The organism is Pseudomonas syringae group sp. 247E2 (genome assembly GCF_032587795.1).
Classification (GTDB): Bacteria; Pseudomonadota; Gammaproteobacteria; order Pseudomonadales; family Pseudomonadaceae; genus Aquipseudomonas; species Aquipseudomonas amygdali.
On record NZ_JAWHPK010000001.1, the window covers coordinates 742,691 to 799,357 of the forward strand.

Consider the following 56,667-nt stretch of genomic DNA (forward strand, 5'->3'; position numbering starts at 1 on the left):
AATGGTAGTCAGCATGCCATGCGCCGATTTCACCGCTTTCTTGCCGGTGTTCATCAGCAGGAAGCAGCCGGTGCCGTAGGTGTTCTTGGCTTGGCCGGGTTCGACACACATTTGGCCGAACAGCGCCGCCTGTTGGTCGCCTGCGATACCGGCAATCGGGATGCCGCTCTTGCTGTGGCCGTAGACCTCGGAAGAGCCTTTGACTTCTGGCAGGATCTCACGCGGGATATCCAGCACATCGAGCATGCGCTGATCCCATTCCAGCGTATGGATGTTGAACAGCATGGTCCGCGAGGCGTTGGTGTAGTCGGTAACGTGCACCTTGCCGCCGGTGAATTTCCAGATCAGCCAGGTATCGATGGTGCCGAACATCAGTTCGCCTTTGCGGGCGCGCTCGCGGCTGCCTTCGACGTTGTCCAGAATCCACTTGACCTTCGAACCGGAGAAGTACGGGTCAATCACCAGGCCTGTAGTGTCCTTGATGTACTCCTCAAGACCGTCACGCTTGAGCTGCTGGCAAATCTCGGTGCTGCGTCGGCACTGCCAGACAATTGCGTTGTAGATAGGGCGGCCGGTATCGCGCTCCCAGATGACGGTGGTTTCGCGCTGGTTGGTGATACCGATGGCAGCGATCTGGTTATGGTGCAGATCAGCCTGCGCCAGCGCCTTGGTCATGCACGCAGTCTGAGTGGCGAAGATTTCCATCGGGTCGTGCTCGACCCAGCCTGCCTGCGGATAGTGCTGTACGAATTCGCTTTGGGCAGTGCTCACCACGTTGGCATCGCGGTCGAAAATAATGGCGCGCGAGCTGGTGGTGCCCTGGTCAAGAGCAATGATGTAGTTCTTGTTCTGTGTGTCAGTCATGTCGATTGCCTTGCATTGTTGGGTGGGATTCAGTTGGGTGAGATTCAAATTGAGTGAAATTCAAGATGAAGCCTGAACTTTGCCGCGAACCACTGGAGCATTTTTTTCGTTTTCAACAGGATCGGCACTCGGCAGATGACGCGCAATCAGCGCGCGATAGCCAGCAGCACCAAGGCAGGCGCCCAGGATGGGCGCAAAAATCGGAACCAGGAAATAAGGAATGTCACGACCACCGGTGAAGGCTATTTCACCCCAGCCAGCGAAGAACGTCATCAGCTTTGGACCGAAGTCGCGCGCCGGGTTCATGGCAAAACCGGTCAGCGGGCCCATCGAGCTGCCGATCACCGCCACCAGCAGGCCTATCAGCAAGGGTGCCAGCGGGCCGCGCGGCAAACCGTTGCTGTCATCGCCCAAAGCCATGATGACGCCCATCAAAATAGTGGTGATGACCACTTCGACCAGAAATGCCTGCCCCACGGAAATGGCAGGGTTTGGATAGGTCGAGAACACCGACGCCAGTTCAAGGCTCTGTTCGCTGCCGCGAATGATGTGGTGCGCATGTTCGAAGTCGAAAAAAAGACTGATGTACAACAGGTACACCAAGCCCGCTCCGCAGAACGCGCCTGCGATTTGCACCGAGATATAAAAAGGCAATTTGCGTTTTTCGAAACCGGCAAACAGACTCAGCGCGATGCTGACGGCCGGGTTGAGGTGGGCACCTGAAATGCCGGCGCTGAGGTAGATCCCCATGCTGACGGCCATGCCCCAGATGATGCAGATTTCCCACAAGCCGAAAGTGGCTCCCGCGACCTTGAGCGCTGCAACGCATCCTGTGCCGAAAAAAATCATCAGGGCTGTGCCAAGAAATTCAGCTACACATTGCCCGGTGAGTGTCGGTTGTTTTAGTGCGATGGTCATGGATACCTCATTTTTGTTTTTGTCTCGGCACCCTGAGACAGGCATGGGTGCTCGTTATTCGTGCGTATCAGAAAAACCCCATTTCTGATCGCTGGTGCGAGTTATACCGAAAAACCGCTTTCGATAATATTCGTAAACGAAAAAATATAGACAAGAAACAACGCTGTCAAAGGTCGGAACCGAACGGTCATGGAGTGGATACGAGCCCGCACAGCCGCTTTATACCGGGATTTTATGGCTGTTACCAAAAAGCCATCAGTGTTGCACGTGGCGTGAATCAAGGCATGTTCACTTTACTTGGCTTAAAGTGGCAGGCAGTCGGAAGCCTAAGGAGCGTTGCATGACCCCTGCACTGGATTTACTGAAAAAACTTCGCGCCGAACATCGTATCCACAGTTACGAACACGATCCCAAAGCAGCGTCATATGGGCTGGAAGCAGCGGAAAAGCTGGGGCTGGAGCCAGCGCGGGTTTTCAAGACATTGTTGGCCAGTACCGAAAAGGGCGAGTTACTGGTCGCCGTAGTGCCGGTCGTCGGAACGCTTGATCTGAAGGCTCTGGCACAGGCCGCCGGGGCGAAAAAAACCGAAATGGCTGACCCCGCGGCGGCGCAGCGCTCAACGGGCTACCTGTTGGGTGGCATCAGCCCACTGGGCCAGAAGAAGCGCCTGCGTACGTTCATTGACGACACAGCGCAGGGTTTTGAGAGTATTTACGTCAGCGCCGGGAGGAGGGGGCTGGAGGTTGAGCTTTCGGCAGCCGTGCTGGCCGAGCATACGCAGGCTCGGTTCGCACCGATTGGCAGGGAATAAGCTGGGGCTCAGTGATTGACCGTATGCGCCGCGACGCTGCCTGGCGCTGCAAACAGCACCAGATGGTCAGCTGCCACCCGAATACCGACTTCCTCGCCCTGGCTGTGATCGGCATGACTGGGGAAAATGGCTTCAAGTTGGCTGCCGGTAGACAGCTGCAGGCGATACAGCGTCGATGCGCCCTGAAATGTTCGACCGATTACCCGCGCTTTCAGGTCGCTTTGCGGCGCGTAGACGATATCGTCAGGTCGCAGCAAGACATCCACGGCGCTGCCGCTGACGCCCGGATATGCCCGGTTGCCACGCAGAACACCCAGTTCGGTGCGCACCGATTCGGGGTCTATCATCTGCCCGCGAATGAAATACCCCTGGCCAATGAAGCTGGCAACAAAGGGTGTGCGAGGTTCGTGATACAGGTTGTAAGGCGTATCCCACTGCTCCAGGCGACCCTCCTTGAATACGCCGACATGATCGCTGACCGCGAAAGCCTCTTCCTGATCATGGGTCACCAGAATGGCACTGGTGCCACGCGCTTTGAGAATATCGCGCACCTCATGGCTCAGACGTCTACGCAACTCGCCATCCAGATTGGAGAAGGGTTCATCGAGCAACAACAGTTTTGGCTCCGGTGCCAGCGCCCTGGCCAGGGCCACTCGTTGTTGCTGCCCGCCGGATAACTCGTGAGGGTAGCGTTTGCCCAAGGCGCCGAGGTTGACCAGTTCAAGCAACTCGGCGATCACCTGATCAAGGCGCGGGTGATTGCGAATGCCGAATGCGATGTTCTCGGCGACGCTCAGGTGCGGGAACAGCGCGTAATCCTGAAACACCATGCCGATGCGACGCTTTTCCGGTGCCAGAGTCCAGCCCGGGCGGGAAATGACTTCGCCTGCCAGGGTTATCTCCCCTGCATGTATCGGCTCGAAACCGGCAATCGCACGCAGTGTGGTGGTCTTGCCGCAGCCCGATGAACCCAGCAGGCAGCCGATATCACCCGCGTTAAGGTGCAGATTCAACTCCTGCACCACGCGCTGATTCTGATAGCCGCACGCCAGATTGCGCAGGTTCAGCAGCAACTGGCTCATGCGCGCTGATGGGACGGCGCGACGAGAAACTCCAGCAACGCTTTCTGTGCGTGCAGGCGATTCTCTGCCTGATCCCATGCGACCGAACGCGAATCATCCAGCAGATCTACACTGATTTCTTCGCCACGGTGGGCAGGCAGACAGTGCATGAACAGTACGTCCTTGTCGGCCAGGTCGAGCAAGGCGCGCGTTACCTGAAACGGTGCGAACAACGCCATGCGCCGAGCGGTTTCCTCTTCCTGACCCATGGAGGTCCACACGTCGGTGCTGACCAAGTGTGCACCGGCGACCGCTGCTTTCGGGTCGCGAACAATGGTCACTCGCTCACCGGCCAGCGCCAGGAACTCGGGGTTCGGCTCGTAACCGGCAGGGCAGGCCACGCGCAACTGGAAGTCGAACTGAATGGCCGCTTCTATATAGCTATTGCACATGTTGTTGCCATCGCCGATCCAGGCGACGGTCTTGCCTTTGATCGAGCCGCGATGCTCCAGAAAGGTTTGCATGTCGGCCAGCAACTGGCATGGGTGCAGGTCATCCGACAGACCATTGATAACCGGAACGCGGGAATTTGCGGCGAATTCGGTCAGATTACTGTGCGCATAGGTACGGATCATTACCGCATCGAGCATGCGTGACATCACTTTTGCGCTGTCGGCAATTGGCTCGCCACGGCCCAATTGGGTGTCGCGATGGGATAAAAAGATGGCCTGGCCACCCAACTGAATCATCCCTGCTTCAAAAGAAAGACGGGTACGTGTCGAGGATTTCTCGAAAATCATCCCCAATACCCGGTTCTTCAGCGGCTCAAAAAGCTCACCGCGATTTCGCAGGTCTTTGAGCTCTACGCCACGACGGATCAAGCCCAGGAGTTCATCTGGGGTGTAATCCATCATCGAGAGAAAGTGCCTGGCGTTCATGATTAACTACCTTTTTTGCAACAGACCGCAGGTTATCAAAGCCGGTTTTTATCGGGAAAACGGGCGAGACCTGCGGCGGAAGCCGCACGAGGCGACGAATAAGAAAGGCGCGATAGTATAAAAAAATGTCGCGTCTTACCAATAGCATGCTGTTTTCTGAAACACCGATGTCACTGGCGCTCCCTTTCAGGGGGCACTGTTATTCTTTGTTGACGAGTTAAAAACTGGCTAAGCTGATGAGGCCAATAGCCATCTCTGCTTTTTCCGAAGGCAGCATTTGTACACTGCTCAAATAGCGCTTGGCAATTAGTACCAATCCTGCAACAGTCCGGGTTTGCGCGGGTGCGCTGAATGCGACCCGCTTCACGGGCTGGAAACAAGGACCGTTTCTTTAATGCCGGGCGTAGGTTATAAATCGTTGCCGATACATTACTGATCGAGGGGTGGGGAATGGACTCAAAAGAGCGTCAACTAACGGAGTTACTCGGGCTGACCGCCCGCACGCTTACCCATCTGACCGCCTCAATGACCTCGATGTCCTTTGAGTTGCTGCGCAGCGAGGACGAAGTCACGCGTAATGCGGGGCGGCGCATGATTGATCGCATGGCGACCATCAGCTCAGGGCTCGACGAGCACTGGCGCCTGATCGGTGACCTGACCGGTGTTCACCTGGCTCAGGAGCAGGTCGAAACCGTCACTGAAATCCAGCTGCAGCGCAAGGTCGTCACGCCTATCGGCGGCTGATACGGTCTACTCATCGGCGCGCCTGATGCTCCCCGATTCACATGACAAACGTCAGTGGCGCGGGGCATTGGCAGCGGCCATAGTGCTTGTCAGGCAATCAACCGGATTGCCACGACAAGATCTGAGGCTGTGATGACCCGGACTGAACACTACCGCGCCTGCCACCTGTGCGAGGCCATTTGCGGTCTTGCCATCGAGACCGTTACCGAGCCGGATTCTGCCCCGCGCATCACCTCGATCAAGGGTGACCCGCTGGACACTTTCAGCCGTGGCCACATCTGCCCCAAGGCTGTTGCGCTGCAAGACATCCAGAACGACCCCGACCGCTTGCGTCAGCCGATGCTGCGCAGTGGTGATCAATGGCGACCGATTGCCTGGCAGGCCGCGTTCGATATGGTGGCAGAGCGGCTTTACGCGATTCAACAGCGCCATGGGCAGAACACGGTAGCGGTTTATCAGGGTAACCCCAGCGTGCACAACTATGGGCTGATGACCCACAGCAATTACTTCCTCGGGCTGCTCAAGACTCGTAATCGCTTCTCGGCGACCTCGGTTGACCAGTTGCCGCATCACCTCACCAGTTTTCTGATGTATGGCCACGGCATGTTGTTGCCGATTCCGGATATCGATCACACCGACTTCATGCTGATCCTGGGTGGCAACCCATTGGCGTCCAACGGCAGCATCATGACCGTGCCAGATGTTGAGAAGCGTCTGAAAGCCATCCAGCAGCGCGGCGGTAAACTCGTGGTCATCGACCCGCGCCGCAGTGAGACGGCGGCCATCGCCGACCAGCACCTGTTCGTGCGTCCGGGCGGTGATGCAGCGCTGCTGTTCGGGCTGCTCAATACTCTGTTTGAAGAAGGCCTGACTCGCGAGAGTCACTTGCCTATCGATGGCCTGGATCAGGTGCGACACGCCATTGCAGGTTTCACTGCGCAGGCCATGAGCCCACGCTGCGGCATTGCTGCCGAGCAGATCCGGCAACTGGCGCGGGATTTTGCTGCAGCCGACAAGGCGGTCTGTTATGGCCGAATGGGGGTGTCGACCCAGGCCTTCGGCACGCTGTGTCACTGGTTGGCGCAACTGATCAATCTGGTGACCGGCAACCTGGATCGCGTGGGCGGAACGCTGTGTACGGAGCCCGCAGTTGACCTCGTCAGTTCGACTTCGGGCGGCCATTTCAATCTATGGCAAAGCCGGGTGTCCGGCCTGCCTGAGTACGGCGGCGAGTTGCCGGTTTCAGCGCTCGCCGAGGAAATGCTCGTGGACGGGGAAGGGCAGGTTCGCGCGCTGGTGACTGTCGCGGGTAACCCGGTTCTGTCCACCCCCAATGGCCGTCAGTTGGAGCAGGCGCTCGAAGGTCTGGAGTTCATGCTCAGCATTGATCTGTACATCAACGAAACTACCCGCCACGCCGACTTGATCCTGCCGTCCACCTCAGCGTTGGAAAACGATCACTACGACACCACCTTCAATACCCTGGCAGTGCGCAACGTCACTCGCTTCAATCAGGCCATTTTCGACAAGCCCGAAGGTGCGCTGCATGACTGGGAGATATTTGTCGGTCTGGCCAGATCATTTGCAGCCCAGGCGCAGCGTGAACTCAAACCGACCCTGCCACCCGCGCAGATGATTGATCGCGGGTTGCGCGCAGGCTTCTATGGCGATGCATCGCCGCACAAACTGTCACTGGAAACGTTGGCCAGCTACCCGCATGGGCTTGATCTGGGCGCGTTGAAGCCTAACCTCACCGAACGCCTGAAAACCGCCAATGGGCGGATTCAGGCGGCCCCAGAGGTCATCATGGCCGACCTGACGCGCTTCGCTGCGGATCCCGCTCCCGATTCCGGAGCATTGTTGCTGATTGGTCGTCGGCACGTGCGCAGCAATAATTCGTGGATGCACAACTATCACAGGCTGGTAAAAGGCAAGCCCCGGCATCAATTGCTGATGCACCCTGACGATCTTGCCTGTCGTGGTTTGAGCGATGGCCAGCAGGTTCGGGTCAGCTCCCGGGTCGGGACGATCGAGGTGCAGGTGTTGGGCAGTCTGGACATGATGCCCGGAGTGGTCAGCCTGCCGCATGGCTGGGGGCATTCGCGTGCGGGGGTGAAAATGGATATTGCCCGGAGTCAGCCAGGGGTGAGCGCCAATGACCTGACCGACGAACGGCAACTCGACGTACTCTCCGGCAATGCGGCGTTGAACGGTGTGCCGGTACAGGTGGCTGCCTGTTAAGGCTCAAGACAGAGCGTCATGCTCGGGATTTCGTTACAATGCGCCACCGTGCCGACAACTGAGTCGGATATTTCAGCCGAGGTGCTCCATGGATATCATCGAAACGATCAAAGAGCAGATTGCCAACAACACCATTCTGCTTTACATGAAAGGCGCTCCGAATGCCCCTCAATGCGGCTTTTCGGCCAAGGCTTCCCAAGCATTGATGGCGTGTGGCGAAAAATTTGCCTACGTCGACATTCTGCAAAACCCTGAAATTCGCGCCAACCTGCCAAAGTACGCCAACTGGCCGACTTTCCCGCAACTGTGGGTGGCTGGCGAACTGGTCGGCGGTAGCGACATCATCACCGAAATGATGGCTGATGGTTCGCTGCAAACGCTGGTCAAGGAAGCATCGGCCGCCAAAGCCGAGTAAAGCCTTGCGCTGCAGCGTGGGCACGATCGTCGAGATTATCGTGTCCTGCGCTCAAGCATGGTTTTACGCACAAGAAAAAGCCCGCTCTCGATTGAGGCGGGCTTTTTCATTGCAACGCAACCGGTAAATCAGTCGCCCATCTGCGACTGCAGGTAGTTCTCGATACCGACTTTGACGATCAGCCCCAGCTGAGTCTCCAGCCAGTCGATTTGCTCTTCCTTGGGCTCAAGGATGTCTTCCAGCAGCTCACGGCTGCCGAAGTCACCTACCGTTTCGAAGTGAGCGATCGCGGCTTTCAGATCAGCCAGGCCTTTCTGCTCGATCTTCAGGTCGCACTCCAGCATTTCCTTGGTGTGCTCGCCAATCAGGATCTTGCCCAGATCCTGCAGGTTTGGCAGCCCTTCAAGGAACAGCGTGCGCTTGATCAGCTTGTCAGCGTACTTCATCGCATGGATGGATTCTTTGTACTCATGGCCGCCGAGCTTTTTCAGACCCCAGTCTTCATACATGCGCGCATGCAGGAAATACTGATTGATGGCGACCAGCTCGTTTCCGAGGATCTTGTTGAGATGCTGGATGACTGTAATGTCGCCTTTCATGTTCGAGGTCCTGCCGGTGGCTTGTGTATATAAGCGCCGAGTGTGAGCCGCGCTTAAACGCCTGTCAAACCTAAGTTGTTGAATAATAAGTGAATTTAAATAGGAATAAGAATGTTTGAGTTCCGCATCTTGACGCTAAGCGCTTGAATTACAGGCATAAAAAAACCGGGCAGGGTGCCCGGTTCTTTAAAAGAGGGGTATTCAGGCGGCTGAAAATTCTGCTGGATAGGCCAGCGATGCCTGAGTGGTTTGCAGTTCTGTCAGCGTGTCACGCACCACTTCCTTCGCAAGGCAGGCGCATTTTCCGCATTTACTCGCAACACCCAGCGTTTCACGGACTTCACGATAACTGCAGCAGCCTTCCAGAATTGCATCCCGGATTTGACCGTCTGTGACACCTTGGCAAAGACAAACATACATAAGCTATTGACCGTCGCTGGTTTATTGCTTGGTGCCGAGGAGCTTAATGTTAATGAGAATGCTTGTCAAAACTGTTTTGGGTTCGATTCAGGTAGAACGATGAGTGGTTGTTTTCAGAGTCAGCGTATCCAGATATCCCGTTCCAGACAGGCATGAAAAAACCGGCGCGAAGCCGGTCCGTTCAATGGCGTGCCGACCTTAGTCGTCGAAGTCTTCCCAGCCGCCCATTTCCTTCCAGCGGTTGACGATGCCGCAGAACAGCTCTGCAGTCTTCTCGGTGTCGTAGCGAGCCGAGTGGGCCTCGCGGCCGTCGAAGTCGATTCCGGCAGCCTGGCAGGCCTTGGCCAGCACGGTCTGACCGTAGGCCAGGCCTGCGAGGGTAGCGGTGTCGAAGCTTGAGAACGGGTGAAACGGGTTGCGCTTCATGTCCATTCGCGCGACAGCGGCATTGACGAAGCCGAGGTCGAAGCTGGCGTTATGGCCGACCAGCACGGCGCGTTTGCAGCCATTGGCCTTGAGAGCCTTGCGCACGCCGCGGAAGATGTCGTTCATTGCGGTTTCTTCGCTGACCGCCATGCGCAACGGGTGATCCAGCTTGATACCGGTAAACTCCAGCGCAGCGGGTTCGACGTTGGCACCTTCGAACGGCTCTACGCGGAAGAAATAGGTGTGTTCCGGGAACACGAAGCCTCTTTCATCCATGCCGATGGTCACGGCAGCAATTTCCAGCAGTGCGTCGGTGGCTGAGTTGAAACCGCCGGTTTCTACGTCGACGACCACGGGCAGGTAGCCGCGAAAGCGTGCTGCCATCGGGTGACGAGAACCGCCGCCACCGCCGTGGCCTTCGTGTTCGTCGTCAAAATGATCTTCACTCACGCGTGTTCCTCCAGACGCCAGCGCAGTTTTTCACCAGCGCGCAGCGGGATAACGGTCAACTCGCCAAACGGCAGGCTGGCAGGGGCGGTCCACTCGTCACGCACCAGCGTGATGGTGTCCTGATTGGCGGGCATGCCGTAGAACGCCGGACCGTGAAGGCTGGCGAAGCCTTCCAGTTTGTCCAGAGCGTTACGCTGCTCGAAAGCTTCTGCATACAATTCGATGGCCGCGTAGGCGGTGTAGCAACCGGCGCAACCGCAAGCGTTTTCCTTGGCGTGTTGGGCGTGCGGTGCCGAGTCGGTACCCAGGAAGAACTTGCCGCTGCCACTGGTGGCGGCGTCGAGCAGGGAGGCCTGATGCGTATTGCGCTTGAGAATGGGCAGGCAATAGAAGTGCGGACGAATGCCGCCAACCAGCATGTGATTACGGTTGTACAGCAGGTGATGCGCGGTGATGGTCGCCGCGACATTGGCTGATGCTTCATTGACGAACTGCACCGCTTCACCGGTGGTGATGTGTTCAAACACCACTTTTAGCGTCGGGAAGCGTTCGACTACACGACGCAGGTGCTCATCGATGAAGACCTTTTCGCGATCGAATACGTCGATCTCGCCGCGCGTCACTTCCCCGTGTACCAGCAGGAGCATGCCGACTTCAGCCATGGCTTCGAGGGCAGGGAAGATCTTGTCGATGCTGGTGACACCGGAATCGGAGTTGGTGGTTGCACCGGCCGGATACAGCTTGGCGGCGTGCACGAAGCCACTGGCTTTCGCGGTACGGATGTCTTCAGGCGTGGTCTGGTCGGTGAGGTACAGCACCATCAACGGCTCGAAGCGGCTGCCGGCCGGGCGTGCAGCCAGAATGCGCTGACGATAGGCATCGGCTTGCTGCGCGTTGCGCACTGGAGGCACGAGGTTGGGCATGATGATTGCGCGGCCAAAAGTTCGCGCTACGTCAGCAACGGTATGAGGCAAGACAGCTCCGTCACGGAGGTGAATGTGCCAGTCGTCGGGACGCAGGAGGGTCAGGCGGTCAGACATTGGGGATTCCAGGCGGGTCAAACTCGCTGGGAATGCTACCGGAAAAGACTCTCTCAGGCATCCGCTATCAAGTTTTGCACGAAGTTACCGATAGCCCCCTTGTCAGTCAGTCATTTTTTGTTTCGCGTTTATTTCCAGTGGAGCCTCCCGTGCGCCAGCGATATTTAGCCCTGCTCAGCATGTTTGCCAGCCTCCCGGCGATGGCTATCAGTTTCCAGACACGTCTGGAGAGCATCGAGTGGAAGGTCGAAGGCGATCAGTTCGAATGCCGCCTGACTCAGCCGATCACCGACTTCGGTGCCGGTGAGTTCGTGCGCCGTGCCGGTGAGCAGGCGACGTTTCGCCTCAAGGCTTCATACAACATGCTGGGCAACGGTTCAGCAACGCTGCTGGCCGCCGCAGCACCGTGGCAGCCGGGGCGCGGTGATATCAATCTGGGTTCGGTGCGCGTCAGCAATGGCGACATACCCTTCAATACTTCCCAGGCACAGGCCGGGCGCCTGATCAGTGGTCTGATGGACGGTCGCAGCCCGCTTATCCGTCACTACACCCGTGACGGTGGCCAGATGGAAGTGCGCCTGCTGCCGGTCAAGTTCAGCAAGGCGTTCAGCGATTACCAGGCGTGCACAGCCAAACTTCTGCCGATGAACTTCGATCAGGTCAAACAGGCTGAAGTGGGATTTCCCGGTGGCGGTATTGAACTGGATGCCCGTGCCAAGGCGCGTCTGGACAACATGGTGGCCTATCTGAAGGCCGACCCGACGGTTAACCGTATCGAGCTTGACGGCCATTCGGATAACAGTGGCAATCGACTCACCAACCGTGACCTTTCCCGCCGCCGTGCGCTGGCGGTTATGGACTACTTCAAGGCTCAGGGTATCCCCGAGCAGCAAATCACCCTGCGGTTTCACGGCGAACGCTACCCGCTGGTGCCCAACACCAATGAGGCCAATCGTGCGCGCAACCGCCGCGTGAACGTGCATCTGGAGCGTGTTGCGCCCGATGAGCGTCCGGTACCTGTAGCCTCTGCGGTCAGTGCAGCGCACACGTCCTGAGGGCTGCATAACGCTCCTGCCAAACGTCGCCTTGTCGTCACAAGCTGTCGCGCCCCTGTAAATTTGCTGGTTTGAACGGTAGAATCAGCGGTTTTCCGTACAACCCGGTGGAGTGATGGCATGGCGGACGTAAACAAGGTAGTTCTCGCGTATTCCGGTGGCCTGGATACTTCGGTAATCCTCAAGTGGCTGCAAGATACGTACAACTGCGAAGTGGTGACCTTTACCGCTGACCTGGGTCAGGGTGAAGAAGTCGAGCCGGCGCGCGCCAAGGCTCAGGCCATGGGCGTGAAAGAAATCTACATCGATGACCTGCGCGAAGAATTTGTGCGTGATTTCGTGTTCCCGATGTTCCGTGCCAACACCGTCTATGAAGGCGAGTACCTGCTGGGCACTTCCATCGCTCGCCCGCTGATCGCCAAGCGCCTGATCGAGATCGCCAACGAAACCGGCGCTGATGCCATTTCCCATGGTGCCACCGGCAAAGGCAACGATCAGGTGCGTTTCGAGCTGGGCGCCTATGCGCTCAAGCCAGGGGTCAAAGTGATTGCTCCGTGGCGTGAATGGGACCTGCTCTCTCGTGAAAAGCTGATGGACTACGCCGAGAAGCACAACATTCCGATCGAGCGTCACGGCAAGAAGAAATCTCCGTACTCGATGGATGCCAACCTGCTGCACATCTCCTATGAGGGCGGCGTGCTGGAAGACACCTGGACCGAGCATGAAGAAGACATGTGGCGCTGGACCAAGTCCCCTGAGGACGCGCCGAACGTTGCAACTTATCTGGAGCTGACCTACCGCAATGGCGACATCGTTGCGCTGGACGGCGTTGAGATGACACCTGCCACTGTGTTGGCGACCCTGAACCGCATCGGTGGCGAAAACGGCATCGGACGTCTGGATATCGTTGAAAACCGCTACGTGGGCATGAAGTCCCGTGGCTGCTACGAGACACCGGGCGGCACCATCATGCTGCGCGCTCACCGCGCCATTGAGTCGATCACCCTGGACCGTGAAGTCGCCCACCTCAAGGACGAACTGATGGCCAAGTACGCCAGCCTGATCTACACCGGTTACTGGTGGAGCCCGGAGCGTCTTATGCTGCAGCAGATGATCGACGCGTCTCAGGCCCATGTGAACGGTGTTGTACGTCTGAAGCTTTATAAGGGCAATGTGATCGTCACCGGTCGCAAGTCGGACGATTCGTTGTTCGATGCCAATATTGCTACCTTTGAAGATGACGCAGGCGCCTATGATCAGGCTGATGCGGCAGGCTTCATAAAGCTCAATGCCTTGCGTATGCGTATTGCTGCGAATAAAGGCCGCAAGCTGTTCTGATGCTGCTGGTTGTTCGATGAGTGCAGCCCTTGCGGGGCTGCACTTTAAACCCGGGTTCCCCGTCACGCCTGTAAAGCGTCAACGCCTGTAGCCATTTCTCGAATTCAGGCTCCCTGACAAGTTACTCATTGTTCATGAGTGTTTCGAAACCGTCCTGCCGGACACTCAATGTGTTTTCGGTGTTGCAGTGCGCGTTTGATATTGACAGCGTATTTCCTTCGGCAAGTCATGTAAGAAGTCTTTAGCCGGGTGCAGGCGATCATGTACCACCGCCAATGTACTCATTAAATCTGTTCTTACCGTTCATGGCGAAAAGCGCAGGTGTGCTTTTGGTTTTTTCCTACAGTAGCTGTCGAAGTTAAAAGCAGGGGGCCTGGTGCTTTCTGCGTGGCTGTCGAAACTTATGCACTCGGTACCTGTTTTAGAGTCTGGCCTCAGGGCGTGTCGCTCTCGCGTTGCTGCCTGAACTCGAATCGATAGGCTTTGCCGATATTCCATACCTGGCGAAGGCTCAGGTCCAGTACCTGGGCAATCTCGGCTGCGGTATAGCCCAGCGCCGAGTAATGCATGGCGTGGCCGGCCACCACGTCGTCGATATCCGTAGTGTCATGACGGGCGTCCCTGCGGGGGGTGAGCATGGGCTGACTGACAGCGATCGTCACACCGTTTTCGGTGGCCAGTTGGCGAACGTCTTTTTTATTCATGCGTAATGAATATTGCAGCGCTGTGAAGCCTGCGCCCTTGGCGGCCAGGTATTTGAGTTGTTCAAGCTTGCCAGCGTGTTCAGGCCCGTCTGGCAGGGTTGGCGCTGTATCAGTTGAGGAAGGGTTTGATGCGCCTGCCACCTCTCCATCGGGTATGACTGCAATAATACCGCCTTTGGCAACAAAGTTTTCCACAGCGGTGATTAACTCAGAGGCGGTGGGTATTGATGAGCGCGTGCGCGCATATCTAGTATTCATGGTGTGTCCCTTTTTGAACATGGTTATACACAGAGCCCATTCAAAAGAGTTGCCAGGCACTCAGTGTTTGTCACGCAGCAGCTCGCCTGATGAGCCGTGTACGTAACACCTGAATTCAGCCGGTTCGCGTAATACACCGAGTTCGTGTAAACGCGCCGCTCATGAACTGCAAAGCTGTATTACCTAATGATAGGGTTTCATAGGGCTGCACATAGTTAATGGCAGTAAATAATAAAGTTTCTGTTAAAAAAGTAACGACTGGTAATAAAATTTGCAAGTGAAAAATGGCGTGTCTCAAGAATTGATGTGTCGTTCTTTATAAAGTCTTACGTGTTGTAATGTTGCGTCCGTGAATTTTGTAGTACGTTTCCTATTCGATTCCCTGTGTCTGGACCTGAAATAAAAAATGGTATTTGCTACTTGCCGAAAGAGCTACTTATGGTCTTGAATGATGTAGGGTTATGCTATGGTGTGTGTAAGATTTTGCGACAGTTCAAGGGTCGGTGGATTACCATTATTTAGCGTTTGTCGACAGTAGCCCAATATGGCAGGCCGCGTTTATGTTGTGCGCTTCCGTTGTAGGACTTTTCTTTCAGACCTGTAGGGTGTGTCCTTAAATAAATATTTGTACGAAATTCCGTAATGGATGTGTAATTTTTAATCCCCGTTTACGTATGTAATGCGTGGTGTGTATTCACTGATTTTCCATCATGGGGTTTCGGGTAAGGCATCCGGATGCAAGGCCTCTATAGTTGGCTGGCTATCTGGATAAAGGCTGTAATGCCTGCCAGCGCCCTATATCGATGTGCGAGCGGCGAGACAAAGATCGATGAAAACTGATGGCAGTCCTGCATTTTCCTGGCGTACAGGTAGTGGCCTGCCTTCAAATGATTCAGCTCAAGGGTTTTCAACTGTTTTTGCTGGCGATAAGCCATGTGTCAGGCGTGTTCTGACGGTGATGCAAAAATAGTGTGGCGATACTTTTAACAGATGCAGCAAGGTCATTTTTGAACGTAAAAGTTTGGCCGGGTTTTGCTGCATGCATTTACTGACTGGCGCTGCGATGCTTATGCCGTAGCCGCCAGCAAAAAAAAATCACCAGATTCCGAAAAGGAAGGCTCTGTGAAAATTAATAAAAAATGTACGTTCCTGCCGAGTTTTGTAGGAAGTTTCTGCTGTAATTGTAGGAATGGTCTTTGGCTGTCAGTCCACAAGGGTGAGCGCCATGCAAAGCAGTAAACGACTAAGTTATTGTGCTGGCTCTGAAAATTCGAATAGCGAAAAATGGACTGCCCATGAATAAAGTGCTGATCGTGGATGATCATCCCGTCATTCGCCTTGCTGTACGCATGCTGATGGAGCGTCATGGCTATGAGGTCATCGCGGAGACTGACAACGGTGTGGATGCGCTGCAACTGGCTCGTGAGCACCTTCCTGATATCGTCATTCTTGATATTGGTATCCCCAAGCTCGACGGGCTGGAGGTCATTGCCCGCCTGTCAGCCATGACATTGCCGTTCAAGGTCCTGATTCTGACGTCTCAGGCACCCGGCCACTTTTCCATGCGCTGCATGCAGGCAGGGGCCGCCGGATATGTCTGCAAGCAACAGGACCTGACCGAGCTGCTCAGCGCTATCAAGGCGGTACTCTCGGGGTACAGCTACTTTCCCAATCAGGCGTTGCATACTGTTCGCTCCAGTATGGGCAACGCGAGCGAGTCGGACATGGTTGACCGACTTTCCGGCAGGGAGATGATGGTTCTGCAACAACTGGCCAGAGGCAAGACCAACAAGGAAATTGCAGACGGTATGTTTCTGAGCAATAAAACCGTCAGTACCTACAAAACGCGTTTGCTGCTCAAGCTCAACGCGCATTCACTGGTCGATCTGATCGAGCTCGCCCAGCGTAACGGGCTGGTCTGAGTAGCCGGCCTGTTTGAGAAGGGCGTGTGCCTGATGTCCACGTGTGTGGAGCGAGTGACGAGCAGCCATCTCACGTATTGAAGCCTCTTCTGCGAGAGGCTTCAAATGCCAGAGTAGAACGTTAGGTGCCAGGAAGCCGGTGCGAGGTTTTGCGCTTGTCTAGAAGTCGAAATCGTAATCGGCCAGTTGTTTCTGCAAGCGCCGCTCTTCAAGCAGGTTGTCGATGGTGCGTCGTTTGCTCAGATTGGTCTTTGCCGGCTCTACGGTCGCAGTTTCGGTTTCGTCCGTATCGACGGCAACAAGGTCATCGTCCACGTCCAGTTGCTCGTTGTCAGTGCTCATGAAGTCGACTCCAGGGCTTGGGCTCTCTGGCGCTTCTTATATCGACAATCCACAAGCGGGTAAAAAAGATTTTTTCAATCGACAGAGCAGCAATTACCTGGCTGGCTCAATCGTCGGACGTTTTCTCCTTGTAATCGCACAGGTCTTCTATACGGCAACTGCCGCATCTGGGCTTGCGTGCCTGGCAAACGTAGCGTCCGTGCAGGATCAGCCAGTGGTGCGCATCGAGCAGATAGTTCTTGGGCACAAATTTCATCAATTGCTTCTCGACCTCCACCACATTTTTCCCTGGCGCGATGCCCGTACGGTTGCTGACGCGAAAGATGTGAGTGTCTACAGCCATCGCGACCTGACGGAAAGCGGTGTTGAGCACGACATTGGCAGTCTTGCGTCCTACGCCCGGTAAGGCCTCGAGCGCTTCTCGGGTCTGCGGTACTTCGCTGTTATGCAACTCCACCAGCATCCGGCAGGTTTCAATTACGTTTTTGGCTTTGCTGTTGTAGAGGCCAATTGTCTTGATGTACTCAGACAGCCCTTCAACGCCCAGGTCATACATGGCTTGTGGCGTATTGGCGACCGGGTACAGCTTCGCCGTGGCCTTATTGACGCTCACGTCAGTGGCCTGGGCAGAAAGGATAACGGCTATCAACAGCTCAAAAGGCGTGGTGTAGGCCAGTTCGGTTTTCGGGTCCGGATTGTCCTCATGCAGCCTGCGAAAGATTTCCTGACGTTTTGCAGCATTCATGGGCGGAGATTTTCCTCAGGATGAGTCTGTGCGGGTGCTTGCAGAAGCGCTGCAAGTGCCTGTTCGGCTGCTTCATATTCGCGTTGCAACTCCACGAGCCTGGCGGCCTGCTCGGCAATCGGCGGATGGCCGAAAGCCTTGAGCGACTTGTTGAGCTGCGCACGACTCATGGCCACGGCAATCCGGGCTTTTTTCAGGGCCTCGTCCGGCGTGGCAGGCTTGTCGTTCTGGACGTGTCTGGCGGCGGACTGTAAAGCGTCACGACTTGGTTCAGCGCGCTGTGACCGGGCGATACGCTCGGCCAGCCGGGTTTGTTGCTCGCGGTACAAGCGTGCATTGCGTGCTTCGAAACGCAGCCGGGCGTGGGTACGCTTGCGCAGACGAGCTTTTTGCAGATCAGGGGTGGGTGCCAGGCCGCCTATGATGGGCGTGACACTCGCCAGCGGCAGCGGATGCATTTCAATGCAGTCTACCGGGCATGGCGCAACGCACAGATCGCAGCCAGTGCACTCATCGACAATCACGGTGTGCATCAACTTTGCAGCGCCGACAATGGCGTCCACGGGGCAGGCCTGAATGCATTTGGTGCAGCCAATGCACTCTGCTTCGCGAATGAACGCAACTTGCGCAGGGGCTGCACCGCGTTCCATATCCAGCCTCAGAACCGGAACAGCAAGCAGCTCTGCCAGTTGGGCTATTGTTTCGTCCCCGCCCGGTGGGCATTTGTTGATGGCTTCGCCGCCGGCAATGCCCTCTGCGTAGGGCTTGCAGCCGGGGTGGCCGCACTTGCCGCACTGAGTCTGCGGCAGAAGGGCGTCGATGCTGCGGATAAGGTCCACGTCGGGAAGCAGGCGAATCAATTCAGTCATGATCTTGCCAGGTGACCAACAGGTGTTCTGTCTATCGAGGGTGCAGCATTATCGGACAGATCGGGAGGTTTGCGAATGCGCAAAGGCCCGGTATCCGCCTGATGGCTGGATACCGGGCCTTGTCCGGGTTTACTTGATGCGCTGGCCGGGTTTTGCACCACTGTCCGGGCTGAGCAGATAGATCTCCTCGCCGCCAGGGCCTGCCGCCATCACCATGCCTTCGGAAATGCCGAAACGCATTTTCCTTGGCTTGAGGTTGGCGATCATCATGGTCAGACGGCCTTCGAGCTCGGACGGATTCGGATAGGCGCTTTTGATGCCGGAAAAGACATTACGTTGCTCGTCGCCGATGTCCAGAGTCAGGCGCAGCAACTTGTCGGCACCCTCCACATGTTCGGCCTTGAGAATCAGGGCAACGCGCAGGTCTACAGCGGCAAAAGCGTCAAAGTCGATTTCCGCCGACAGCGGGTCTTTGGCGAGTTCGCCATTACCGGCGGGCGCACTGCTCGCGGTAGCGTCGGTAGCGGTCAGGTCTTCCTTGGAAGCAGCAGCCATGGCTTCTACCTTGAGTGGATCTATGCGGGTCATCAGTGCCGAGAACGGGTTGAGCTGATGATTGCCCAGCAAGGTCTTGTGGTCTTCCCAGGTCAATGGTTCGACGTTGAGAAACTTCTCTGCGTCGGCGGCCAGATTCGGCAATACCGGTTTGAGGAAAATGACCAGTTGGCGGAACAGATTGATACCCAGCGAGCAGACTGCCTGGACTTCATCCTGTTTGCCTTCCTGTTTGGCCAGCGCCCACGGGGCTTTTTCAGCGATATAGGCGTTGGCGCGATCCGCCAGAGCCATGGTTTCACGCATGGCGCGGGCGAAGTCGCGGGCTTCGTAGGCGTCGGCAATGCTCGGCGCGGCCGCCAGGAATGCATCGGTCAATTCGGGCGCTGCATTGGCCTCGCCCATCACACCGGCGTTGCCTTTGTGAATAAACCCGGCACAACGGCTGGCGATGTTCACGACCTTGCCGATCAGGTCAGAGTTGACCTTTTGCACGAAGTCTTCGAGGTTCAAATCCAGGTCGTCGACGCCACGACCCAGTTTCGACGCGTAGTAATAGCGCAGGTACTCGGGTGGCAGATGGTCGAGGTAGGTGCGTGCCTTGATAAAGGTGCCACGTGACTTCGACATTTTCTGTCCGTTTACGGTCAGGTAGCCGTGAACGTTGATGCCGGTCGGTGTGCGCAACCCTGCACCTTCCAGCATGGCTGGCCAGAACAGGGCGTGGAAATTGACGATGTCCTTGCCGATGAAGTGATAGAGCTCGGTGGTCGCACCCTTGCCCCAGTACGCGTCGAAGTCCAGGTCCGGACGACGTGCACACAGGTTCTTGAAGCTGGCCATGTAGCCGATCGGCGCATCCAGCCATACGTAAAAGTATTTGCCTGGCTCATCGGGGATTTCAAAGCCGAAATACGGCGCATCGCGGGAGATGTCCCACTGTTGCAGGCCGCTGTCCAGCCATTCGGCGATCTTGTTGGCGACGGCGTCCTGCAGGGTCCCGCTGCGCGTCCAGCTTTTCAGCATCGCGTCGAATGCAGGCAGGTCGAAGAAGAAGTGCTTCGAGTCCTTGAGTACCGGTGTGGTCCCGGAAATTGCCGACTTGGGGTTTTTCAGGTCGGTCGGAGCATAGGTTGCGCCGCACTTTTCACAGTTGTCGCCGTACTGATCTTCAGCCGCACATTTCGGGCAGGTGCCTTTGATGAAGCGGTCGGCCAGGAACATTTTCTTTTCCGGGTCGAAATACTGGGTCACCGAACGGGTTGCTATATGACCTGAGTCGCGCAGGCGCGTGTAGATCATGCTCGACAGCTCGCGGTTTTCGTCCGAGTGCGTCGAGTGGAAATTATCGAAATCCACCAGGAAGTCGGCGAAGTCGGCGCTGTGTTCGGCCTTGACGTTGTCGATGAGCTGTTCCGGCGTAATGCCTTCTTTTTCAGCGCGCAGCATGATTGCCGAACCGTGAGCGTCGTCCGCGCAGACATAAATGCATTGGTTGCCGCGGTGCTTCTGAAAGCGCACCCACATGTCGGTCTGGATGTACTCGAGCATGTGGCCAAGGTGGATGGAGCCATTGGCATAGGGCAGGGCGCTGGTAACGAGAATCTTGCGTGGCTCGGACATGGGGCTCGGCTACTTGAAGTGAAACGGAGACCGGCCACTATAAAGGTCTGAGCGATTTTTTTCACCCCGCTCGGTTGTGGGAATACTCCTGAGTGGTTGGGCAGGGTTCAGTGAAATCATGTCGGCTACGGACAGAACAGGTACGATAGTCGGCTGTTTCACTCAGTCTTTTACGGAGTAAGCCCATGAGCGCAGTCAATCGCGCAGCGGTGGAGACGATTCTTCGCCAGTACACCGACCCTTATCTGAATCAGGACCCGGTCAGTGCCGGTTGCGTGCGGTCCATCGATATCCAGGGTGCACAGGTCAGCGTGCAACTCGAACTGGGCTATGCCGCCGACCTGTTCAGGAACGGCTGGGCGCAAGTGCTGAAAACCGCCATCGAGAACCTGGACGGCGTCAGCTCGGCCACGGTTGCCATTAAAAGCGTGATCAGCGCGCACAAGGCACAGAGCCAGATCCCCGGTCTGGCCAATGTGAAAAACATCGTGGCCGTTGCGTCGGGCAAGGGCGGTGTCGGCAAGTCCACCACGGCGGCCAATCTGGCATTGGCACTGTCTCGCGAGGGCGCACGGGTCGGTATTCTCGATGCTGATATCTATGGGCCGAGTCAGGGTGTGATGTTCGGTATTGCTGAAGGCACACGGCCGAAGATCAAGGATCAGAAGTGGTTCGTGCCGGTCCAGGCTCATGGCATTGACGTGATGTCGATGGCGTTTCTGACCGATGACAACACGCCTATGGTCTGGCGCGGGCCGATGGTGTCAGGGGCGTTGCTGCAACTGGTCACGCAGACTGCCTGGAATGATCTGGACTATCTGGTTATCGACATGCCGCCCGGCACGGGCGATATCCAGTTGACGCTAGCGCAGAAGGTCCCGGTTGCCGGTGCCGTGATTGTCACCACGCCTCAGGATCTGGCCTTGCTGGATGCGAAGAAGGGTGTCGAGATGTTCCGCAAGGTCAACATCCCGGTGCTGGGCGTTGTGGAAAACATGGCGGTACACATCTGCTCCAATTGTGGCCATGCGGAGCATCTATTTGGTGAGGGCGGCGGTGAGAAGCTGGCGTCGCAGTACAACGTCGAGCTGCTGGCATCACTGCCGTTGTCGATGCTGATTCGCGAGCAGGCAGATGGCGGCAAGCCTACCGCTATTGCCGAGCCGGAAAGTCAGATTGCGATGGTGTATCAGGAGCTGGCACGTCACGTGGGCGCACGAATCGTCTTGCAGGAAGCTGCAAGCCCGGCGATGCCGACCATTTCTGTCAGCGACGATTGATTCTGTAGCGGTGCTCTGGCGGGGAGGCGCAGCCAATTGACGTCTCTCGGTCAGGCTTATGCGTGGCTTAATGGGTACGCAAATGCTCAAACGACAGGCAATAAAAAACCCCGCTTTTAAGGGCGGGGTTTTTAAGCGAATCAGTACAAGTTAGATAACTTGAACTTCTTCAGCTTGCATGCCTTTCTGACCGCGGGTAGCGATGAAAGAAACCTGTTGGCCTTCTTTCAGGCTTTTGAAGCCGTCGGATTGGATAGCTTTGAAGTGCACGAACAGGTCGTCACCGGATTGTGGAGTGATGAAGCCGAAGCCTTTTTCATCGTTGAACCACTTAACGGTACCAGTTTGGCGATTGGACATAGTATATCTCCTTGGACAAAGTTAACTGCGGCGTAGGAAGAGCCCTGGCCGAGACTGAGTGCAAAGAGCTGGAAAATTCATGGAGATGGTTGGATCGAAATTCAACATCGTGTAGAGATTCTCAGTGACACAAGCAACACAGTGACGCCACCTTAACCCTTTTTTCCGAACGTGCCAATGGTCTGTTGATGATTATTTCCATTCGTAGCGAAAGAGCCCGGCTCGTCACACAAACTCGCTATCTGTTGCCTTTGAACCGTCGGCCCCGGCCCGGTAAGATGCCGGATATCTTTTTTACCTCGCTATTCAGGACACCGCCATGAGCATCAAATCGGACAAGTGGATTCGCCGCATGGCGCAGGAACACGGGATGATCGAGCCCTTTGTCGAGCGCCAGGTACGTGGCGAAGGAGCTGACAGGGTGATCTCCTTCGGCGTGTCCAGCTACGGCTACGACGTGCGTTGCGCAGACGAATTCAAGGTGTTTACCAACATCAATTCGGCCACTGTCGATCCGAAAAACTTTGATGAAAAAAGCTTCGTCGATATCAAGAGCGACGTATGCATCATCCCCCCCAACTCGTTCGCGCTGGCACGCACCGTCGAATATTTCCGCATTCCGCGTAACGTTCTGACCATCTGCCTGGGCAAAAGCACCTATGCGCGCTGCGGCATTATCGTCAACGTCACGCCGCTTGAGCCAGAGTGGGAAGGCCATGTGACGCTGGAGTTCTCCAACACCACGACATTGCCGGCCAAGATCTACGCCAACGAAGGCGTGGCACAGATGCTGTTCCTCGAGTCCGATGAGGAATGTGAAGTGTCCTACAAGGATCGAGGCGGCAAATACCAGGGCCAGCGTGGCGTCACCCTGCCACGTACCTGATTTGCCGGTCAGGTGATTAGTGGAATTGAATTAATACTCTATTTCGCACTCTATCTGCTCACATGCTTTCGCATAATCGATATGTGCGACGGCCTTTGATCTGGAGTGCCCTATGAAGACTACTTTCAAAATCTCTGAACAGGTTCAATCTCCGCTTAACGAGATCGGGTTGCTTGCCTGGTCATTGATGGCTCATTCGGATCTGCTTCCCGAGCTTAATGTGGTCGGTGGTGGCATTCCGGGTGATCCAGGGCCAGATACTCCCTATCCGGAGCCCACTGAGCCAGGTGGACCTACTGTTCCTGACGAGCCGCCACCTGCGCCGGTTGCCTGATTACCAGTTCCCTGCTTCTCCTTGTGAGGGGCAGGGCCTCGTATGCGGCGGCTAGCGACGCTATACCACTCGCCACACGGCATCACCGCCTGCCACATAGACTGAGCAGTCCTGCGCCGGACGAATCTGAAACCCGCCCGTAAACTCACCGAACGCTGGCAGCAGGCTGACGCTTTGGCCCAGGTAGAAGCACGCCAGTCGCAAGCTTTGCCTGCCACGCCCATGCAGCCGGTAAACCGGGTGAACGTGCCCGGCCAGTACGTGCAATTGAGGGTGTGGGTCAGGCTCGTGTTGCAAGGCAAAGGGCCCCAGCGTCAGGGGTTCGGGAACTACATCTATGCCCAGATAGGCGGGCGGGTCGCCCGCCCGTTTGTCATGGTTACCGCGGATCAGGGTGATGCGCAACGCTGGGTGTTCGCCCCGCCATTGTTCCAGTGCCGCGAGCGTGCCCGCTGCGTGTGATTCCGGCGCGTGCAGAAAGTCGCCCAGAAAGATCAGATGATCGCAGGCATACGCATCGAGCAGGCTGTCCAGTCGTCGCAGATTGGCTTGAGTGGTGCCGTGTGGCACTGGTTGACCCAACTTGCGGTAGGCCGCTGCCTTGCCAAAGTGCGCATCGGCAATCAGCAAGGATCGTTCTGCGGGGTAGTAGATGGCCTTGTCGGCCAGCAGCCACAGCTCTTCTCCCGCCAGTGTTATCGCGACGTACGGCTTCATTGCTCATGCTCCGGACCTGCGGCTTTCTCCAGATCACGGACCATGCGCGCAATGCGGTCAGCGAGTTTTTCCGAACTGAGACTTTCGCGAAAGCGCTCGACCAGCAGTGGAAACGCCAGCGGGGTTGCGCGTTTTATCGCATGCAGGTCCAGCCTGCGACTGTTGATCTGGCGTAATGTCAGCTCCAGACGCTGCAGATCCAGCTCCTGGCGTAGCACTTCCTGTTCGGCCTGCGTCAGCAGCATGTTGCCAGCGTCGTATTGCTTGAATACCTCAAAAAACAGCCCGCTCGATGCCTGAAGCTGTCGATTGCTTTTCGCCGCTCCCGGGTAGCCGGAAAACACCAGCCCCGAAATGCGAGCGATTTCGCGAAAGCGCCGCAGTGCCAGTTCGCCCGCATTCAGGCTGGCAATAATGTCGGCCAAAAGATCCGTCTCGCTGAACAGGTCAGCCCGCAACGCCTGGGCCCAGTCAATCTCGCTGGCGCTGAGCAGTTCCAGCCCATAGTCGTTGACGGCGATGGAAAAGGTCAGCGGCCGATGCCGGCTCAGGCGCCAGGCCAGCAGGCTGCCCAGCCCCAAATGCACATGACGACCGGCGAACGGGTAGAGGAACAGGTGCCAGCCTTCACGGGATTTAAGGGTTTCAGCCAGCAGCGTGTCACGTTGCGGTAGCCCGGACCATTGTTGCTGCACTTCCAGCAAGGGTTTGATGGCTTGCATTTCAGGGCTGGTGAATTCACCCCGCGCCGCCGCATCGAACTTCTCCACCACGGCGTCTGCCAGTTCGCTGGACAGGGGCATTCGCCCACCGTTCCAGCGTGGCACGGCGGCTTTCTTGCCAGTAGCTCGCTTGACGTAGGCGGTCATGTTTTCCACTCGGACCAGCTCCAGCAGGCGCCCGCCGAACAGAAAGCCGTCACCAGGCTTGAGCCGGGCGATGAAACCTTCTTCAACACTGCCCAACGAGCCGCCCCCGCCGCCTTTTTTCCAGTATTTCAGGTTAACGGTAGCTTCGCTGACGATGGTGCCGACGCTCATGCGGTGTCGCCTGGCAAGACGCGCATCGGGTACACGCCAGACACCCTGTTCATCCGGTTCGGCGCGGCGGTAATCGGGGTAGGCCGTCAGTGAGTGACCGCCGTTGCGCACAAAGGCCAGCGCCCATTGCCATTGCTCGTCGCTGAGGTCTCGATAGGCCCAGGCGCTGCGCACTTCGGTCAGCAGTTCATCGGGCAGGAAGCCACCGCCCAGTGCGATGCTGACCAGATGCTGGACCAGAACGTCCAGCGGCTGTTGCGGCGATTCGCGTGGCTCGATCATCCGCGCGGCGACGGCGTCGTGGGCGGCGGCTGCTTCGACCAGTTCCAGGCTGTGGGTAGGCACCAGCGTGACACGCGAAGGGCGGCCCGGCGCATGGCCTGAGCGTCCGGCACGTTGCATCAGGCGTGCGACGCCTTTTGGCGAGCCGATTTGCAGCACGCGCTCGACCGGCAGAAAGTCCACGCCCAGGTCCAGACTGGAGGTGCACACCACAGCCTTGAGTGCGCCTTCTTTTAACGCGCGCTCGACCCAGTCTCGGACCTCTCGCGCCAGCGACCCGTGATGCAGGGCAATCAACCCGGCCCAGTCGGGGCGGGCTTCCAGTAGCGCCTGATACCAGATTTCCGATTGTGCCCGTGTGTTGGTGAACACCAGGCAACTGGCGCTGCTGTCCACCTCGGTGACGACCTGCGGCAACATGCGCAAGCCCATATGCCCGGCCCACGGGAAGCGTTCGATGGAAGGCGGCAACAGCGTATCGACCTGTAAGTCCTTGACGATCTTGCCTTGCACGGTCACGCCGCCGTCGCCGATCAGCACCTGCTGCGCATGTTGCTGATTACCCAGCGTCGCGGAAATGCCCCATACGATCAGTTGCGGATTCCAGCGCCTCAGGCGCGCCAGGGCCAGTTGCAACTGCACGCCGCGCTTGTTGCCGATCAGCTCGTGCCATTCGTCCACCACCACCATTTTCAGTGTCGACAAGGCAACCTGAGCGTCGGCACGGGTCAGCAGCAGTGTCAGGCTCTCTGGGGTGGTGATCAGCGCTGAGGGCAGCCGCCGGCTCTGGCGGGCGCGTTCGCTGCCGCTGGTATCGCCGGTGCGCAAGCCCACCGACCACGGGATATCCAGTTCGGCCAATGGTGCTTCGAGGGCTCTGGCGGTATCGGCGGCCAAGGCGCGCATGGGCGTGATCCACAGGACACTCAGCGGTTCAGCGGGCGGTTTGCGTTTACGAGGTTTGTTGTCAGCGGTGAGCGTATTGGCTTTGGCGAAGCGGTTGAGCGCGGCGAACCATACGGCGTAGGTCTTGCCCGAGCCGGTACTGGCATGCAGCAGGCCGGACTCACCCTTCTTCACCGCCGCCCAGACCTCCTTCTGAAAAGCGAACGGCTTCCAGCCCCGGGCGAGAAACCATCGTCGAGCGAAATCGGTGGGTCTGCTCATCCGTTTGCGTGTGCTCTGAGTGGCGTTAAGTCAGAGACAGCGAAGAAAGGGTAATAGTTTTAAATGGTTATATGGCTGGAGCATGCGGAATCTCAACGATCGTGCGGCGCTGCGCGTCGCATGCGTTTCCGGACGCTCTGCGTCCTCATGGCGACGCAGAGCGTCGAGACCTGCATTCCCACGCTGGAGCGTGCGGAACGATGATCTCAATATCGTGCGCCGCTCCGCGTCGCATGCCTTTCCGGACGCTCCGCGTCCTCCTGGCGACGCAGAGCGTCGAGACCTGCATTCCCACGCTGGAGCGTAGGAACGATGATCTCAATATCGTGCGTCGCTCCGCGTCGCATGCCTTTCCGGACGCTCCGCGTCCTCATGGCGACGCAGAGCGTCGAGACCTGCATCCCCGCGCTGGAGCGTAGGAACGATGATCTCAATATCGTGCGTCGCTCCGCGTCGCATGCCTTTCCGGACACTCTGCGTCCTCTTGGCGACGCAGAGCGTTGAGACCTGCATCCCCGCGCTGGAGCGTAGGAACGATGATCTCAATATCGTGCGTCGCTCCGCGTCGCATGCCTTTCCGGACGCTCCGCGTCCTCCTGGCGACGCAGAGCGTCGAGACCTGCATCCCCACGCTGGAGCGTAGGAACGATGATCTCAATATCGTGCGTCGCTCCGCGTCGCATGCCTTTCCGGACGCTCCGCGTCCTCCTGGCGACGCAGAGCGTCGAGACCTGCATCCCCACGCTGGAGCGTAGGAACGATGATCTCAATATCGTGCGTCGCTCCGCGTCGCATGCCTTTCCGGACGCTCCGCGTCCTCCTGGCGACGCAGAGCCTCTAGCACTGCATCCCCACGCTGGAGTGGGGACTATAGTCGTGGATATTTCAGTTCCGGTTACCAGGCGTTTCCGGCTTCATACCCAAAAAGCGCTACTTCAGATTGCCACTCAAAAACTGCTGCAAGCGCTCGCTTTTCGGATTGTTGAGCACCTCGTCCGGGTGGCCGGATTCTTCGATCTGGCCTTGGTGCAGGAACACCACCTGGCTCGCAACCTTGCGCGCAAAGCCCATCTCGTGTGTCACCAGAATCATGGTCCGGCCTTCCTCGGCCAGGCCCTGAATGACCTTCAGCACTTCACCGACCAGTTCCGGGTCCAGTGCCGAGGTAGGTTCGTCGAACAGCATGATTTCCGGCTCCATTGCCAGCGCACGGGCAATGGCCACGCGCTGTTGCTGGCCGCCCGACAGGAACGCCGGGTACTGATCGGCGACACGCTCCGGCAGCCCGACCTTTTCCAGGTACTTGCGCGCGCGGGCCTCGGCTTCGGCCTTTGGCACGCCCAGTACGCGGCGCGGCGCCATGGTGATGTTTTCCAGCACGGTCATGTGCGCCCACAGGTTGAAGTGCTGAAACACCATCGCCAGCCGCGTGCGGATGCGCTGCAGTTCATCCGCGTCGGCAACGCGCATGCCGTCCTTGTCGCTGACCATGCGCACTTGCTTGCCATCCAGGCTCATTGCCCCGTCATTGGGCTGTTCGAGAAAGTTGATGCAGCGCAGAAAGGTGCTCTTGCCGGAGCCACTGGCGCCGATCAGGCAGATCACGTCACCGCTGCTGGCCTTGAGCGATACGCCTTTGAGCACTTTGTTGTCGCCATAGCTTTTGTGCAGGCCATCGATGGTCAGTTTGTACATGACAGGTCCTCAAGGAGAAAGTAGATAGCCGCTGCGATAGGCCTGGGTGCCAGCGATGTGCGCAATGACCATGCCGGCAGTCGCCATGCGGCGCAGCGAGCGGGCGTACAGCAGGCCAGCGTTCAAGGCATGGATGCAGGCCACGGTGTCGCTGATCGGGTCGATGACCTCGGCAATCAGTTGGCCAGCCTCGACGTGTTCGCCGGGCATCGCGCAGAACACCAGCAGGCCGCCGACCGGCGTAGTCACCGGTTCGACCGCTGCCAATGGCGTGGCGGGGTAGAGCAGTTCGGGCAGCGGCTGGCGTTCGCCGTCGATGATGCCAGCGTCGATCAGGTAATGAATGATGGCCTGACAGTCACGGCTGGCGAGGGCATGGTTTACATCGCCTTGCCCGCGCAACTCCAGTGTCACCGAGAAGCTGCCCATGGGGATCGGAAAGCGCTCACCGAAGCGTTGCTGCAATTGCCACCAGACCAGCGTGAAGCATTCGTCGAACGACTGGCCACCCGAGTCGGTCGCCAGCAGGCTGGCTTGCGCGCCCAGGTAGCGCGACAACGGCTCGACTTTCGGCCAGGCTTCGGGCGTGGTGTACAGATGCTCGACCGATTCGAAATCACAGTGCAGGTCCAGCACCATGTCGGCATCGCAAGCCAGGCGCTGCAGGGTCAGGCGCAGCGATTGCAATTGGGTGTTTGCGGGTACGGCATCCAGCGCCGCTCTCAGGCTGTCCCGCACCAGTGCGGCGTTGTGCTCTGCATCAGCAGTCAGCCGGGCTTCGATATCATCGCCGACCTGCGCGCCAAGGTCGCTGAACCAACGATTGAAATTCTGGCCGCTTTCCAGCTCGTAGCGGCCCAAAGGTGTGTCCATCAGGACCTGTTCCAGACCAATCGGGTTGGCGACCGGCACCACGACGACTTCACCCAGCAGGCGACCAGCACTTTCCAGTTCTGCCAGACGCTGCTTCAGATACCAGGCAACCAGCATGCCCGGCAGTTCGTCCGCATGCAGCGAAGCCTGAATATAAACCTTGCCGGAACCGTTTTGCGGGCCGTAGTGAAAGCTGTGGACCTGCCGGGCAGTGCCTGGCACTGGCGACAGCAAGTCATGGGTGTGATGGTGCATGTTCAGTCCTGATTAATGGGCCGGGCCGAGAAAGGCCAGCCAGCGGCGTTCGGCAAGGCGGAACAGCCCGACCAGAATGAACGTCACGGTCAGGTACATGACGGCGGCGATACCGAAGGACTGGAAGGTCATGAAAGTGGCAGAGTTGGCATCCCGCGCCACTTTCAATATGTCCGGCACCGTGGCGGTAAAGGCCACCGTGGTCGAGTGCAGCATCAGGATCACTTCATTGCTGTAGTACGGCAGCGACCGGCGCAGCACCGACGGCATGATCACGTAGGCGTAAAGCTTCCAGCCGGTCAGACCGTAGGCTTTGGCCGCTTCGACTTCGCCGTGGGCCATGCTGCGGATCGCGCCGGCAAAAATCTCTGTGGTGTACGCACAGGTGTTCAGGGTGAAGGCCAGGATTGTGCAGTTCATCGCATCGCGAAAAAACGCATCCAGCATCGGCTGTTCACGCACCGCAGCAATGCTGTAAATGCCGGTGTAGCAAATCAGCAACTGTATATAGAGGGGCGTGCCGCGAAACAGGTAGGTGTAGAACTGCACTGGCCAGCGTACCCAGCGGTTTTTCGACACCCGTGCAATCGACAGCGGGATCGACACGCAGAAGCCGATGGCGATAGAGGCGCTGAGCAGCCACATGGTCATGGCCAGCCCAGTGATATTTACGCCGTCTGTATAAAGGAAGGGTTTCCAGTATTCCTGTAACAATTCGATCATCGCTGTGCCTCCCGGCTGCCTGCGGCATAGTGCCGTTCAGCCCAACGCAGGGCGAAGTTCGAGGCGCTGGTGATCAGCAGGTAGATCAATGCCGCCAACACCAGAAAGTAGAACAACTGATAGGTACTTTTGCCGGCGTCCTGCGAGGCCTTGACCAGATCAGCCAGGCCGATGATCGATACCAGCGCCGTAGCCTTGAGCAGTACCTGCCAGTTATTGCCGATCCCCGGCAGTGCGTAACGCATCATTTGCGGGAACACAACGTAGCGAAATCGCTGGCCGCGTTTCAGTCCATAGGCCGTCGCTGCTTCCACCTGACCGCGAGGCACGGACAGAATCGCGCCGCGAAACGTCTCGGTGAAATATGCCCCATAAATGAAGCCCAAAGTGATGACACCCGCGCCAAACGGGTTGATCTCGATGTATTCCCATTCCATCGCGTCGGTGAGCATGGTCAGCCATGTTTGCAGGCTGTAGAAAATCAACAGCATCAACACCAGATCCGGGATACCGCGGATCAGTGTTGTATAAATTTGTGCCGGCACGCGCAGCAGCGCCGAGCTCGACAGTTTGGCACTTGCCCCGATCAGCCCGAGCAGGATGCTCAGTGCGAGGGACAGCACAGCCAGTTTGATGGTCATCCAGGTGCCTTCCAGCAACAGCGGGCCAAAGCCCTTCAGGCTGAACGCCGAGAGTCCCAGGTTTTGCATGAGTGCATCGAGCATGGATAGGCCTTGCTTTCAAAAACAGAGACGCCCATCGATTGGGCGGCGAATCATCGCCGAAATCGATGGGCGTCGGGGTGTTATTTGCCGCTGTACAGGTTCAGGTCGCCAAAATGCTTTTTCTGGATCTCGGCGTAGGTGCCGTCGTCGTGCATCGCTTTGATGCCTTTATCCAGCAGCGCTTTCAGCTCTTTGTTGCCCTTGGCGATGCCGATGGCGGTTTTGGCTGGCAGCAATTCGCTGTCGATAGGCTTGCTGACTTCGTAATCAGCACCGGCTGGCGATTTCAGGAAACCCAGTTCGGCTTGCAGCATGTCCTGGATCGAAGCGTCCAGACGACCGGAAGTCAGGTCGGCGTAAACCTGATCCTGGTTGGCGTAGGCCTTGGTGGATACACCGGCCTTGTCCAGTACGGCCTTGGCGTAGGCTTCCTGGATAGTGCCTTGCTCATAGCCAACGGTCTTGCCTTTCAGGCTGGCCGGGTCGGCGGTAAAGCCTGCACCTTTCTTGTACACCAGCGAAGTAGGGCCGGAGAACAGTTCGTTGGAGAAGTCGATGACTTTTTCGCGAGCAGGGGTCACGGTCATCGAGGAAATCACGCCGTCGAACTTGCGTGCCTTGAGGCCGGGAATCATGCCGTCGAAATCGCTTTCAACCCATTTGCAGGTGACCTTCAGCTCTTTGCAGATCGCGTTGCCCAGATCGATATCGAAGCCGACCAGGCTGCCGTCGGCGGCTTTGGATTCAAACGGCGCATAGGACGGATCAACGCCGAAGCGCAGTTCCTTGTATTCCTTGGCCATCGTATTACCGGCGGCGAGGCACAGAGCCAGTGCAGAAAGAGTCAGCCATGCTTTTTTCATTGTTCAGTCCTTAAAACCTTAAATGGGGCGTTGGGAACACGCGAAGCTTGCTACCGGCAAGTGCCAGACTGGCAGAAGGTAGCAATTTCCGAACCAGAGCGATGAACGTGCGTTTGAAATGTAAGGCGTTGTCGCTATTTCGTATAAATGGCTGGCAATCTGCCGCCTTGGCATGTTTATGGGCGGGATGTTGTTCTCTGTGACTTAAACCACACCCCCATCAGGCTCGCGGCGAGCGGCAGAATGGTAACGAAAGAGAACGGTTGTTGCGGGCAGGCAAACCCTGGTGGCAGGCCGTGTTTCAAAAAGGTGCACGTCAATTTACGTGCACTTTTTCGGTGCGTCAGTTCAGCAGGTCCTGTAATGACGCCAGGCTGTCGGCTTCGGCCACCGGCTTGTCCTGCCGCCAGCGCAACATGCGCGGGAAGCGCACCGCAATGCCGCTCTTGTGGCGCTTTGACAAGGCAATGCCTTCAAAGCCCAGTTCGAATACCAGCGTCGGCGTGACGCTGCTCACCGGGCCGAATTTTTCCACGGTGGTTTTACGAACGATGGCGTCGACCTTACGCATTTCCTCGTCGGTCAGCCCTGAGTAGGCTTTGGCGAATGGCACCAGCGTGCGCTCACTGGCGTCGGGCGGGCCGTCCCACACCGCAAAGGTGTAGTCGCTGTACAGACTGGCACGTCGGCCGTGGCCGCGTTGCGCGTAGATCAGCACGGCATCGACACTGAACGGGTCGATTTTCCATTTCCACCACACGCCCATGTCCTTGGTGCGACCGACGCCGTACAGCGAGTCGCGGGCCTTGAGCATCATGCCCTCGACGCCCAGACTGCGAGAGGCTTCACGTTGCGTCGCCAGATCAAGCCAATCCTTGCCAGTGAGTACCGGGGAGGGCATCAGCACCTCGCTCTGGACGCTTTCGATCAAGGTTTCCAGTTGCGTGCGACGTTCATGTTGCGGCCGGCTGCGCCAGTCATCGCCTTGCCATTCAAGCAGGTCATAGGCCAGCACTACCACGGGAACGTCGGCGAGGATCTTCTTGCCGAGTGTCTTGCGGCCAATCCTCTGTTGCAACAGGGCGAAGGGCTGAACCGAAGGTAACGCTGTGGTGGCATCACCGTTCAACGCAAATTCAGCGCTGCCATCGGGGCTTGGGTCGGGAGCTTTCCAGACGACGATTTCGCCGTCGATTACCGTGCCGTCAGGCAGGCACTGCGTCAGGCTGTGCAGCTCGGGAAAACGGTCGGTGACCAGCTCTTCGCCACGCGACCAGATCCACAAGCGTCCGTCACGTTTGACCAGTTGTGCGCGAATACCGTCCCACTTCCATTCCACCTGCCAGTTCTCGGCCGCCCCGAGCAACTCCTCGAACTGATCTGCGGGCTGTTGCAGGGAATGGGCAAGAAAAAACGGATAAGGCTGACCGCCACGTTGTGCGTGCTCATCTTCGGATTCAGGCGCGATCAGTTTCAGGTAACGCTCTGCGCTGGGCCGATGCGACAGGTCGGTATAGCCCACCAGCCTTTGGGCGACGCGCTTACTGTCGATGTCCGCCAGCGCAGCCAGTGCGCGCGTCACCAGCAGCTTGGACACGCCGACGCGGAAGCTGCCGGTGATCAGCTTGATACAGACCATCAGGCTGCTGCGGTCCAGTTGCGACCAGAACATCGGCAGGCGTTCTGCCAGCTCTTCGGGCGGCAGGCCGCGCAACGGCAGCAGCTTGTCTTCCATCCAGGTGGCCAGGCCCTCGTCATTGCTGTGATCGGCCTGGGGCAGCAACAATGACAAGGTCTCCGCCAGATCACCGACCGCCTGATAGCTTTCTTCGAACAGCCACTCCGGCAGATTTGCCAGTGTCATTGCCTGCTCGCGCAACACGCGGGTCGGCACCAGTTGCCTGGGGCGACCACCGGACAGGAAGTACACAGCCCAGGCAGCATCCTCTGCAGCCGCTTTCTCGAAATAGTCACGCATCGCGGCGAGTTTGGCGTTGCTCGATGTGGTTGCGTCCAGTTGTGCGTAGAGCTCCGCGAAGGCTTTCATGACTGAGCCTCCCCCGCAGTTACCGCCTCAGGCTCTGCCGTCGCCGGATTGCTGTCTTCTTCATCGCCGTATTCGGTGCTGAAGCCTTGCGCATCCAGCCCCAGTTCGCGCAGATAGCGCACTAATATGCCGACCGAACCGTGGGTGACCATGACCCGCTCGGCACCGGTCTGCTCGATGGCCCACAGCAAGCCCGGCCAGTCAGCGTGATCGGATAGCACAAAGCCGCGATCCACGCCACGCCGACGTCGCGTGCCGCGCAGCATCATCCAGCCGCTGGCAAACGCATCGCTGTATTCGCCGAAGCGCTTCATCCAGCTGCTGCCACCGGCCGAGGGCGGGGCGAGAATCAACGCCTGACGCAGGGCCGGATCGGTCTTTTTGAAATCGCCAGCGTATTGGGTTTCCGGAATACGAATGCCACCTTCGCGATAGACCCGGTTCAACGGCTCGACAGCGCCATGCACCAGAATCGGCCCGATCTGCGAATCAATGCCATGCAGAATGCGTTGCGCCTTGCCGAACGAGTAGGCGAACAGCACGCTGGCCTTGCCTTGGGCCGCATTGCCACGCCACCACTGGTTGATGCCTTCGAAAATCTGCGACTGCGGTGCCCAGCGATAGATCGGCAGGCCGAAGGTCGATTCGGTAATAAAGGTGTGACAGCGCACCGGTTCGAACGCCGCACACGTGCCGTCGGGTTCGACTTTGTAATCCCCGGAAGCCACCCAGACTTCGCCTTGGTACTCCAGCCGCACCTGCGCCGACCCCAACACATGCCCAGCCGGGTGCAGGCTGAGTTTCACCCCGTGATGAGTGATGGTTTCGCCGTATTCCAGAGTCTGCAGGTTGATGTCCTGGCCAAGGCGCGAACGCAGAATGCCCTCGCCACTGGCCGCCGACAGATAATGCTGATTGCCGGTACGGGCGTGGTCGCCATGCGCATGGGTAATGACGGCCCGTTCGACCGGGCGCCACGGGTCGATATAGAAATCACCGGGTGGGCAGTACAAACCTTCGGGACGAGCAACGACAAGATCCATGAGGCAACCGTATGGATGGGCTTGTTAGCTATGAGCCGGGGCAGGGCGGGAAGTTCGGGGAGTTTGCGTGCGCTACGGAGCGTGAGTCGCGACATGTGTACGAGAAAACAGGTCGCTACCGTCACCATGCTCTGGTATGGAGATGATGTTCTGGAGAGCACTGTTGTGCATAAAAGCGCTTTTTTATCACGATGGCACTGACGACGCAGAGTGCGACGTTAGTGACGGCTGAGTCCTGGCGCTGATCCGGGGGTAGCCTGGCAGGACGCCAGGCTAGCCGCACCGGGCCATGGATGGCCCGTTGCGGCGACCCCCGGATCAGTGTCAGGGCGAAGGAACCCGACGAAGTCGGGCCGGAAACAGGAGCGAGGGGATTTGCCTACTTTGGCCCCATCAAAGTAGGTCGCCGAGGGGCGAAAAGGTGACTCAAGTCGAGCCTGAATCTCACTGAATCGCAGAACGGTGTGACGCGGAGCGTCACGAAATGCATTACCACGCGGAGCGTGGGAACGATAGGCGTTCGGGATATTGCCGCTGGAGCATTCGGAAGGATAGGCGTTCGGGAGCCTGCTCCGCGTGGCTATTCCCGCTGGAGCATTCGGAACTATAGGCGTTCGGGAGAACACTATCGTGCCCATGCTCCGCGTGGGTACGCCGTTCTGGACGCTCCGCGTCCGGTTTTCGGCGCCTACTTGCCCGGCGTCAGTGTCAGGCGTTGCTTGCCGTAGCCCTTCTCATAGTTCTGCTGTTGCAGCGGGATCGACATGTATTGCCCCTTCTGCCACGGCTCGATGCTGTTGGCGTAATACGGGCTGGCCGGGTTGCCGGACTGGCCGGTGCTGATCAGGCCGGTCATAGGCTCGACAAGGCTGAAGTCGACGATCATGCGCAGGCCGGGGGCCACGTGTGTATCGAAACCTTTACCCCACTCGAAACCGGACACGTTCAGCGTGCTGTGGTCACCACCTGCCGGTGAGGCACCGCGATTGAACTCGCCGCCACCCAACTGTTTGGCGAGCGGGCTGGTCGAGGTCCAGTTGTCGCGGTGCAGTTTGCCCCATTGCCAGGCCTTGTGATCGCTGCCCAACAGGCTGTCGCCACTGGTGACAGCAGCCGCCAGACTGCGCGCCAGGATGGCTGGCTTGTCTTCTTTCTGCGGAGTTTTGACGTCATCCCAGTAAGGGCTGTCATCACGGCCCAGCAAATGGTCGGCTTGCGGCGAATACGACGAGCTGGCGTTGGCCACCAGCGCCTGCCAGGCAGGACTGGTTTCCGGGCCTAGCTCATCAAGGAAAATCTGTTTGGCGCTTTCCTGCAGAAACAGCTCGTACAGCGCAGCGTCAGCCGACGTTGCGCTGAGCTTGCCATCAAATGCCATCAGGCGCGTGAACGCTTCGCGGGCCTTGTTGCGATCCGCTTCCGGCAGGGCGTCGATAGCCTGCTTGAGCGGCTTGCTCATGCCCGGTGCCTGGAACATGGTCTTGAGTTTGGCCGCGAATGTCGTGGTCTGGTCGTACTGCATGGCGACGGTGCTGCGCAGGTCCTGCTTGCCGTTGTTGGCCAGCTCGGCAATGCGCTCGGCGCGCTCCGGGTAGCCCCACGAGTTGGAGAGCTGCATGCCGTAGCCTTTCGGAATGGTGCGCTGGTTGGCCGCCGCGAGCCAGCCCTGACGCGGGTCCTGGTCGTAAGGATGGAGCATTGAGTCGGCGAAACCGTCCCAGTCGTATTTGCCATCCCAGCCCGGCGAAGGCAGCAGGCCCTGGCCTTCACGACGGTTCGGGAAGCGGCCGGTGACCTGCCAGCCAATATTCGAGGCATCGGCGAAGATCATGTTCAGGGTAATCGCACGAATCTCGCGGCTGGTGTCGAAAGCCTTCTCGACGTTAGGTGCGCGGGACAGATCAAAGAATGCGTCCAGGCTCTTGTCGTCCTTGAAGTTCGGCACTTGCAGCGCCAGGCTCAAGCCATTGCCCGGTGGCGTTGCGGATGCGTTGAGCAGCGCGCCGTGGCGGGTTTCGTATACGGTTTCGCGAAGCGGGCTACCGCCTTTGACGAGAAAGGTCTCCTGATGGGCAGTGGCAGGCAGCCATTTGCCGTCAGCCATATAAGAGACGCGGTTGCCTTCGCGCTTGATCTTCTCCAGAAACAGGTCCTGGTTGTCGCCCTTGACGTTGCTCATGCTCCACGCCAGCTTGCCGTTGAAACCGCTCAGGACCAGCGGCAAGCCTGCGATGGAAACACCGGACACCTGATATTTCGGTGCCCGGATCTGCACGAAGCTCCAGGCGGAGTTGAGCCCGGCAGGCAGTTGCATGTCGCTGGCCAGCAGGCTCTTGCCGCTTCGGCTGCGTTGCGGCGCGATGGCCCAGTTGCTGGAGGCTGCAACACCCAGCATGTTCAGGTCCGAGAGCTGCAAGGCGATCTTGTTCAGGTCGCTCAGGTCGTTGACCTGATTATTCAGGTTCAGGCCCTTGAGCTTGTCGGCTTCGGCAAATGGCAGTTCTTCGTCAGGGTAGGTCGGCAGCAGCCAGGCAAGTTTGTCTGCCCCGACTTTCTGCGCCAGCACCAGTGCCGAAAGCTCTTCCTGCAGGTTCACCGACAGGCTGAAATTGAGCAGGCTGAAGATCAGCGCCGAGTCTTCCGGTTTCCAGTATTCCGGCTTGTAGCCCGAACTGGCGACATCGGCCGGCAGCTTGTCGCGGTAGCGGAACAGGTAAGCGTTAACGCCGCGCGCATAAACGTCGAAGAAGCGCTTCACGCGAGGCGAGGCGGCGTTATACAGGTCGCTGGCGTTTTGCTTGAGGTTGACCGAGCGCATCAAACGGTCGACTTCCAGCGCGTCCGCCCCGGCCATTTCCGACAAACGGCCCTGCGCAAGCAGGCGCATTCCGAGCATCTGACCGATGCGATCACCGGCATGGATGTATCCGAGGGTGAACAGCGCATCGTGGTACGTACTGCTTTCTATCAGCGGCATGCCCATGTTGTTGCGGCGCACGGAAACGTTTTGCGCCAGCCCTTTGAGCGGGAACGTCCCGGAAGCAGGCAGTACGGTCTCGGGATCACCGCCGCCCAACTGGCAGCCGGCAAGGCTCAGGAAACTCGCCGCAGCGGCGGCAGCGCCGAATCGGGGTAGAAAATGACGAAGGGCTGGCGAGGCCATGGGCAAGCTCCTGGAGGGGTAACGTACAAAAGTCGCTACGTTAGAGAGCAGGCCGTCAGCGCGCAAGCGGGGAGGGCGAGTTTATTTCAGGATTTTGCAGAAGCTGGCCACACGCCTCTTGTTCCGCCGCGTTTGAAGATGCGCGCAAATGAAAACGGCCTGCTTATGCAGGCCGTCAGAAGAACGCTCAACGCTTTACGCGCCGTGGCACTTCTTGAATTTCTTGTCGCTGCCGCACGGGCAAGGATCGTTGCGACCCACATCTTTCAGGGTGTTGCGCACCGGTTCCTGGTGGGCGTGCCCGCAGTTCGGACCGTGCACATGGCCATGCTGGTGGTCGTGATGATCGTGATCATGGTCGTGGTTGCAATCGGGGCCATGAACAAGGGCTTGCTGGTTCATCGGTTTTACTCCGCAAATAAATCTGGCGAGCATTATCCAGCAAATCGGGACGAAGCAGTATCGGCATATTTCGATTCACATATGATTGCAAATTTAAGTATGCTTATTTCTTCGGGCGTTTTTCAGCGTCTTTGTATTTTCATGCGCAGAGCCAACCTTATGACCCGACAAGAGCGTATTGCCAGGGCAATTGCCGCCAGCGGCATGAAGAAAGGGGAAATTGCCGCACAGTGCGGCGTTGCCAATTCTGCCGTCACTCAATGGATCAGCGGCGAAAGCAAAAGCCTGCGGCCAGAAAACCTCTATGCACTGGCGCGGGCCACGGGCTTTCGTGCCGAATGGCTGGCGATTGGCGAAGGGCCTGAAAAGGAAACCCCCTTTGACGCCAACGTTGCTCTGATCGATCAACCCAACATGTCCTTTCGTTATCCGGTAATCAGCTGGGTGTCGGCAGGTTCCTGGGAGGAAGCCGTCGAACCTTACCCCGACGGTTTTTCCGATCGCTATGAAATCTCCGATTACGACTCCAAGGGCCCGGCGTTCTGGCTGGAGGTCAAGGGTGACTCGATGACTGCGCCCACTGGCGTCAGCGTGCCAGAGGGGATGATGATTCTGGTTGATACAGAAGCCGACGTGCAGCCCGGCAAGCTCGTTATCGCCAAGCTGCCCGCCAGCAACGAGGCGACCTTCAAAAAGCTGGTCGAGGACGGCGGCACGCGTTACCTGAAGCCCTTGAATCCTGCGTACAAAATGATCGAGTGCGGTGCCGACTGTCGCATCATTGGCGTAGCGGTGAGAATGACCGCCAGGCTATGAGCCTTGTTGTACAAGGCTTGCGGACGTTATCCGTCGCGACGTGAAGCGGAGCGCGTCCTACGAAGTGCTTGCGCAGGTCTTGCAGCTGGAATACTGTATTTATATACAGTTACTTTCGGGAGGCAGTCATGACTGGCACTCGTAATGGGCCGACAGGCGCGTCGTCTTATGAACAGATTGGCAAGCGTATTCAACGGCTGGTATCTGCGCCGAATGTTCAAAAGACCCAGTGGGTCATCGTAGCCCGACGCGACGATGAGCCTGAGGACAGCTGGAACGTGGTGCTCCGGGAAATCCAAGAAACCGAAGGTATCGAGGTCGATCCTCAGCCAGACGGTTCGGTAAGGATCGGCTGGCAGCGCTATATCGATAACTGAGCGTTTATAAGGTGCTGCTCCACGTTTGATGGCAAGCGTTTCACTTTATTTTTAAGCATGCTTAATTTTTTGGCTCCAGCTTCACATACCACCGCCGCATCGACCCGCAATACGCGCAAGGAAGCGATCAAGGGCAGGGCGGGCCCGAACGTCAACCAGGATGACCCTCATCAACCCGTTCCCTGCCATTCGAATGGCAGGCTCTCAGCGTCTGAATGTCTGTGTTCGTGAACGGCTGTATCTCTTGAGCGGAGTCAGGTCCGATGGATATCTTGAATGGTTTGGCAGACAGGGGCGAATGGCTGGTCGCCGGTCTGGTGGGTGCAATCATCTCTGGCTGGTGGCATAAGGCAGGCTTGCTCGACTGGCGTGCCTGGCTGGTTTTCTTGATCACTGGCGTGGCCTGTGCGGTGTTTCTCACCGGCATTGCCAGTGATTATCTGGGCGTGGCCGACCCTCGCAACACCACAGGCGTGGGCTTTCTGCTGGGCTCGTTTGGTGGAGCGCTGATCAGCGCAATCAATCGGGCATTGTGGGCGGCGGATATCTGGAAGTTTCTGCTGGAGCTGATCAAGGGCAAGCTGGGCGGTTAGGCCGCCTGCTTATTTGCGTTGAATCAGCTCCTCTGGTGCCACATCGCCGGTTTTGCCGATCCGTACGTTGTGCCTGAACAGCATGCCGGTCTTGAGCTTGCCTTCAAGCCGGTAATGGATCAGCTCATCAGGTTTTTTCAGCAGTTGAGCGATGTATTTCGCGTACCGCCAAAGGTTGGTACGAACAGGCACCACAAAGGTTTTCCGGCTATGCGCATCGACGAAAAACCAATCACTGAATTGGTCGTCTGCGAGCACAACGTCATTGAGCGAGATCTTGTAGTTCAGGCCGCGCACGAACAGGTCCGAGTCGTTGGGATTATCGACCTCGAAATACAGCTTGAAATCCTGTTGTGTCAGCCTTGCCTTGACCACCTGGACTTTGAGCAAATGCACTTCCGGATCCTGGACGCTGTCAAAGCTCAGTAACGAGCATCCGCTGAGACCGAACATGACCAGCGCGAGGCTAATGATTCTTGTAATGTGCGCCTGAAAAAACATGGATGTGCTCCGTTTGACGCCTGAGTCTACCAACTCGACGGTCAAGGGTAACGCGCTTGTTGCGCTGTCTGACGCTACGCCATACTTTTTATTGACGTGCTTACCGGTGTCTCCATGAGTGTCTACGAAATTGTCTTCAGTGCCGAACTGGTCGCCGGAGCCCAGCCCGAGAAGGTCAGGGCCAACCTTGGCAAGCTATTCAATGCCGATGCCGAGCGTCTGGAGCTTCTGTTCTCCGGGCGCCGACTGGTCCTGAAAAACAACCTCGACGCGGCAACCGCTGAAAAATACCGCGCAACGCTGGAGCGTGCAGGCGCACGGGTTCATGTGCTGGAAATGAATACACCGCCGCCCATGGAAGAGGTCGAACTGGCGCCGCCGCCCGACGCTCCTACCTGGTTGCGTAAATCCCAGGCCACCCCGCAGTCGGGTACGGGCCGTCTGCAGATCAAACCGCGTGACGCGTATATGGCTGCTTTCGAAAGTGTCGATGCGCCGGATTATTCGGTGGCCGAAGCGGGGGTCGACCTGCTGCCTGCCAAACCTCAGCCCGCTGCGCCGCTGCTGGATCTTTCCCGATTTAGCCTGGCACCGGTGGGCAGCGACATGGGCCATGTCGAAAGGCCCGAGTCACAAGCTGCTCCCGATACTTCTCACCTGAAGGTCATTCCGGAGTAATGCCGCAGGCCAACTGAATCCTGAAACGGAATTATTTTCAATCAGCTCTGTTACTTTCGAACTTTCGCTCGGCTAACAGGCATTGAGAAATATTCCATCAGGAGTTGCCCGATGTCCCGTTCGTTAGACACCCTTCTGCGTCCCAGTCTGTTGGCCGTGGCGATTGCACTGTGCACGCCTCTGGCCAGCCCGCTGCTGATGGCCGCGCAGCAGGCCAGCGTGGTTGCCTATGACCTGCCTGCAGGCCCTCTGGCGACCACGCTGAACCAGATTTCCAGCCAGGGTGGTCTGGCATTGAGCCTCGATCCTGCGCTGGTTGCTGGCAAAACAAGCGCGGCGGTGAAGGGGAATTTCGACGCTGCGACAGCCTTGCGTGAGGCGTTGCGTGGCAGCGGCCTGCAACTGGTGCAGAGCAGCGCCGGGACCTACACGCTGATGGTCATGGAACAAAACGCCTTGAACCTGTCGGATGTGAACATCAATGCCAACAGCGCGCCCGCCGAAGGTTCGGAAGCAGCCGGTTATCGCAGTGAGAACATCAGCAGTGTCGGTGCACTGGGCGGCATGAAACTGCAGGACGCGCCTTATTCCATCAGCGTGACGCCTCAGGCTCTACTGAAAAACATTCAGGCCACCTCGCTGGACGATGTTATCAAGCACAACCCATTCACCCAGATGTACTCGCCGACCAGCGCCGGTTATGCCAGCGCCGTCAACATTCGTGGTTTCAGCAGCGCGGGCAGCCTGAACATCGCCAATGACGGCTTGCGCTTTACCAATGGTGCTGATGGCAGCAACTACATTGAAGAGATGGAACAGCTGGAAGTCATCACCGGCCTGACCGGTTTCCTGTATGGCCCGGCCTCGCCAGGCGGGCTGGTCAACTACGTCATCAAGCGCCCCACTTACGAACGCTATAACAGCGTCACGCTGGGCAATGCCGGTGGCGAAAACTACTACCTGCATGGCGATTTCGGCGGGCCGATCGACAGCGAAGGCAAGTTTGCCTATCGCCTGAACGTGTTGACTCAGGATGGCGAAACCGCTGTCGACATGAACAAGCGTCGTCGCGAAATGATTTCCCTGGCGCTGGACTGGAACGTCTCCGACGACCTGCTGGTGCAGTTCGACGCTTCACACAAAAAGACCGAAATTCGCGGCCTGACCAGCTATTGGTACTTTGGTGATCAGTCGTTACGCCCAAGCGCAGCCTCACTGGACAACGACAAACTCTACAGCCAGAAGTGGTCGTTTTCCGATTATGAATCCGACAAGGCGGGCGTACGCGCCAAATGGCGCTTGAACGATACATTCACCTTGCGCGCGGCCTTTGCAGCCCAGCAGTACACTTCGGAAAACACCTACACCGGGCCGACGGTTTACAGCGCGGGTCTGTATTCGCAGCCGTTGTACGCCTTCGCACCGATCGAAACCGAAGAAAAGACCGGCTCGCTGTTTCTGGATGCAGCATTCGATACCGGCTTTCTCGGCCACAAAGTCACGATGGGGTACCAGGGCAATACATCTCGCCAGAAGCAGTACGAAGACCACATCCCGTACACGCCTGGTCAGCCTGGTCCGCAATACACCTCGCCAGTCGGCACGATACCGCTCGACCAGACACCTCAGGTCGGCAAACCGTCGTACTCGATTGGCCACGGCAACCAGCGTCTGGCCAATAGCTCGGAGAGCAACAACTTCCTGATCGGCGACATCATCACCTTCAACGAGCAATGGTCGGCGATTCTTGGCGTGACCAACACGCAGATCAAGACTTACGCCAACGAGTTCGTTTACGCCAAGGCATTCGGCTCCGCAGAGACCGAGACCAAATACAACGAAAGCAAGACCTCGCCGAATATCTCGCTGGTCTACAAGCCACTGCCGTGGCTGACCACTTACGCCACCTATATAGAAGGTCTGCAATCCGGAGGTGTCGCCCCGAGCGGCGCAGCCAATGCCGGCCAGGCGTTCGCACCGGAAGTCAGCGAGCAATACGAGATCGGTGCCAAGGCGACGTTGGGTGAAACCCTGTTTACCCTGGCGCTTTTCAACATCGAGAAGCCCAACGGCTACACCACGGCCTCGAATATTTACGTAGTGGACGGGCGTCAGGAAAACAATGGTCTGGAGTTCAGCGTGACCGGCAAAGTCGTTCCGGAGCTGACACTGGTCGGCGGCTTTACCTTGCTGGACCCGAAGATCAAGAAAACCGGCATCGCCGCGGATGAAGGCAACGCACCGACCAACGTCGCCAAGCAACTGGCCAAGGTCTATGCCGAGTACGACATCAACCCTGTGCCTGGGCTGGCAGTAACCGGTGGAGCGTTTTATACCGGCAAGCAATACACCGACCAAAGCAACGAAAACGACCTGCCGTCCTTTACCACCTTCGACGCCGGTGCCCGCTATCGCATGCGCGTCTCGGAAAACGACCTGACACTGCGGGTCAACGTCAGCAACCTGGCCAACAAGGAATACTGGCTCAACAGCAGCTACCTGGGCGACCCGCGTACTGTAGCGTTCTCGGCGCAATTGGAGTTTTGAGCCGAACCCCAATCCACCTGATACGGCAGACCGCTGTGTGATTTAGAGCGTGGGCACGACAGTCATGCCTTGTCAGCTGGCCACTGCCACAGAAGCGCTTTTCAACCACGGTGGCACTAACGACGCAGAGTGCGACCTTAGTGACGGCTGAGTCCTGGCGCTGATCCGGGGGTAGCCTGGCAGGACGCCAGGCTAGCCGCACCGGGCCATGGATGGCCCGTTGCGGCGACCCCCGGATCAGTGTCAGGGCGAAGGAACCCGACGAAGTCGGGCCGGAAACAGGAGCGAGGGGATTTGCCTACTTTGGCCCCATCAAAGTAGGTCGCCGAGGGGCGAAAAGGTGACTCAAGTCGAGCCTGAATCTCACTGAATCGCAGAACTGTGTGACGCAGAGCGTCACGAAAGGCATTACCACGCGGAGCGTGGGAACGATATTCACCATCGTGCGACGTTCTGAACGCTCTTGATGGTGCGGCGCAGGGCTCACCCACGGCATTCCCACTCTGGAGCGTGCGGAACGATCATCTCGACTATCTCAAACCACGTAAGGCGAGCAGCATTTCTTGAATTTCTGTTCGCTGCCACACGGACACGCGTCATTGCGTCCGGCCTTGAGCGGGACCGTGGAATCGATGAAATACCAGCGGCCCTGATTCTGCACGAACGACGAGCGTTCCTTGTGGCTGTGTTCACCGTTACCGTCGTGCCAGCGGGCAGTGAAGGTCACAAAAGCATGCTCGGGCTTGCCGCCGAATACCTCAGAACTTTCTACCTCCAGCCCCAGCCATGTGCTCTGCGCGCTCCACTGGGCGATGGCCTCACGGTTCAACCCGCTTTGCTGAACAGGCAACGTCGTCTGGACCAGATAATCAGTCAGCCCCAGCACGTAGGCGCTGTAGCGCGAGCGCATCAGCTTTTCAGCGCAGGGCGCAGGCTGACCTGCGTGATAGCGACCGCAGCAGGCCAGCAACAGATCGCCGCTGCCGCACGGGCAAATAGCACTACTCATAGGTCACCACCAATACTTTCCAAAATTCTCCGGGTTGGCCCAATACTTCGCGTTCAGCCAGTCAGGCACCTGTTTGTATTCGCGCAAGTCGTAGGTGAACAGGTTCAGCACCTGCTCGTCGCGGGTGAAGCGTTCGCTGGATTGCAGGGCCAGCGAGAAAAAGTCGGTCTCCTGCCAGCCGCAGGCCTGCAAGTCGGCCAGCACCGCAATGCGGCTGGCGTTAAGGTTGCGGATACCGCCCAGCAGCTCCAGACCGGTGCGCTTGGGGATGTGCTCCAGGCAATCGACCACCAGCGCCAGGTCGAAACGTTGCGCCGCCAGATTTGCGGGCAGGGGGCCGGGTTCGGCCAGCGCCACCTCGGTCTGCGGGTGTGCTTCCTGAAAGGCTTGCAACGCAGGGAACGCCTGAGCGCCGATCAACAGCAGACGCTGGGGGGCGTAACGGTCGAGCAGGGCAGCCAGCGCTTGCTGCGGCGTGCGGGATGAGTAGCCGACGGTCATCGAAAGTCCTCTGGTTGACTGACAAGACTAGCCTGCCGGACCCGCTCTGAACAGCCGTCAGTATCAGGCGAACGCCCACAGACTGACGACAACGATCTATGCTTGATCTTTTTCAATACACTGCTGGCATATTCGGCGTACAGCACGTCTACTGTGCGGCGACGAAAAGCGCGCGCAGACTGCGCTTTCGTAACGGATCATGACAAGGGGGGCAGGCGATGAAGGTGTTTTGGGGGCTGGGAAAAATCTTGATGCTGGGCTTCTGGCTGGTAGTCCTGGCCAATGCGGTCATTGAAGCGCCCAGCCCGTTTGGCGTGATGATCGACATGGCCGGTGCCGTACTGTTGTTGACTCACTTGCTCGAACTGATCCTGTTCAACGGCAGCCTGCGCGGTCGCAGGCATCCCTGGCGCGACCGGGGCAAAATCATCCTGTTCGGCATTTTTCATGTTCAATCCATCGGCCGTTCGGCCACAGGGCACTCTCATGCGTAAGCTCGTTCTGCTGGCAGCACTGTTCAGCCCTCTGGCCATGGCTCAGGCGATTATCGTCGCGCCACACTCGCTCATGCGTCTGCCTGGCAACAGCAGCGTTCTGCAGGTCGAGCGCCTTGAAGTGGCCGACTACGGCACCCTGCTGATACCGGCCGGTATCGATGACGTGAAGATCGGCGAACTGGTGCTAGGGCACGAAGCGCGGATTGCCATCGTCCCCGGTGTACAGGCGTTCAACCTCGTCGTGGTGCATGGTGAATTCGGCACCGGCAGCCAGATCACTGCGCGAGGCGCTCCGGGTACCTTCGAGAAGCCGGCACTGCCGGGGCGCAACCTGACCCTGCGTCTACAGAGCCTGAATGCCGAACAACTGTCGATCGATGCACGCGGCGGCGCGGGCAGCCCAGGCTACGCCGGGCTCGATGGCGGCACGGGCGAAGAGCCGGGCTGTACCTGGGGCCAGGCCGGGCGTGGTTACAACGGTGATAGTGGCGGCAACGGCCACGACGGCGCAGCAGGTGCGCAGGTTCGTCTGGAGCTGCCACAGAGCTTTCCGGCCGAGCGTATCAAGGTGAATGTTGCGGGTGGCGCGGCAGGCAAGGGTGGTGAAGGCGGCAAGGCAGGCAAAGGCGGCGCTTCGAAGGGCTGCATCGTCTACCGCGCGGACGGCGGCAAGCCAGGCAGACCGGGCGAACCCGGCCTGCCTGGTGTTGCAGGGCCCGCGGGCAGTTTGATTCTGCAGCGCCTGTAATCTTCAACAGCTGTCATTCTTGAGAGGCAGCCCGGATCAGGCGCAAGGCCACGATCCGGGCAGTCATTACGGCAGCGCGCTTACTGCGGCACGCCTTTTTCCCAGTTCTTCCAGTCGCCGACAATGGCCTGCACCAGCGGATTACCGGTGCGGTACAGGTTTTCCAGTGCCGGTACGAAGGCACCCTGGTCGGCATACTTGAGCAAATTGTCCACTTCGCTGTAACCCGGATACGGACGGTCGAAATCGGAACCTGCGCGCACCACGGCCAGCCGGTTGACGTCTACCTTGCCTGCCTTGCTGGCTCGCAACAGGGCTTCGTACGTAGAGTTGTCCTCCTGCTGGGTGGTGCAATACACGCCTTTGCCGTCGGTCAGCAGCTTGGTCCAGACTTCCGCCCGCTCACTCAGACGCGTTCCGGAAAACCACGTGTTGCCCGCCAGCGTATCGCACTGCGTCACCTGCGGCGGCTGATTGGCCGGGGCGTAAGGGTACTTGACGCGCCAGGCGGCAGATTCCTTGCTCTCGCTGAGCGTCACTTTTTGCGACAGGGCGAAGGCCTTGGCCTGAAGTTTGGGGTTCAGCTCGAAGACTTCAGTCTTGTAGTCCAGCGGCGGCTTTTCGTTCGGACCCTTAGTGTTGATACCCAGGTAACCGGTCGGCCATTCCTTGGGCACGTCGCGCGAATCGATTTCCCACTGCGTGCCGAATTCCACCAGATAATGCGCCCAGGCCGTGGTGCCGAGTGTGCCGTGGTGCGGGTTGATGCCGGCAATGCCCGCGACGATGAAGTAAGTCTTGCGCAGGTCGAATTGCGGCGACAGGGCCAGGGCCAGAGTCGATGCTGCGGCATTGGTCTGACCCATGCCGGTGACCAGCAGGCAGACGTCCTGATCATTGCAGCGGATGGCCGGGTACTCGGCGGCAAGGCCGGGCACCTGGATCTCCTTGGTCAGATGCAGCCGGTCGATCCAGTTCTGCGCTTCGGGCGCAAACATGGCGACCAGCATGACCTTGGGCGTGACTGGCGTAACCGGCGCGGTGGCTGCCCAGAGGGCAGGGCTAAGCAGGGCCAGTGTGGCGCCAAGTGTATTGCGGGTGATGTGTTTCATGAAAACTCCTGTCGTCATAATCAGTTTCAGAACTGGTAACCCACGCCTGCGTAATATCCCCAGCCGTCGGAGCGCGCGCGGAAGTTGCCTTCGCCGAAGTTCAGCTCGCTGCCGTCCTGCCAGTTGCCGCCGTTGTGGAAGTAACGACCCACCAGGGTGAAGCGCAGGTGCGTGAAGGCGTAAAGCAGCACGTTGGTGGCGACTGTGGAGTTGCCAGTGCGTGCCGGATCGTTCTTGAGGTCCGAACCGAAATCGAAGTTGGTGAAGCCGATGTACGTCAGCGAAGCGCCGTTGTCGAATTTGCTGATCGGTACGATGTATTTGAGCTGGGCGCGATAGCCATCCCACGAGTACTCATTGCTGGCACCGTAGTTCTCCCACTGGTAGCGGCCATAGAAGTTGGCCGACAGATTGACCCGCGAGTGGGTGTCGATGTCAGTGCCAAGGCCGCTGTACAGGGTGTTTGCACGGTTGGCCGAGTTGCTGCCGTGATCGTAGATCCAGTCAAAGGCGACGTACCATTCCTTGAACGGCCCGACGGCCAGACTGCGCCCGGCCAGATAGTCGATGGAGATACGTGGCTCGTGCTCCATGAACAATGGCGAGCCATGATCCCAGACGCCTTTGTCATTATCATTGCCGATGCCGAGGATCTTCGGCACGTCGACATAGCCATAGAGCTCAAACGGCCCCTTGCGGCCGAAGTACTCATACTCCAGATAAATGTCATCGTTGGGCTTGGGGCCGAAGCTGATGTCCTTGCTGCCGATCAGCGTCAGGTCCTGGTTGAACCAGTCTGAAAAGTACGCGCCTTTGCCTTCCTTGGGCGAGGCGGGCGGGCTGAGTGCTTCGCCTTGAGCCGAGTCTTCGGCGGCGGGCTGTGCCAGGACGCTGGTGCATGGCAACGCCGCAGCGGCGGCGAACAACAGAGGCATGAGGAATCTTGAGGGCGTTGCGGATCGAGTGAATGGCGGCTGTGGCATTGAAGCTCCTTTTCGTGGGCGCGTACTGCTGATCGCAAACGTTTGCACAGCCCATGCCAAAGTGTTTCAAGATGTTGAATGGCTTGAATATCAGGCACAGAAGATGACCGAACGGGCAGGAAACTGCCCGCAAGCTGTGCGCGGTGTCACCGCCAGTGCCCCGCGATGTTCCGTTTTGCCTCAAAGGCCCGGACGGGCGGCTGCCAATGTCACCACTGCCAGGCCAATAATCAGGTTGATTCCGACCAGCCGGCGAATGTGACCGAGTGCTGCTGCGCCTTCGGCCCATTGTTCGGCGTCCACGGCGCGACGCAACTCCGGCAACTGCAATGAATGGATACGCAGGAACAGCGCAACCATCACCACGTACAGGCCCATCATGATCTGCACATAGCGCGGCGCAGTTTCAAAGCCGGTGAAGTTCAGCTGGATCATGCCGATGCCGGTAATCGGCAGCAGCACCACGGCTGCCCAGACCCAGACGAAGAAGCGTGGAAACACCTGGACCCACACTTTCAAGCGAGAAGGGCCTTCAAGTGCTGCAATGACTGCTGGACGCAAGACCATCCAGGCGAAAAACATCCCGCCAACCCATACCAGGGCAGCCAGCAGATGCAGCGTATAGACAGTAGAAAAAGCGGTCATCGGACACTCCGTTCTGCGCGGATGGATTTAGCGCGCTATGATAGCGCCCACTCAGAACTACTGAAAATTTATCCAGCCTTTTTAGCCGTGCCCCCGAACCGAAGCCAATGATCAGTACCGAACTCAAAACCCAGATCCAGGGCGCCTACTCGCGTTTCCTCGAAGCCAAGAGCCTCAAGCCACGCTATGGCCAGCGATTGATGATCGCTGAAGTTGCCAAGGTGCTGGGGGACATTGACACCGATGAAGAGGGCCGTCGTTCGGGCGATCCTGCGGTAGTGGCGGTCGAGGCCGGGACGGGCACCGGCAAGACCGTGGCGTATGCCATTGCGTCGATCCCCACCGCCAAGGCGGCAGGCAAGCGGCTGGTAATCGCCACCGCGACCGTCGCCTTGCAGGAGCAGATCGTCTACAAGGACCTGCCGGACCTGATGCGCAACAGCGGTCTGAATTTTACCTTCGCGCTGGCCAAGGGCCGCGGCCGTTACATGTGCCTGTCGAAACTGGACGCGTTGCTGCAGGAGAGCGACGCGACCAACGCGACTGCGCAGCTTTTCGAGGAAGAAGGCTTCAAGATCGAGGTCGATGAAGCCAGTCAGAAGCTGTTCACCAGCATGCTGCAGAAGCTGGCGGGCAATAAGTGGGACGGTGATCGCGACAGCTGGCCTCAGGAACTCGCCGATCAGGACTGGGCGCGGCTGACCACCGATCACAGCCAGTGCACCAACCGGCATTGCCCCAACTTTCAACAGTGTGCCTTCTATAAGGCGCGCGAAGGCATGGGTAAGGTTGACGTGATTGTCACCAACCATGACATGGTGCTGGCGGACCTCGCGCTGGGCGGCGGCGCCGTGCTGCCCGACCCGCGTGACACGCTGTACGTGTTCGACGAAGGCCATCACCTGCCCGACAAGGCCATCGGCCACTTCGCTCATTACACCCGACTGAAGTCCACCGCTGACTGGCTTGAACAGACAGCCAAGAACCTCGCCAAGCTGCTGGCCCAACACCCGCTGCCCGGCGATCTGGGCAAGCTGATCGAGCAGGTGCCGGAGCTGGCCCGCGAGATCAAGGGGCATCAGCAGTTCATGTTCGGTGCCTGCGAGCAACTGGCAGATTTCCGCGCCGGTGAAGACATGCAGGGTCGCGAGCGGCCCCGTCACCGCTTTGTCGGCGGCGTGATCCCCGAGCACATCCGCGAGATGGGCATCGAGCTCAAGAAGGGCTTTGCGCGCCTGGACGATCTGTTCACGCGCCTGACCGAGCTGCTCAAGGAAGGCATGGATGGCGAAGTCAACATCGGTATCGCCAGCCATCAGGCTGAAGAGTGGTACCCGCTGTTCGGCAGCCTGCTGGCCCGCGCCCACGGTAACTGGGAACTGTGGACCGCCTTTACCGCCGAAGACCCGGAAGACAGCCCGCCCATGGCGCGCTGGCTGACCCTGGCCGACAGCGGTGCAATGTTCGATATCGAGGTCAATGCCAGCCCGATCCTGGCGGCGGAAATGCTGCGTCGCAACTTGTGGAACATCGCCTATGGGGCGCTGGTGACTTCAGCGACCCTGACCGCGCTGGGCAAGTTTGATCGTTACCGCATGCGTGCCGGCCTGCCCAAAGGGGCGGTGACCGCCGTGGTGCCAAGCCCGTTCCATCACGCCGATGCCGGTGTGCTGCGCGTGCCGGACCTCAAGGCCGACCCGCGTGACTCGGTGGCCCATACCGCAGCGATCATTCGTGACCTGCCCGGGCTGGTGGAAGGTTCGCGAGGCACGCTGGTGCTGTATTCGTCGCGCAAGCAGATGCAGGACGTTTTCGACGGCCTGGACCGTGACTGGCGCAAGCAGGTGTTCATCCAGGGCAACCTGTCCAAGCAGGAAACCCTCAACAAGCACAAGGCCCGCGTCGACAGCGGCGAGTCCAGCGTACTGTTCGGACTGGCCAGCTTCGCCGAGGGTGTGGACTTGCCCGGTGCGTACTGCGAGCACGTGGTCATCGCCAAGATTCCGTTCGCGGTGCCGGATGACCCGGTCGAGGCCGCTCTGGCCGAGTGGATCGAAGCGCGTGGTGGCAACCCGTTCATGGAGATCGCCGTGCCGGATGCCTCTTTGCGTCTGGTACAGGCCTGTGGCCGCTTGCTGCGTACCGAAGAGGACCGCGGCACTATCACGTTGCTGGACCGACGTGTCGTCACCCAGCGTTACGGCAAGGCGATTCTCAACGCATTGCCGCCGTTTCGCCGCGAGATTTCCTGAATAACAGCTGTCGGTTGACTCGGGTCTGTTCCCAAAGCGCCCGATCGCTGGAACAATATGCGCCCATTCGGCCTGTCATCAGGCCCAGTACCGTCAGTCAGGAGTCAGCCGTTGCAGATCCAGGGTCATTACGAACTTCAATTCGAAGCAGTACGTGAAGCCTTTGCGGCGCTCTTTGACGACCCTCAGGAGCGCGGCGCTGCCTTGTGCATTCAGGTCGGCGGCCAGACCGTCATCGATCTGTGGGCGGGCACGGCCGACAAGGACGGTGCCGAGGCGTGGCACACCGACACCATTCTCAACCTGTTCTCCTGCACCAAGACCTTTACCAGCGTGGCGGTATTGCAGCTGGTTGAAGAAGGCAAGTTGAAGCTGGACGAACCCGTCGCCAGGCTCTGGCCCGAATTCGCCGCGGCGGGCAAGGCATCGATCACTTTGCGTCAGCTGCTCTGCCATCAGGCCGGTTTGCCTGCGCTGCGCGAGCAATTGCCTGCCGAAGCGCTTTACCAGTGGGACACCATGACGGCGGCGCTGGCGGCCGAAGAACCTTGGTGGACGCCGGGGCAGGGTCACGGTTACGCGGCAATCACCTATGGCTGGCTGGTGGGCGAGATGCTGCGTCGGGCCGACGGTCGAGGCCCTGGGGAATCCATTGCCGCGCGTATTTCTCGCCCGCTGGGGCTGGATTTTCATGTGGGCCTGGCTGATGACCAGTTTCATCGTGTCGCCCATATCGCGCGCGGCAAAGGCAATGCCGGTGACGACGCTGCCCAGCGCGTGTTGCAGGCGACGATGCGTGAGCCCGCCTCCATCACTGCCAAGGCGTTCACTAATCCGCCGTCGATCATGACCAGCACCAACAAACCCGAATGGCGCCGCATGCAGCAACCGGCGGCCAACGGCCACGGCAATGCGCGCAGTCTTGCCGGTTTCTATAACGGTTTGCTGGATGGCAGCCTGCTTGAAGCAGACATGCTCAACGAGCTGACCCGTGAGCACAGCCTCGGTCAGGACAGGACTCTGCTGACCTCGACCCGCTTGGGCCTGGGCTGCATGCTTGACCAACCGACCGTTGCCAATGCGACCTATGGTCTTGGTCCCAAGGCGTTTGGCCATCCCGGGGCAGGCGGTTCGGTCGGGTTCGCCGATCCTGATTACGAGGTTGCTTTTGGCTTCGTCACCAACACCTTGGGTCCGTACATTCTGATGGACCCACGTGCGCAGAAACTGGTCGGGATCCTGCGTGAGTGTTTGCAGTAAGTATCGGCCATAAGTGCTTGTTTCATACCGACTGTCAGTTAAATGGCTGTAACAGGAACCGTACGACGGTTTCTTTTTCCAACTGCATCTTTATGCATGTTATACCGGCGTAGTCACGTCCTTCTGTCTGATCAAAACCGTTGCGGGTTATCCATGTCGTCTAATAAAAGCCTCGTTCTCGCCCTGTGTATCGCCGTTACCGGCTGTGCTCAAACCCCTCAATCCGACTCTGCTGCAACCGGAGGCCATTGGTGGCAGTTCGGTTCAGGCAGCGAGTCTGCTGATGCAGGTACTGCTGCAAAGGCTCCGGCACCAAGCCCGGCACCTGCTCCGGTCGCCAAGGCCGCTGCAGCACCGGCAGCACCTGCGGCTGGCGCTGAAAACAGCGCGCCTTGGTACTGGCCGTTCGGCTCGAAAGATAACGCGCAGGTCAAACCTGATGCCGTGGCCGACAAGCCTGTCGACAAGCCGGCTGCGCCTGCCTTGGTAGCCAAGTCGGAAACCGACAGCAAGTGGTGGTGGCCGTTCGGTAGCGAGGGCAAGAAGGACGAGCCTAAAGCGCTGCCGATGCCTGATCCGAAAGTGACCCAGGCCTGGCTGGACGAGTACGAGCCGCGTCTGCGCGCTGCAATCAAGGACAGCCCGTTCCAGCTGGAGCGTCGCGAAGACCTGCTGGCAATCACTGCACCGGTCGACAGCTCGTTCAACCCTGACCGTCCTGCGATGCTGCTGCCCAACACGCTGGGCCCGATCACGCGACTGGCCAAGGTGGTCGAAGGCGATCAGAAAACTGCCGTGCTGATTCTCGGTCATGCCGACACTTCGGGTCCTACCGAAGCCAACCAGAAGATCAGCCAGGAACGCGCGCAGTCTGTTGCCGCGATTTTCCGTCTCAGTGGCCTGGAGCGTAATCGTCTGAGCCAGCGTGGGATGGGTGCCGTGATGCCACGTGCCGCCAACGACAGCCTGCAAGGCCGTGCACTCAACCGTCGTGTTGAAATCCTCATGACGCCGCAGGACACCATGCGCGCGCTGATGGCCCGTTATGCGTTGCCGCCGGTTGCTCCAGTCATGGTTGCCACCCAGGACGTCAAGCCAGTAGCGCCAGCACCTGCTGCCGCGCCTGCCAAGAAAGCCGCCGTGGCGAAGAAAGACACTGCCAAGAAAGCGCCGGCCAAGGCCAGCGCTGCCAAAAAGGCCGCGCCTGCCAAGACCACCGCAGCAGCTAAAAAACCGGCAGCGACCAAGGCCCCGGCCAAGGCGCCCGCCAAGAAAGATGACAGCCAGGCCAGCAACTGAGGCCTGGTTACCTCACGACTTTCGTCTCCACGCTCCGCGCTTTGCGTTGTGCACAAGTCCTGAATAGCCTGAAAAACAAGGCTTTCAGGCTTCTGCCCGGAGGGCGTGGGAGCGAACTTGTTCGCGAAAAGGTCGGTACAGTCTCCGAAACGTATCGTCTGAATCACCGTCTTCGCGAACAAGTTCGCTCCCACGGCCTTCGGCCAGAATCAAAAACGAATGTGTGATAACGGCGAGCGCCGAGCCTCGTAACGAGAGTTAGCTAACGTTCATGATATCTGCGCAGGAATGAAACCATGACTCAGACCCTGGCCGACATGCGCCGTGATTACACCCGCGACGGGTTGACCGAAGCGCAATCACCGGACGAGCCCTTCGCGCTCTTCCATACCTGGTTGGACGACGCTGTAAAGACCGAACAACCACCTGTCGAGGCCAATGCCATGACCCTGGCAACGGTTGATGAGCAAGGACGTCCGCATTGCCGTGTCTTGCTGCTCAAGGGGCTGGACACGCAGGGTTTCACGTTCTTCACTAACTACGAAAGCGCCAAGGGCCAGCAACTGGCTGCACGTCCATTCGCGGCCATGACGTTCTTCTGGCCAACGCTGGAGCGTCAGGTGCGTATCGAAGGTCGGGTCGAGAAAGTCAGCGCTCAGGAGTCCGATGCTTATTACCAGGTGCGTCCTCTGGGCAGCCGTTTGGGGGCATGGGCCTCACCCCAAAGTCGCGTGATCGCAGATCGTGACGAGCTGGAAGGTCTGATCAGACAGACGGAACAACGCTTTGCAGACACCCAGCCACACTGCCCCGAGCACTGGGGGGGCTACCGCCTTTTGCCTGAGCGAATCGAGTTTTGGCAGGGTCGCTCCAGTCGACTTCATGACCGTTTGAACTATCGTTCGGTAGACGGCAGGTGGACGCGCGAGCGCCTTGCGCCCTGATTGAATTATTCGTCCGGGCCATCGTCTGAGCGTTATGCAGGTGGGCCGCTGTATGCCGCCTGAATGAACTTAAATTGCAGGATCGGGGCCGTGACAGCACCTTTGTCAGGTAGTCTAATGGCCACTGATTCTTCTGGAGATTCCCTTATGCGCAAGTCCGCTCTTCTGGTTGCTTCGTTCACTGCCATGGCATTGATGCTGGGCGGCTGTGCCTCAAACCTGACCGGTGATTCCTATTCCCGCGATGAGGCCAGGACCGTACAGACCGTCCGCATGGGCACTATCGAATCCTTGCGTCCGGTTAAAATCGAAGGCACCAAGACTCCGATTGGCGGGGCTGCGGGTGCGGTCGTCGGCGGCGTAGGTGGCAGCGCTATCGGTGGCGGTCGCGGCAGCATCGTGGCTGCGGTAATCGGCGCGGTGGCCGGTGGTCTGCTGGGTTCAGCGACCGAAGAAGGCCTGACCCGTACGCAGGGTGTTGAAATCACCGTGCGTGAAGATGACGGCAGCATGCGTGCCTATGTGCAGCAGGTTCAGGAAAACGAGATTTTCCGTGTCGGCGAGCGCGTACGCATCATGAGTGTCAACGGCACAAGCCGCGTCACTCACTGATTTGCAGCACCGCACAGCAAAACCCCGAGCCGCAATGCTCGGGGTTTTTTATTGCCAGGCGTGAATATCGTGTCAATGCTCACGAATACGATGTATCGAACGCCCTATTTCCTGGGGGTGTCGCGGCCTCTTCGCGAGCAAGCTCGCTCCCACAAGACTTATGTATAACGATGGTCATTCTGAGGTCAGCCCTCAATCCCCAGCATGTCCCGCACCAATGCTTCGGCAACCCGAATGCCGTCTACGCCAGCCGAGAGAATCCCGCCCGCATAGCCAGCGCCTTCACCGGCCGGGTAAAGGCCTTTGGTGTTCAGGCTTTGCAGGGTCGGTCCGCGGGTAATGCGCAGCGGGGCCGAGGTACGGGTTTCGATGCCGGTCAGCACCGCATCGTGCAGCGAGAAGCCTTTGATCTGCTTGTCGAACGCAGGCAATGCTTCACGAATGGCTTCAATGGCAAAGGCGGGCAGGGCGTCGGCCAGGTCCACCAGTTTCACGCCCGGCTTGTATGAGGGCTCAACGCTGCCCAGTGCTGTCGAGGCCCTGCCAGCGATAAAGTCGCCGACCAACTGCGCCGGCGCTTCATAACTGCTGCCGCCGAGCAGATACGCATGAGACTCCAGGCGTTCCTGCAACTCGATACCGGCCAGCGGGCTGCCGGGGAAATCCTGTTCCGGAGAAATACCGACCACAATGCCCGAGTTGGCATTACGCTCGTTGCGCGAATACTGGCTCATGCCATTGGTGACCACGCGCCCCGGCTCTGAAGTGGCGGCTACGACAGTGCCACCAGGGCACATGCAGAAACTGTAGACCGAGCGACCGTTGCTGGCGTGGTGCACCAGTTTGTAGTCAGCTGCGCCCAGCTTCGGGTGCCCGGCGTATTTGCCCAGCCGCGCGCGGTCGATCAGCGACTGCGGGTGCTCGATACGGAAACCCACCGAAAACGGCTTGGCTTCCATGAACACGCCACGGCCATGCAGCATGCGGAAGGTGTCGCGGGCACTGTGGCCCAGCGCCAGAATGACGTGCCGGGATTCGATCTGCTCGCCACTGTCGAGCTGGACGCCCAGCAATTGGCCGTCCTCGATCATCAGGTCGGT

The 56,667-nt window shown here is 58.5% G+C and carries 54 protein-coding genes (2 of these 54 only partly in view); 22 read left to right on the plus strand and 32 right to left on the minus strand.

Annotated elements, in window-relative coordinates:
- Together glpK and RYC18_RS03435 are read right to left on the minus strand one after the other, a co-directional pair.
- On the minus strand, window positions 1-864 hold the 5' portion of the coding sequence (gene glpK, locus RYC18_RS03430) for a glycerol kinase GlpK (protein ID WP_002554859.1). It extends 642 nt beyond the left edge of the window; 864 of the gene's 1,506 nt are visible here — the first part of the coding sequence; its start codon is at window positions 862-864; its stop codon lies off the left edge, out of view.
- Between the two features lie 60 nt (window positions 865-924).
- A complete protein-coding gene (locus RYC18_RS03435) occupies window positions 925-1,782 on the minus strand; it encodes an MIP/aquaporin family protein (RefSeq protein WP_316883191.1) in 858 nt (285 codons plus the stop codon).
- Window positions 1,783-2,122: 340 nt separating this feature from the next.
- Between RYC18_RS03435 and ybaK the strand changes: the two genes are divergently transcribed.
- Complete coding sequence (gene ybaK / locus RYC18_RS03440; protein ID WP_004658186.1) at window positions 2,123-2,593, plus strand: Cys-tRNA(Pro) deacylase; 471 nt, start codon at window positions 2,123-2,125, stop codon at window positions 2,591-2,593.
- Between the two features lie 8 nt (window positions 2,594-2,601).
- Here ybaK and RYC18_RS03445 read toward each other — a convergent pair whose 3' ends face one another.
- Both RYC18_RS03445 and argF read right to left on the minus strand, forming a co-directional pair.
- Window positions 2,602-3,675, minus strand: a complete 1,074-nt coding sequence (locus RYC18_RS03445) for an ABC transporter ATP-binding protein (RefSeq protein WP_316883198.1) — start codon at window positions 3,673-3,675, stop codon at window positions 2,602-2,604.
- Window positions 3,672-4,592: an ornithine carbamoyltransferase gene (gene argF / locus RYC18_RS03450; protein ID WP_002554855.1), complete on the minus strand. Its 921-nt coding sequence runs from the start codon at window positions 4,590-4,592 to the stop codon at window positions 3,672-3,674. The genes RYC18_RS03445 and argF overlap by 4 nt, the downstream gene beginning before the upstream one ends.
- A gap of 450 nt (window positions 4,593-5,042) precedes the next feature.
- Here argF and RYC18_RS03455 point away from each other — a divergent pair, with 450 nt between their 5' ends.
- From RYC18_RS03455 to grxD, 3 genes are all read left to right on the plus strand, one after another.
- Window positions 5,043-5,336: a hypothetical protein gene (locus RYC18_RS03455; protein WP_002554854.1), complete on the plus strand. Its 294-nt coding sequence runs from the start codon at window positions 5,043-5,045 to the stop codon at window positions 5,334-5,336.
- A gap of 132 nt (window positions 5,337-5,468) precedes the next feature.
- Complete coding sequence (locus RYC18_RS03460) at window positions 5,469-7,577, plus strand: molybdopterin oxidoreductase family protein (RefSeq protein WP_316883201.1); 2,109 nt, start codon at window positions 5,469-5,471, stop codon at window positions 7,575-7,577.
- Between the two features lie 88 nt (window positions 7,578-7,665).
- Window positions 7,666-7,992 carry a Grx4 family monothiol glutaredoxin gene (gene grxD / locus RYC18_RS03465; RefSeq protein WP_002554852.1) on the plus strand — a complete coding sequence of 109 codons (327 nt, stop codon included), beginning with the start codon at window positions 7,666-7,668 and terminating at the stop codon, window positions 7,990-7,992.
- 128 nt (window positions 7,993-8,120) lie between these two features.
- Here grxD and bfr read toward each other — a convergent pair whose 3' ends face one another.
- The 4 genes from bfr to pyrC all read right to left on the minus strand — a co-directional run bounded on the left by bfr (window position 8,121) and on the right by pyrC (window position 10,927).
- Window positions 8,121-8,591, minus strand: coding sequence for a bacterioferritin (bfr, locus tag RYC18_RS03470; protein ID WP_002554851.1), 471 nt, complete (start codon window positions 8,589-8,591; stop codon window positions 8,121-8,123).
- A 201-nt stretch (window positions 8,592-8,792) separates the two neighbouring features.
- Window positions 8,793-9,011: a bacterioferritin-associated ferredoxin gene (locus RYC18_RS03475; protein ID WP_002554850.1), complete on the minus strand. Its 219-nt coding sequence runs from the start codon at window positions 9,009-9,011 to the stop codon at window positions 8,793-8,795.
- Between the two features lie 198 nt (window positions 9,012-9,209).
- Window positions 9,210-9,887 carry a ribonuclease T gene (rnt, locus tag RYC18_RS03480; RefSeq protein WP_005741018.1) on the minus strand — a complete coding sequence of 226 codons (678 nt, stop codon included), beginning with the start codon at window positions 9,885-9,887 and terminating at the stop codon, window positions 9,210-9,212.
- Window positions 9,884-10,927 carry a dihydroorotase gene (gene pyrC / locus RYC18_RS03485; RefSeq protein WP_005741019.1) on the minus strand — a complete coding sequence of 348 codons (1,044 nt, stop codon included), beginning with the start codon at window positions 10,925-10,927 and terminating at the stop codon, window positions 9,884-9,886. Before pyrC ends, rnt begins: the two co-directional genes overlap by 4 nt.
- A 149-nt stretch (window positions 10,928-11,076) precedes the next feature.
- Between pyrC and RYC18_RS03490 the strand changes: the two genes are divergently transcribed.
- A complete protein-coding gene (locus tag RYC18_RS03490) occupies window positions 11,077-11,982 on the plus strand; it encodes a flagellar protein MotY (RefSeq protein ID WP_004658181.1) in 906 nt (301 codons plus the stop codon).
- A gap of 120 nt (window positions 11,983-12,102) precedes the next feature.
- A complete protein-coding gene (locus RYC18_RS03495) occupies window positions 12,103-13,320 on the plus strand; it encodes an argininosuccinate synthase (RefSeq protein ID WP_003412906.1) in 1,218 nt (405 codons plus the stop codon).
- Window positions 13,321-13,754: 434 nt separating this feature from the next.
- Here the strand turns inward: RYC18_RS03495 and RYC18_RS03500 are convergent, their stop codons facing one another.
- Window positions 13,755-14,282 carry a hypothetical protein gene (locus RYC18_RS03500; protein ID WP_316883223.1) on the minus strand — a complete coding sequence of 176 codons (528 nt, stop codon included), beginning with the start codon at window positions 14,280-14,282 and terminating at the stop codon, window positions 13,755-13,757.
- Between the two features lie 1,295 nt (window positions 14,283-15,577).
- Between RYC18_RS03500 and RYC18_RS03505 the strand changes: the two genes are divergently transcribed.
- Window positions 15,578-16,204 carry a response regulator transcription factor gene (locus RYC18_RS03505; RefSeq protein WP_002554843.1) on the plus strand — a complete coding sequence of 209 codons (627 nt, stop codon included), beginning with the start codon at window positions 15,578-15,580 and terminating at the stop codon, window positions 16,202-16,204.
- Between the two features lie 159 nt (window positions 16,205-16,363).
- Here the strand turns inward: RYC18_RS03505 and RYC18_RS03510 are convergent, their stop codons facing one another.
- The 4 genes from RYC18_RS03510 to metG form a co-directional block, all read right to left on the minus strand.
- Window positions 16,364-16,546, minus strand: coding sequence for a PA3496 family putative envelope integrity protein (locus RYC18_RS03510; protein WP_002554842.1), 183 nt, complete (start codon window positions 16,544-16,546; stop codon window positions 16,364-16,366).
- A 106-nt stretch (window positions 16,547-16,652) separates the two neighbouring features.
- Complete coding sequence (nth, locus tag RYC18_RS03515; RefSeq protein ID WP_005779294.1) at window positions 16,653-17,291, minus strand: endonuclease III; 639 nt, start codon at window positions 17,289-17,291, stop codon at window positions 16,653-16,655.
- The gene (rsxB, locus tag RYC18_RS03520) at window positions 17,288-18,160 is read right to left on the minus strand and encodes an electron transport complex subunit RsxB (protein WP_005732240.1); all 873 of its coding nucleotides are present in this window, start codon (window positions 18,158-18,160) and stop codon (window positions 17,288-17,290) included. Before rsxB ends, nth begins: the two co-directional genes overlap by 4 nt.
- A gap of 129 nt (window positions 18,161-18,289) precedes the next feature.
- Window positions 18,290-20,338, minus strand: coding sequence for a methionine--tRNA ligase (metG, locus tag RYC18_RS03525; protein ID WP_316883232.1), 2,049 nt, complete (start codon window positions 20,336-20,338; stop codon window positions 18,290-18,292).
- A 185-nt stretch (window positions 20,339-20,523) separates the two neighbouring features.
- Between metG and apbC the strand changes: the two genes are divergently transcribed.
- Window positions 20,524-21,618 (plus strand): iron-sulfur cluster carrier protein ApbC, encoded by a 1,095-nt coding sequence (apbC, locus tag RYC18_RS03530; RefSeq protein WP_004657466.1) that lies wholly within the window; start codon window positions 20,524-20,526, stop codon window positions 21,616-21,618.
- Between the two features lie 150 nt (window positions 21,619-21,768).
- Here the strand turns inward: apbC and RYC18_RS03535 are convergent, their stop codons facing one another.
- Window positions 21,769-21,978: a cold-shock protein gene (locus tag RYC18_RS03535; protein ID WP_002554837.1), complete on the minus strand. Its 210-nt coding sequence runs from the start codon at window positions 21,976-21,978 to the stop codon at window positions 21,769-21,771.
- A gap of 319 nt (window positions 21,979-22,297) precedes the next feature.
- On the opposite strand from RYC18_RS03535, the gene dcd reads away from it, so the two are divergent.
- Both dcd and RYC18_RS03545 read left to right on the plus strand, forming a co-directional pair.
- On the plus strand, window positions 22,298-22,864 hold the full coding sequence (gene dcd / locus RYC18_RS03540; RefSeq protein WP_002554836.1) for a dCTP deaminase: 567 nt from the start codon (window positions 22,298-22,300) through the stop codon (window positions 22,862-22,864).
- A 112-nt stretch (window positions 22,865-22,976) separates the two neighbouring features.
- Window positions 22,977-23,198 carry a hypothetical protein gene (locus RYC18_RS03545; protein WP_002554835.1) on the plus strand — a complete coding sequence of 74 codons (222 nt, stop codon included), beginning with the start codon at window positions 22,977-22,979 and terminating at the stop codon, window positions 23,196-23,198.
- Between the two features lie 60 nt (window positions 23,199-23,258).
- Here the strand turns inward: RYC18_RS03545 and pdeM are convergent, their stop codons facing one another.
- The 11 genes from pdeM to RYC18_RS03600 all read right to left on the minus strand — a co-directional run bounded on the left by pdeM (window position 23,259) and on the right by RYC18_RS03600 (window position 38,193).
- Entirely contained in the window at window positions 23,259-23,915 is a 657-nt protein-coding gene (gene pdeM, locus RYC18_RS03550; RefSeq protein WP_054077952.1) for a ligase-associated DNA damage response endonuclease PdeM, read from the minus strand.
- Complete coding sequence (locus RYC18_RS03555) at window positions 23,912-26,404, minus strand: ligase-associated DNA damage response DEXH box helicase (protein WP_316883242.1); 2,493 nt, start codon at window positions 26,402-26,404, stop codon at window positions 23,912-23,914. Before RYC18_RS03555 ends, pdeM begins: the two co-directional genes overlap by 4 nt.
- 930 nt (window positions 26,405-27,334) lie before the next feature.
- Window positions 27,335-28,099: an ABC transporter ATP-binding protein gene (locus RYC18_RS03560; protein ID WP_002554833.1), complete on the minus strand. Its 765-nt coding sequence runs from the start codon at window positions 28,097-28,099 to the stop codon at window positions 27,335-27,337.
- A gap of 9 nt (window positions 28,100-28,108) precedes the next feature.
- The gene (locus RYC18_RS03565; protein ID WP_005779308.1) at window positions 28,109-29,227 is read right to left on the minus strand and encodes a succinylglutamate desuccinylase/aspartoacylase family protein; all 1,119 of its coding nucleotides are present in this window, start codon (window positions 29,225-29,227) and stop codon (window positions 28,109-28,111) included.
- A gap of 12 nt (window positions 29,228-29,239) precedes the next feature.
- A complete protein-coding gene (locus tag RYC18_RS03570; protein WP_002554831.1) occupies window positions 29,240-29,950 on the minus strand; it encodes an ABC transporter permease in 711 nt (236 codons plus the stop codon).
- Window positions 29,947-30,675 (minus strand): ABC transporter permease, encoded by a 729-nt coding sequence (locus tag RYC18_RS03575; protein WP_002554830.1) that lies wholly within the window; start codon window positions 30,673-30,675, stop codon window positions 29,947-29,949. The genes RYC18_RS03570 and RYC18_RS03575 overlap by 4 nt, the downstream gene beginning before the upstream one ends.
- An 80-nt stretch (window positions 30,676-30,755) precedes the next feature.
- Entirely contained in the window at window positions 30,756-31,538 is a 783-nt protein-coding gene (locus RYC18_RS03580; RefSeq protein ID WP_005779310.1) for a transporter substrate-binding domain-containing protein, read from the minus strand.
- Window positions 31,539-31,881: 343 nt separating this feature from the next.
- The gene (locus RYC18_RS03585; RefSeq protein ID WP_010200968.1) at window positions 31,882-33,585 is read right to left on the minus strand and encodes an ATP-dependent DNA ligase; all 1,704 of its coding nucleotides are present in this window, start codon (window positions 33,583-33,585) and stop codon (window positions 31,882-31,884) included.
- On the minus strand, window positions 33,582-34,628 hold the full coding sequence (locus RYC18_RS03590) for a ligase-associated DNA damage response exonuclease (protein ID WP_005732249.1): 1,047 nt from the start codon (window positions 34,626-34,628) through the stop codon (window positions 33,582-33,584). Before RYC18_RS03590 ends, RYC18_RS03585 begins: the two co-directional genes overlap by 4 nt.
- Before the next feature lie 688 nt (window positions 34,629-35,316).
- Complete coding sequence (locus RYC18_RS03595) at window positions 35,317-37,791, minus strand: penicillin acylase family protein (protein WP_316883263.1); 2,475 nt, start codon at window positions 37,789-37,791, stop codon at window positions 35,317-35,319.
- Window positions 37,792-37,986: 195 nt separating this feature from the next.
- Entirely contained in the window at window positions 37,987-38,193 is a 207-nt protein-coding gene (locus RYC18_RS03600) for an SEC-C metal-binding domain-containing protein (RefSeq protein ID WP_032638517.1), read from the minus strand.
- Window positions 38,194-38,352: 159 nt separating this feature from the next.
- On the opposite strand from RYC18_RS03600, the gene RYC18_RS03605 reads away from it, so the two are divergent.
- From RYC18_RS03605 to RYC18_RS03615, 3 genes are all read left to right on the plus strand, one after another.
- Window positions 38,353-39,009, plus strand: coding sequence for a LexA family protein (locus RYC18_RS03605; protein ID WP_029241070.1), 657 nt, complete (start codon window positions 38,353-38,355; stop codon window positions 39,007-39,009).
- Between the two features lie 128 nt (window positions 39,010-39,137).
- A complete protein-coding gene (locus tag RYC18_RS03610; RefSeq protein ID WP_005743217.1) occupies window positions 39,138-39,386 on the plus strand; it encodes a DUF1654 domain-containing protein in 249 nt (82 codons plus the stop codon).
- Window positions 39,387-39,649: 263 nt separating this feature from the next.
- Window positions 39,650-39,979 (plus strand): hypothetical protein, encoded by a 330-nt coding sequence (locus tag RYC18_RS03615; RefSeq protein WP_002554823.1) that lies wholly within the window; start codon window positions 39,650-39,652, stop codon window positions 39,977-39,979.
- 9 nt (window positions 39,980-39,988) lie between these two features.
- Here the strand turns inward: RYC18_RS03615 and RYC18_RS03620 are convergent, their stop codons facing one another.
- Window positions 39,989-40,480 (minus strand): LEA type 2 family protein, encoded by a 492-nt coding sequence (locus tag RYC18_RS03620; RefSeq protein ID WP_005755521.1) that lies wholly within the window; start codon window positions 40,478-40,480, stop codon window positions 39,989-39,991.
- 114 nt (window positions 40,481-40,594) lie between these two features.
- Here RYC18_RS03620 and RYC18_RS03625 point away from each other — a divergent pair, with 114 nt between their 5' ends.
- On the plus strand, window positions 40,595-41,158 hold the full coding sequence (locus RYC18_RS03625) for a hypothetical protein (protein WP_005743219.1): 564 nt from the start codon (window positions 40,595-40,597) through the stop codon (window positions 41,156-41,158).
- A 111-nt stretch (window positions 41,159-41,269) separates the two neighbouring features.
- Window positions 41,270-43,705 carry a TonB-dependent receptor gene (locus RYC18_RS03630; RefSeq protein ID WP_057405487.1) on the plus strand — a complete coding sequence of 812 codons (2,436 nt, stop codon included), beginning with the start codon at window positions 41,270-41,272 and terminating at the stop codon, window positions 43,703-43,705.
- Between the two features lie 535 nt (window positions 43,706-44,240).
- On the opposite strand, the gene RYC18_RS03635 is transcribed toward RYC18_RS03630, so the two are convergent.
- Together RYC18_RS03635 and RYC18_RS03640 are read right to left on the minus strand one after the other, a co-directional pair.
- Complete coding sequence (locus RYC18_RS03635; protein WP_004664098.1) at window positions 44,241-44,714, minus strand: YchJ family protein; 474 nt, start codon at window positions 44,712-44,714, stop codon at window positions 44,241-44,243.
- A gap of 3 nt (window positions 44,715-44,717) precedes the next feature.
- On the minus strand, window positions 44,718-45,215 hold the full coding sequence (locus tag RYC18_RS03640) for a DUF6231 family protein (protein ID WP_005732254.1): 498 nt from the start codon (window positions 45,213-45,215) through the stop codon (window positions 44,718-44,720).
- Window positions 45,216-45,433: 218 nt separating this feature from the next.
- Here RYC18_RS03640 and RYC18_RS03645 point away from each other — a divergent pair, with 218 nt between their 5' ends.
- Together RYC18_RS03645 and RYC18_RS03650 are read left to right on the plus strand one after the other, a co-directional pair.
- Entirely contained in the window at window positions 45,434-45,709 is a 276-nt protein-coding gene (locus tag RYC18_RS03645) for a DUF1145 domain-containing protein (protein ID WP_004657499.1), read from the plus strand.
- Window positions 45,702-46,460 (plus strand): hypothetical protein, encoded by a 759-nt coding sequence (locus RYC18_RS03650; RefSeq protein WP_002554817.1) that lies wholly within the window; start codon window positions 45,702-45,704, stop codon window positions 46,458-46,460. The genes RYC18_RS03645 and RYC18_RS03650 overlap by 8 nt, the downstream gene beginning before the upstream one ends.
- 80 nt (window positions 46,461-46,540) lie before the next feature.
- Here RYC18_RS03650 and RYC18_RS03655 read toward each other — a convergent pair whose 3' ends face one another.
- From RYC18_RS03655 to RYC18_RS03665, 3 genes are all read right to left on the minus strand, one after another.
- Window positions 46,541-47,572 carry a purine-nucleoside phosphorylase gene (locus RYC18_RS03655; RefSeq protein ID WP_057405488.1) on the minus strand — a complete coding sequence of 344 codons (1,032 nt, stop codon included), beginning with the start codon at window positions 47,570-47,572 and terminating at the stop codon, window positions 46,541-46,543.
- Window positions 47,573-47,598: 26 nt separating this feature from the next.
- A complete protein-coding gene (locus RYC18_RS03660; protein ID WP_369812041.1) occupies window positions 47,599-48,507 on the minus strand; it encodes a nucleoside-specific channel-forming protein Tsx in 909 nt (302 codons plus the stop codon).
- 228 nt (window positions 48,508-48,735) lie between these two features.
- Window positions 48,736-49,200 (minus strand): CopD family protein, encoded by a 465-nt coding sequence (locus tag RYC18_RS03665; protein ID WP_057405490.1) that lies wholly within the window; start codon window positions 49,198-49,200, stop codon window positions 48,736-48,738.
- Between the two features lie 107 nt (window positions 49,201-49,307).
- On the opposite strand from RYC18_RS03665, the gene dinG reads away from it, so the two are divergent.
- The 5 genes from dinG to RYC18_RS03690 all read left to right on the plus strand — a co-directional run bounded on the left by dinG (window position 49,308) and on the right by RYC18_RS03690 (window position 55,567).
- A complete protein-coding gene (gene dinG / locus RYC18_RS03670) occupies window positions 49,308-51,452 on the plus strand; it encodes an ATP-dependent DNA helicase DinG (RefSeq protein WP_002554813.1) in 2,145 nt (714 codons plus the stop codon).
- A gap of 111 nt (window positions 51,453-51,563) precedes the next feature.
- Window positions 51,564-52,712: a serine hydrolase domain-containing protein gene (locus tag RYC18_RS03675; RefSeq protein WP_046835229.1), complete on the plus strand. Its 1,149-nt coding sequence runs from the start codon at window positions 51,564-51,566 to the stop codon at window positions 52,710-52,712.
- Window positions 52,713-52,865: 153 nt separating this feature from the next.
- On the plus strand, window positions 52,866-54,011 hold the full coding sequence (locus RYC18_RS03680; protein WP_057405492.1) for an OmpA family protein: 1,146 nt from the start codon (window positions 52,866-52,868) through the stop codon (window positions 54,009-54,011).
- Between the two features lie 296 nt (window positions 54,012-54,307).
- Complete coding sequence (gene pdxH, locus RYC18_RS03685; protein WP_316883312.1) at window positions 54,308-54,955, plus strand: pyridoxamine 5'-phosphate oxidase; 648 nt, start codon at window positions 54,308-54,310, stop codon at window positions 54,953-54,955.
- 147 nt (window positions 54,956-55,102) lie between these two features.
- A complete protein-coding gene (locus tag RYC18_RS03690; protein WP_004657512.1) occupies window positions 55,103-55,567 on the plus strand; it encodes a glycine zipper 2TM domain-containing protein in 465 nt (154 codons plus the stop codon).
- A gap of 185 nt (window positions 55,568-55,752) precedes the next feature.
- Here RYC18_RS03690 and RYC18_RS03695 read toward each other — a convergent pair whose 3' ends face one another.
- On the minus strand, window positions 55,753-56,667 hold the 3' portion of the coding sequence (locus RYC18_RS03695; protein WP_002554809.1) for an NAD(P)/FAD-dependent oxidoreductase. 699 nt of this gene lie beyond the right edge of the window; 915 of the gene's 1,614 nt are visible here — the last part of the coding sequence; its start codon lies beyond the right edge, outside the window; its stop codon occupies window positions 55,753-55,755.

Coding starts and splice junctions, on each gene's coding strand:
- grxD (WP_002554852.1), top strand. CDS start 7,666: ATGGATATCATCGAAACGATCAAAGAGCAGATTGCCAACAACACCATT.
- RYC18_RS03510 (WP_002554842.1), bottom strand. CDS start 16,546: ATGAGCACTGACAACGAGCAACTGGACGTGGACGATGACCTTGTTGCC.
- dcd (WP_002554836.1), top strand. CDS start 22,298: ATGAGCATCAAATCGGACAAGTGGATTCGCCGCATGGCGCAGGAACAC.
- RYC18_RS03655 (WP_057405488.1), bottom strand. CDS start 47,572: ATGAAACACATCACCCGCAATACACTTGGCGCCACACTGGCCCTGCTT.
- RYC18_RS03565 (WP_005779308.1), bottom strand. CDS start 29,227: ATGCACCATCACACCCATGACTTGCTGTCGCCAGTGCCAGGCACTGCC.
- argF (WP_002554855.1), bottom strand. CDS start 4,592: ATGAACGCCAGGCACTTTCTCTCGATGATGGATTACACCCCAGATGAA.
- RYC18_RS03690 (WP_004657512.1), top strand. CDS start 55,103: ATGCGCAAGTCCGCTCTTCTGGTTGCTTCGTTCACTGCCATGGCATTG.
- pdeM (WP_054077952.1), bottom strand. CDS start 23,915: ATGAAGCCGTACGTCGCGATAACACTGGCGGGAGAAGAGCTGTGGCTG.
- RYC18_RS03610 (WP_005743217.1), top strand. CDS start 39,138: ATGACTGGCACTCGTAATGGGCCGACAGGCGCGTCGTCTTATGAACAG.
- RYC18_RS03535 (WP_002554837.1), bottom strand. CDS start 21,978: ATGTCCAATCGCCAAACTGGTACCGTTAAGTGGTTCAACGATGAAAAA.
- dinG (WP_002554813.1), top strand. CDS start 49,308: ATGATCAGTACCGAACTCAAAACCCAGATCCAGGGCGCCTACTCGCGT.
- rsxB (WP_005732240.1), bottom strand. CDS start 18,160: ATGACTGAATTGATTCGCCTGCTTCCCGACGTGGACCTTATCCGCAGC.
- RYC18_RS03615 (WP_002554823.1), top strand. CDS start 39,650: ATGGATATCTTGAATGGTTTGGCAGACAGGGGCGAATGGCTGGTCGCC.
- RYC18_RS03555 (WP_316883242.1), bottom strand. CDS start 26,404: ATGAGCAGACCCACCGATTTCGCTCGACGATGGTTTCTCGCCCGGGGC.
- bfr (WP_002554851.1), bottom strand. CDS start 8,591: ATGAAAGGCGACATTACAGTCATCCAGCATCTCAACAAGATCCTCGGA.
- ybaK (WP_004658186.1), top strand. CDS start 2,123: ATGACCCCTGCACTGGATTTACTGAAAAAACTTCGCGCCGAACATCGT.
- RYC18_RS03660 (WP_369812041.1), bottom strand. CDS start 48,507: ATGCCTCTGTTGTTCGCCGCCGCTGCGGCGTTGCCATGCACCAGCGTC.
- RYC18_RS03640 (WP_005732254.1), bottom strand. CDS start 45,215: ATGACCGTCGGCTACTCATCCCGCACGCCGCAGCAAGCGCTGGCTGCC.
- RYC18_RS03435 (WP_316883191.1), bottom strand. CDS start 1,782: ATGACCATCGCACTAAAACAACCGACACTCACCGGGCAATGTGTAGCT.
- RYC18_RS03595 (WP_316883263.1), bottom strand. CDS start 37,791: ATGGCCTCGCCAGCCCTTCGTCATTTTCTACCCCGATTCGGCGCTGCC.
- RYC18_RS03600 (WP_032638517.1), bottom strand. CDS start 38,193: ATGAACCAGCAAGCCCTTGTTCATGGCCCCGATTGCAACCACGACCAT.
- RYC18_RS03570 (WP_002554831.1), bottom strand. CDS start 29,950: ATGATCGAATTGTTACAGGAATACTGGAAACCCTTCCTTTATACAGAC.
- RYC18_RS03635 (WP_004664098.1), bottom strand. CDS start 44,714: ATGAGTAGTGCTATTTGCCCGTGCGGCAGCGGCGATCTGTTGCTGGCC.
- RYC18_RS03620 (WP_005755521.1), bottom strand. CDS start 40,480: ATGTTTTTTCAGGCGCACATTACAAGAATCATTAGCCTCGCGCTGGTC.
- RYC18_RS03545 (WP_002554835.1), top strand. CDS start 22,977: ATGAAGACTACTTTCAAAATCTCTGAACAGGTTCAATCTCCGCTTAAC.
- RYC18_RS03460 (WP_316883201.1), top strand. CDS start 5,469: ATGACCCGGACTGAACACTACCGCGCCTGCCACCTGTGCGAGGCCATT.
- RYC18_RS03650 (WP_002554817.1), top strand. CDS start 45,702: ATGCGTAAGCTCGTTCTGCTGGCAGCACTGTTCAGCCCTCTGGCCATG.
- RYC18_RS03560 (WP_002554833.1), bottom strand. CDS start 28,099: ATGTACAAACTGACCATCGATGGCCTGCACAAAAGCTATGGCGACAAC.
- RYC18_RS03645 (WP_004657499.1), top strand. CDS start 45,434: ATGAAGGTGTTTTGGGGGCTGGGAAAAATCTTGATGCTGGGCTTCTGG.
- RYC18_RS03590 (WP_005732249.1), bottom strand. CDS start 34,628: ATGGATCTTGTCGTTGCTCGTCCCGAAGGTTTGTACTGCCCACCCGGT.
- pyrC (WP_005741019.1), bottom strand. CDS start 10,927: ATGTCTGACCGCCTGACCCTCCTGCGTCCCGACGACTGGCACATTCAC.
- RYC18_RS03605 (WP_029241070.1), top strand. CDS start 38,353: ATGACCCGACAAGAGCGTATTGCCAGGGCAATTGCCGCCAGCGGCATG.
- RYC18_RS03665 (WP_057405490.1), bottom strand. CDS start 49,200: ATGACCGCTTTTTCTACTGTCTATACGCTGCATCTGCTGGCTGCCCTG.
- RYC18_RS03625 (WP_005743219.1), top strand. CDS start 40,595: ATGAGTGTCTACGAAATTGTCTTCAGTGCCGAACTGGTCGCCGGAGCC.
- RYC18_RS03575 (WP_002554830.1), bottom strand. CDS start 30,675: ATGCTCGATGCACTCATGCAAAACCTGGGACTCTCGGCGTTCAGCCTG.
- metG (WP_316883232.1), bottom strand. CDS start 20,338: ATGTCCGAGCCACGCAAGATTCTCGTTACCAGCGCCCTGCCCTATGCC.
- RYC18_RS03505 (WP_002554843.1), top strand. CDS start 15,578: ATGAATAAAGTGCTGATCGTGGATGATCATCCCGTCATTCGCCTTGCT.
- pdxH (WP_316883312.1), top strand. CDS start 54,308: ATGACTCAGACCCTGGCCGACATGCGCCGTGATTACACCCGCGACGGG.
- RYC18_RS03680 (WP_057405492.1), top strand. CDS start 52,866: ATGTCGTCTAATAAAAGCCTCGTTCTCGCCCTGTGTATCGCCGTTACC.
- nth (WP_005779294.1), bottom strand. CDS start 17,291: ATGAATGCTGCAAAACGTCAGGAAATCTTTCGCAGGCTGCATGAGGAC.
- apbC (WP_004657466.1), top strand. CDS start 20,524: ATGAGCGCAGTCAATCGCGCAGCGGTGGAGACGATTCTTCGCCAGTAC.
- RYC18_RS03580 (WP_005779310.1), bottom strand. CDS start 31,538: ATGAAAAAAGCATGGCTGACTCTTTCTGCACTGGCTCTGTGCCTCGCC.
- RYC18_RS03445 (WP_316883198.1), bottom strand. CDS start 3,675: ATGAGCCAGTTGCTGCTGAACCTGCGCAATCTGGCGTGCGGCTATCAG.
- RYC18_RS03495 (WP_003412906.1), top strand. CDS start 12,103: ATGGCGGACGTAAACAAGGTAGTTCTCGCGTATTCCGGTGGCCTGGAT.
- RYC18_RS03455 (WP_002554854.1), top strand. CDS start 5,043: ATGGACTCAAAAGAGCGTCAACTAACGGAGTTACTCGGGCTGACCGCC.
- RYC18_RS03500 (WP_316883223.1), bottom strand. CDS start 14,282: ATGAATACTAGATATGCGCGCACGCGCTCATCAATACCCACCGCCTCT.
- RYC18_RS03585 (WP_010200968.1), bottom strand. CDS start 33,585: ATGAAAGCCTTCGCGGAGCTCTACGCACAACTGGACGCAACCACATCG.
- RYC18_RS03475 (WP_002554850.1), bottom strand. CDS start 9,011: ATGTATGTTTGTCTTTGCCAAGGTGTCACAGACGGTCAAATCCGGGAT.
- RYC18_RS03630 (WP_057405487.1), top strand. CDS start 41,270: ATGTCCCGTTCGTTAGACACCCTTCTGCGTCCCAGTCTGTTGGCCGTG.